Consider the following 56,894-nt stretch of genomic DNA (forward strand, 5'->3'; position numbering starts at 1 on the left):
GCGGTACCAGGCCTGGCCGCGGCCCTTGGCGCGGGTCGGCGGGTAGTTCGGGACGAACGGGGCGCCGGGCTTGCCGTAGGTCAGGGTGACCTGCACCTGGTAGTTCATGCCGACCTGCGCCACCTGGTAGGGGCCCAGGGCGATGTGCCAGGTGCCCTTGTTGACCGGGCCGGGCAGATAGCCGGGGGTCGCCTCACTGGCGTTGATCGAGAAGGACGTGCGGAAGCCGCCGGACCAGCCGCGGAAGCCGGGACCGCCCAGGGCGATGCCGCGCTCGTCGAACACGCCGATGTCGCAGGAGTTCGTCTTGTCGCCGGCGGCCACCGTGGGGTGGTCGTAGGAGTAGGAGACGTCGATCTGCTTGATCCCGGCCGGGATCTGGACCGGCAGGTAGACGAAGTCGGCGGCGCCGGTGTCGAGGTGGCCGGTGATGGTCTGGGTGACCTGGGTGCCGTCGGCCGGGGTGCCCCCGGAGGCGCCCGCGGTGCCGTCAGTGCCGTCGGCGGCGTGGGCGAAGGTCATCGGGGCCAGGGTGAGCGCCGCGGTCGCGGCGCCGACCGTCAGGACGCCCCGGCGGGACAGGCCGGAGGCGGCGGGGTCGGCCGGCTCGGGCAGCGGTGCGACGTTGTGCTCGCAATAGCCATCAGTGCACATGGGTTCCGACGATCGGTGACGCCGGTGAACCTGGCATGAGCGTCAAGCGAAAGGTTGTGGGCGTCGTGGCGAGGAGTCTTGAGGAATGTGGCGAGGGATGTTGCGGCTGCGTGGTCGCTCCGCTACCCGAGCCGGAGCCCCGGATGGTCCGGGGAGTCCGGGTACGGGTCCGCCACCGCCTCGGTCAGCGCCCGCAGCCCGTGCACCAGGCCCGCGCGGTCGGCCGACGTCAGGTGGCCGACCAGTGCCGTGACCTCCTGCGAGCGCCGGTCCATGACCCGGTGGACCAGGTCTCGGCCGGCCGGGGTGAGGCCGACGAGCTGTTCGCGGCGGCTGTCGGGGTTGGGCTGGCGCGCCATCAGGCCGGCGGCGGCCAGGCGGTCGGCCATGCGCAGGACGGTGGAGGGGTTCACGCCGAGTTCGGCAGCCAGGTCGGCCTGCTTCATCGGCGGACGGTCGGCCAGGACGACCAGGGTGCGCAGCTGCGGGAGGGTCAGGGAGTCGTCGACGTCGGCCAGGGCGCTCGCGGACATGCCGACGATCAGGCGTGAGGCCGCGAGGACGGCCGCGACGACTTCCTCGGTGTCGGCTTCCTGTTGGGCGGGATGGGTGTCCGGATGCACAGTCCGAGGCTACCCCTTGCGACAGCAAGGCTAACCATTGCTCAATGCAATGGTTGACGGACGTCCTCCCGGGATGTGACGTGTGCGCGCAGTCGGCGCGGCGGCGCGATGATGGAGGTATCTCCGTAAGCACGAGGAATGGGAGATCGAGATGACCGGTTTCGAAGTCCTCACCGCGGGCCGCTACGGCTATGCCGACCGGCGCATCCACCGCGACGACTTCGCACACCAGCTGGCGGTCATGCTGCCGGCCGACGACGACGAGCGTCTGCGCCCGGCCGCGGCGGTCACCGCCGACGACCTGGTCAGCGCCGCCAAACTGTGCCGCCACCTCGCCGAGCGCTATCCCGGCGAACCCCTGGCGCGGCTGGCGGAACAGATCGCCTACCGCCTTGAGCACCCGATCACCCACCCCGGAGCGATGGTCTACTACGCCGCCGCTCTGCTGTGCCGCGAACAGGAGGCCCTGAGCCGGGTGGAGAGCGCGACCATGGTGGCCGCGGTCCTGGAGGCCCGGGCCGCCGGGCACACCGCCGACGCGCTGGAGGCCACGGCCCCGCAGACGTTGCGGTACACCGTCAAGACCGCCATCGACGGCGACTTCGTGCGCGGGGCACGCCATTTGCAGGCCAACAGCAACTGAGGACGGCGCCGTCATTCGCCGGCCGCTGCGATCGAGGGCGCCAGCGACCCCGAACGACGGCATCCATCCGGATGAAAACGCGGCCCGCCGGGCCCTGGCGGGCCGCTCACGTGCGCAGCGGCGCGGTGAGCGCGGCGTCCCTCTTCGTCCTTCGTCCGCGACCCGGGACGCCGCCCCCCGCTTCCCACCGCTCCCCCACCTTCCGGGGCGGCGGCAGCCGACATCCCGGAAGTCCAGATCATCCCGCGTCGACCCGGTACTGTCACTGGATTGCGCCCCATACGCAAACCATTGACAGGCGCAGGGTGCTGTGCAGGACTGAACGCGACCGGCGGAGACGAGGTACGACGAGATGGAGACCATCGACTACGGCCCCGGGGACCTGGGCCGGGTCCGCTTCGTGGTGTCGCCGCTGGGGCATCTGATCCACGGCGTGCACGACGGCCCGTGCAGCCGGCAGTCCCCGTGGCGGCAACGATGGTGGCCCAAGGCCCGGCGCCAGGTGAGCCTCGGCTCGGCGAAGCTGGTCCCGCTGATCAACCGCGCGCACCCGGACGCCCCGGCCTTCCTGCCGCTGGCGATCGCCGGCGACGGCGAGGGCGCCGCGTCCCCGACCTTCGAGCAGGAACTGGACCAGCTGCGCGCCACACCCCCGCACCTGCTGGGCTACCGCCTGGCCACCACCCCGGTGCGCACCGACGAGGCCGACCGCCTGATCCGCGGCCTGCGCAACCAGGAGGACGCCTCGCTGCGCGCCGTCGTCGACGGCCTGCTGGCCCTGTACCGGGCCACCCTGATGCCGGACTGGCCGACCGTCGCCGAACGCCTCCAGCGCGACATATCCCTGCGCCGCCGCCAGATCCAGCGCCACGGCACCCTCCCCATGCTGACGAATCTGCACCCTGACATCACCTGGCGGCCCGGCACGGACCCCGCCGGCCCGGCCCGCGGCCTGATCCTGGCACCGTGCCTGTTCGGCCAGCAGCGGGCCCACGGCGGCCCCGGCGCCGACGGCACGCAGGTGGTGATCTACCCGACCGCCGACCCCGACGAGGCCCGCCCCGCCCCCGAGGACCACCTGGCGGCCCTGCTCGGCGCCGGACGCGCGGCGGTGCTGCGCAGCCTGCGCTCGCCGGCGTCGACCTCGGGGCTGGCGGCGCGGCTGGGGATCACGGCGCCGATGGCCTCCACGCACACGGCGCTGCTGCGGAACGCGGGGCTGGTGACGACGGCGCGGGACGGGAAGAGCGTGCGGCACGAGCTGACGGCGGTAGGGCGGGAGTTGGTGGAGTTGAATCCCGGGGAGGGGTGGCCCGGGGCGGGGTGAGGGGCGGCCGGGTGGTCGGCTGCTGCTGGCTGCTGGCTGCTCCCTGCCGCGGCCGGGTGGTCAGCTGCTGCTGGCTGCTGGCTGCTGGCTGCTGGCTGCTGGCTGCTGGCTGCTGGCTGCTCCCTGCCGCGGCCTACCGTCTACCGCGCCGCCACCCGCACCCTCACCGCTTGATCCCCACCCCCACCAACCCCCATATCTCCTCCCAGTCCTCCCGCACCTCGCCGTCGGGCCGCCACAGCGGCCGCGGCACGATCCCCGGCTCGATGATCTCCGTGCCGGCGAACAGGGCCCTGATCTCCGCCTCGCTGCGCATGTACATCGGCGAGGTCGCCTGGTCCCAGGCGCGGACCGCCGCCTCGGCCTGGACCGGGCGGCCGCCGTCGGTGATGTGCGAGACCACCAGGGCGCTGCCGGCGGGGACCGCCGCCAGGAACTGCGCGACGATGGCGTGGGGGTCCTCGTCGGGCGATATGAAGTGCAGGAGGGAGTTCATCACCAGGGCCACCGGGCGGGTGAGGTCCAGGACCCGGCGCAGTTCCGGGTCGGCCAGGACTTCGGCGGGACGGCGGATGTCGGCTTCGACGACCGCGGTGTGGGCCGGGTCCGCCGCCGCCACCAGGGCGCGGCCGTGGACGGCGACCATCGGGTCGTAGTCGACGAAGACGATGCGGGACTCGGGGTGGGCCCGGCGGGCCACGTCGCCGATGTTGTCGGTGCCGGGCAGGCCGCTGCCGAGGTCGAGGAACTGGGTGACGCCGGCGGCCGCCAGGAACCTGGTCGCCCGGTTGAGGAACGCGCGGTTCTCCTGGAGGATCTCGCGGGCCTGGGGGACGTGGCGCAGTGCCGTCTCGGCGGCCTCGCGGTCCACGTCGAAGTAGTGCATGCCGCCCAGCAGGTATTCGTAGATGCGCGCGGTGTGGGCCCTGGTGGTGTCCAGTTCCGGCGGGAGCCAGCCGGGGATCAGCGTGCTGTCGATGGTGTCGACGACGTCCATGGTCCCTCCGCTGCCGACCGCCGTGGGGGCGCCGTCGGCCGAGGTCGCGGCGGTTTCGGGCGGTCCGCCGATGTTCGAGGCCTGATGTTCGTGAACCACCCGGGAGAGCCTAGCGGACAACCCTGTGAACCGGACCGGGCGCCGGGCGGCACGATCGGGGCTTGACAGCCGTCGCCTTTTCGGCTGAGGTCGCCTGTCATTGTCCCGATACGTCGTGGTGCCCTTTTGTACGTCGTAATGTCGCCCCACAGCTGGTAGAAATTTTGGTCATGTCGAAGAATGCCAGGGCCCGACGAGTCCGCCGCCGCCTGATAGCCGGGGTGGCGGTGACCACCATGGTCAGCGCGGCCTCGGTGGCGACATCCGTCAGCGCACAGGCCGATACGGCCCCGTCCGGTGGTCAGTCGCCGGTGGCCGCTCCCTCAACGTCGTCGGGCCAGTCGGATCCGAGTTCGGATCCCTCGAGCCAGACGCCAACGCCGACGCCGACGCCAACCCCGACGCCTACTCCGACACCCACTCCGACACCCACCCCGACGCCCACGCCGACCACGCCCTCGTCGTCGGCCCCCTCCTCGTCGAGCCCGGCACAGCCGCCGACCACGCCCGCGCAGCCGCCGAGCACAAAGCCGCTCCCGTCGGCGCCCCCGACGGTGAAGCCCACGCCGGCGCCGACCAAGGGCAAGCCGACCCCGCCGACCACGACCCCGGCGCCCTACATCCCGCCGCCGGACCCGGTGCCGGTGCCCAAGCACCCGGCGGCCGGCGCGGGCCAGTTCGACAACGCGCTGATCGCCACCACCGCGCTGGCCTACGTCGGCCGCTGGGGCGGCCAGGCCTGTGTGGACGCCAACCGCTTCCGCTCCGGCCAGTGCCGCGAGTTCGTGGACTGCGTCGTGTCGCTGGCCAGCGGCGGGAAGATCTGGCCGGTCGACCCGGGCGGGAACTACCAGGTCGGGTTCAGCTCGGTCGGCGCGGTGCCGATCGCCCCGGCCGACGCCGTCGAGGGCGACATCATCCAGATCGGCGACCACGACGACTCCAACCCGCTGCACACCGCGATCGTGCTGACCAACCACGGCGACGGGTCGTACACGGTCGTGGACTCCAACTGGGTCGGCGAGCCGCTGGTCAAGGAACTGGTCGGGGTGCACGACTGGACCCCGCCGGCCGCCGCGCAGTTCTGGCGCCTGGGCGCGGTCAACCCGAACAACCCCGGCTGGAAGATGCCCAAGGGCGGCGTCCTCGGCGGGTACACCCCGAACTCGAACCAGGCCCCGGACACGGCGGTCAACCCGGCGCCGCCGGCCCCGACGGTGAGCACGAACACCGTGAACGGCCTGGCCTCCGGCACCATCACGGTGCGGTCGGTGGACGCCGATCCGACCCACCCGGCGGTCCGCATGCAGTACTGGATCGACGGCAAGTCCGCGCAGGCCATCGACAACGCCCCCGGCGGTGCGCTGCTGCCGCTGGACACCACGAAGCTGCCGGACGGCCCGCACGTCATCACCTCGCAGGCGATGGCCGACGACGGCGCGATCTCCCAGCTGTCCGCGCCGGTCACGATCAACGTCACCAACCACCAGCTGACCGTGGCGGTCGCGGCCCCGAACGCGCCGCTGCTCTCCGGCACGGTGCCGCTGGGCATCGGCGCGGCCCCGGCCTCCGACCTGGCCAAGGAGACGCTGACCGTGGACGGCGTCGCCGAGCCGCAGCCGATGGCCACCAGCAACCTGGTCAATCTGGACACCTCGACGCTGATCGCCGGTCCGCACCAGATCAGCGTGGCGGTGACGAACCGCGAGGGGCAGACGGTGACCTGGGGGCCGGTCGTCGTGACCGTCACCGGCGCGGCCACCGGGCCCCGGGCGGTCGTGCCCTCGACCGCCGCCGGGCACGCCGACCTGGTCGCCGTCGACACCACCGGGCGGCTGCTGCGGTACCCGTGGGTCTCCGACGGGACGTTCGGCGTGCCGCAGCCGATCGCCGACGGCTTCGCCGACGTCACCTCGCTCACGCCCGGGCACTTCACCGGCGCCGCCGGCGCGGTGCAGCTGCTCGCGGTCCGCAAGGACGGCAGCGCGCACCTGTACGGGTTCGACCCGACCGGCAAGCTGGTGGATCAGGGTGCTGTCAGCGGCGCGCAGTGGAACACCTTCACGCGGCTGACGGCCGGGGTCTTCACCAAGGACGGGCACGAGTCGGTGGTCGGGATCGACGCCGCCGGACACGCGCAGCTGATCACGCTCTCGGTCCCGCCGGCCGACAAGTCCGCCACAGCCGACAAGCCCGCCGCACCGGCCGGACCCGCCGCACCCGCCGACGCCCCGGCCGCGAACGCAGACGCCGCGCCGGCCGCGGCAGGCGCCCCGGCCGGCTCCCTGCCCGGCTCCCTGCCCGGCTCCGGTGCCACCTCCCTGCCGGGCTCCGGCGCCAACCCCGCGATCGTGCCGGCCGCCGCCGTCACGGTGAAGCCCGCCTTCACCGCCGCGGTGCAGGGCCTGCCGCAGAACCCGGCGCTGGCCGCCGCGGTGACCATCGAGGCCGTACCGGGCACCGGCGGGATCGACCAGCTGCTGTCGGTGGACGGCACCGGCGCGGTGTCCGCGTCCACGTTCAACGGCACGCAGGGATTCGTGCCGGTGACGGTCGTGCCCGGCACGTCCGCGGTGCGGCTGCCGGCCCCGGTCGGCACGCCGGTGGCCGGCGCGTTCGTCGGGAAGGACGCGGAGATCCTGGTCACCGGCTCCGACGGGCAGACCTGGATCATCTCGCTGGCCCACCCCGACCGGCCGGCTCAGGGTGCTGCGTTCCAGTCGGACGTCGCCGCGGTCCCGGCGACGCAGCCCGCCCAGGGCCAGCACAAGCTCAGCCAGCCCGCGGGGTGATCACGCGGGCGTGAGGGCGTGGACATGGTGACAGCCGCCCGGGAACTGGGAGGTCTCCCGGGCGGCCGTCTACGCCTTGTTTATCAGGTTCGACGTTCCGGCGCCACGGTGCCGGGCTCGCCGACGGCGGCCGACGGTTGCGCGGCCGCGCTCCCCGCGCCCTCCATCCCGTGCTCTTGACGCTCGTCCGCACAACGGTCCGTCAGTCGCAGGACCAGCACGATGTTCGCCAGAACCAACACGGCGACGAGCGTGGCCAACACGGACGAAAGGGACATGCGCTCTCCTTGCCGAGCACCGCGGCCGAGGCACCGGCGCTAAAGGGTGATCAGTTGCGGATGCTAGCAAAGGCGGCGCCTGGTCGGTAAGGGTCTGATTCGCCCTGTGACGCAACCCCGACAGAACGCGAACCCACGGTGTCCACCCGACCACCACCCGCAGTCGGCCCGGCGCTCCGGCGTGTCCGAATCTGACAGAACACCGTCATTGCCGCCATGGCCGCCCCGGGTGAGGATGGAGCCATGGCTGGAGCTCGGCGAGTGGTGATCGCGGTCTTCCCCGATGTCGACCTGCTCGACGTCACGGGGCCGGCGGAGGTGTTCGCGCTGGCGAACCGGGAATGCGGACGGACCGCGTACCGGGTCGACCTCGCCGGACGCCAGGTCGGGGCCGTCGCCACCTCGGCGGGCGTCCGACTGCTCACCGACCTGGCGTTCGCCGAGGTCACCGGCGCTATCGACACCCTGGTGGTGCCCGGCGCCGTGGACATCGGCGCCGCGGGGCCGGTGGCGCGGGTGGACCAGGACGTGGTGGCGTGGGTGGCCGCGGTGGCGCCCTCGGTCCGGCGCGTGGCCTCGGTGTGCGTCGGCGCGCACGTCCTGGCCGCCGCCGGCCTGCTCGACGGCAAGACCGCCACGACGCACTGGTCCACCGCCGCACAGCTGGCGGCGGAGCACCCGGCCGTACGGGTGGACCCCGACCCGATCTTCGTGCGATCAGGGAAAGTCTGGACCGGCGCGGGAATCAGCGCCTGTATGGACCTCGCGCTCGCCCTGGTAGCCGAGGACCTGGGGGAAGAACTGGCCCTGGCGGTGGCGCGCCAGCTGGTGGTCTATCTGAAGCGGCAGGGCGGCCAGAGCCAGTTCTCGGTACCGCTCAGCACGCCGCCGGCCGGCCGCCGCGACATCGACACGCTGCGGATGTACATCGCCGAACACCTCGGCGCCGACCTGTCGGCGCCGGCGCTGGCCGAGCGCATGTGCTTGAGCGAACGGCACTTCGCACGCGTCTTCCGCCAGGAGACCGGCACGACGCCGGCCGCCTACGTGGAGGCCGCGCGCGTGGAGGCGGCACGGCGGCTGCTGGAGAGCACCGACCAGCCGCTGGAAGAGGTGGCGGCGGGCAGCGGTCTGGGCTCCGTCGAGACGCTGCACCGCGCGCTGCGCAGGCAGATCGGGACGACCCCGGCCGCCTATCGGCGCCGGTTCCGCATCACCATCTGACATTTCATCAACCGACAATTCCGAGAAGAAGCATGTCCACGTCACCAACACTGCGTTCCGTCATAGGCCTTGACAATGCATTGCCGAAGCTCGCGGACGCGACGCTCGTCATGGTCGACTTCCAGAACACCTATCGCACCGGCGTGATGGAACTCGACGGCGCCGACGCCGCGGTGCGAGCCGGCGCCCGGTTGCTCACCGCGGCCCGCGAGGCCGGCGCGAAAGTGGTCCACATCGTCAACGACGGCGGCGAGGGCACGCCGTACGACATCCGCGCCGAGATCGGCTCGATCATCGCGGAGCTGGCCCCGGTCGACGGCGAACCGGTGGTGGTGAAGGCGTTCCCGAACGCCTTCCACGCCACGGAGTTGGAGAAGACCCTGCGCGAGCTCGGCGCCGGGCCGGAACTGGTGATCGCCGGCTTCATGACGCACATGTGCGTGACCTTCACCGCGCAGGGCGCCTTCAACCTCGGCTACCGCCCGACGGTCGTCGCCGACGCCACCGCGACCCGGTCACTGACTGGCCCGGACGGCACGCCGCAGCCCGCGAACGCTTTGCAGGCCGCGGCTCTGACCACGATCGCGGACCTGTTCGGGGTCGTGGTGCCGGACGCGGAGGCTCTGGTCAGGGGGTGATCAGCGCTAGAGAACGGGCTGCTAGGAAGTCGGCATAACGGGCGATGAGCGGGCCGGGATCCGCGCAGGCCGCGTCACGCCGGGAACCCCCGACGTGACGCGGCCAGATCCCGTTACCGGCCCTCAGTACCGATAGTGCTCGGCCTTGTAAGGACCCTCAATCTCCACGCCGAGATACTCGGCCTGCTCCGCGCTCAGCTCCGTGAGCTGCACGCCGAGCGCCTCAAGGTGCAGCCGCGCGACCTTCTCGTCGAGGTGCTTCGGCAGCCGGTAGACCGCGTCCGTGTACCGGCCCTGATTCGTGAACAGCTCGATCTGCGCCAGCACCTGGTTGGCGAACGAGGCCGACATCACGAAGCTCGGGTGGCCGGTGGCGTTGCCGAGGTTGAACAGGCGGCCCTCGGAAAGCACCAGGACTGCGTGTCCGTCGGCGAACGTCCACTGGTGCACCTGCGGCTTGATCTCGGTCTTCGTCACGCCCGGGTGCGCGGCCAGGGCGGCCAGGTCGATCTCGGTGTCGAAGTGGCCGACGTTGCCGACGACCGCGTTGTGGCGCATGCGGGCCAGGTGCTCGACGCGGATGGCGCCGGTGCCGCCGGTGGCGGTGACGAAGACGTGCGCGTCCGCAACGACCTGTTCCAGGCGGGCGACCTGGAAGCCGTCCATCGCCGCCTGCAGGGCGTTGATCGGGTCGATCTCGGTCACCACGACGCGCGCGCCCTGGCCGCGCAGCGCCTCGGCCGCGCCCTTGCCGACGTCGCCGTAGCCGCAGACCACGGCGGTCTTGCCGCCGAGCATGACGTCGGTGGCGCGGTTCAGGCCGTCGGGCAGGGAGTGGCGGATGCCGTACTTGTTGTCGAACTTCGACTTGGTGACCGAGTCGTTGACGTTGATCGCCGGGAACAGCAGGCGCCCCTCGCGGGCCAGCTTGTACAGCCGCGCGACGCCGTTGGTGGTCTCCTCCGACACCCCGCGAAGGCCCGCGGCGATGCGGGTGAAGCGATGGTCGTCCTCGGCGATGCTGCCGGCCAGCAGGCCCAGGATCAGGCGGCGTTCCTCGTGCTCGCCGGGCTCCGGGGCCGGGACGCGGCCGGCGGTCTCGTACTCGGCGCCGAGGTGGACCAGCAAGGTGGCGTCGCCGCCGTCGTCGACGAGCAGGTCCGGGCCCCGGCCGTCGCCGAAGTCGAAGAGCTGGCGGGTGCACCACCAGTACTCCTCGAGCGTCTCGCCCTTCCAGGCGAAGACCGCGGTGCCGGTGGGCTTCTCGGGGGTGCCGTCGGGCCCTACGACGACCGCGGCCGCCGCCTCGTCCTGCGTGGAGAAGATGTTGCAGGACACCCAGCGGACCTCGGCGCCGAGCGCGACCAGGGTCTCGATGAGGACCGCGGTCTGCACGGTCATGTGCAGGGAGCCGGCGATCCGGGCGCCGCGCAGCGGTTGCGCCGCCGCGTGCTCGGCGCGCAGCGCCATCAGGCCGGGCATCTCGTGCTCGGCGAGCTGGATCTGCAGGCGGCCGGAGGCGGCCAGGTCGAGATCGGCGACGGCGAACCGCAGGCCGTCGATCTCTTGCTCGTGGATGTGGTGGTGCTTCATGCTCGCTTTCCCGTCTTCGCATGAGGTGGTGGAACCCCGGGGAAGCACGAAGTGCGCCTCCACGAGGGAGGCGCCCTTGGGAAAGTCGCCGGGACCGAGCGTGGCGGATCCGAGGATCCGTTGCAGCGCCTCTCAGCTTCGGCGGCGCCTGATGAGCGGCGCACGTTCAATGTAGCGCGCGCCGGGCAGGTGTGCTCTGCATCTACACGGCACGGGTGAACACCACGCGCGGCTCGCCGGGCCCTGCGTAGTCGTCGACGACCTCTGCGGCGAAGCCGATGCCGGTGTGGAACGCGACGCTGCCGGTGTTCGCCACCGAGGTGATCGCCTTGAGCCGGGTGGCGCCGAGCTGCGCGGCCAGCCGGGCGAACTCGGCGTGCAGCCGGCGGCCCAGGCCCGTTCCGCGGGCGTCCTCGCGGGTGGCGATGAAGTGGACGTAGCCGACGCGGTCGGGATTCACCCAGCCCATCAGATAGCCGCGGATGCCGTCCGGGGAGTCGGCGACCAGGCAGGTGGCGCCGAACTCGTGGACCAGCGGGAACAGGTGGCCCCAGCGCATGTCGCGCTCGCCCCAGTAGCGGGGCATGTCCTCAAGAATTCGGTTCAGGTCCGCGACGGTCATGGGGCGCAGGGTCTCGGTCGCGGGGCGCAGGCTCTCGGTCATGCGGCGATCATGACAGGAATGAGCCCGGGGCCGGTGGGGCGAACACCGGTCCCGGGCCTGTGGCGGGTCGCGATGGCTGGTGTTCAGGACTCCACGTTCACGAAGCTCATCATGCCGTTGTCCTCATGGGCCGCGATGTGGCAGTGGAACAGCCACCGGCCCGGGAAGTCCTCGATCGGGACGCGTATCACGACCTTGCCGGGGACTCCGCTGGACGCGTGCGGAACCAGGACGATGTCCTGCATGTGCGTGTAGGGCACCGCCGTACCGTTCACCGACATCTCCTGGAAGGTGGTGGTGTGCAGGTGGAACGGATGGTCCTCGCCGCTCTCGTTGAGGATCGTCCACTCCTCGACGGTTCCCAGGTGCGCGGGGGTCGCGAAGACCGAGGCGTCCGGGTCGAACTGCTCGCCGTTGATGAAGAAGGTGAGTCCGTCGGGGCTCTCGCTCAGGTCGACGGTCCGCTGCTGCGCGATCGGCGCGGTGTCCAGGCCCGCCGGCGCGGTCCGGACCGCGCCGGTGAGGACCGGCAGGCGGCCGACGGCGCCGCCGGCGACGTTCAGCTGCATGAGGGCGGTGTCCGGGTACTGATCTCCTTGGGGTCCGTTGCTGTAGGCGGTGGTGCGCAGCCAGCTGGCGCCGGCGGTGCTGTTCGCGGTGACCAGGACGTCGTAGCGCTTGGCCGGCGGCAGGAGCAGGGTGCCGGCGGTGGTGATGCCGGCGACCGGAACGCCGTCCTCGCCGACGACGGTGAAGCGGTAGCCGTCCAGGCGGAGCCGGTAGAAGATGTCGGCTCCGGCATTTATCAGGCGCCACAGCTGCGTCTCGTTCGGGCGCATCCTGAGCACCGGCCGCAACTGGCCGTTGACCAGGCGGATGGTCGGGGCGTTGGAGTCGATCCTCGTGGTTCCGGTGTTCTGGACGATGTTGCCGGCGGGGTCGATCTGGACGTCCTTCAGGACCAGGGTGTGCGCAGTGATGTGCTGGTAGGCCGGGGGCAGCAGGGTCCGGTCGTCGCCGACGATCATGGCGCCGGACAGGCCGGCGAAGATCTGGTTCTCGACGTCGCCGGTCATGGGCCCGGTCATGCCGTCGCCCGCCATCGGCCCGGTGACGCCGTTCGGGCAGGTCGAGGCCATGGCGTGCGAGTGGTACCAGTAAGTCCCCTGCGGATGGTTCGCGGGGATCACGAGCCGGTAGGTGTAGGTGTCTCCCGGGGCGACGCACAGGAAGTCGTCGTCGGAGTGGCTCGACGGGTCGATGTGCAGGCCGTGGAAATGCACGTTGGTCGCCACCGGGAGGTGGTTGACCAGGGTCACGTCCACGTGCGCGCCGGGGTCGAAACGGATCGTCGGCGCGACGTAGGAGCCGTTGTAGGACTGGCCCTGGACGGTCCGGCCGGCCAGGTCGAACCGGGTGTCGTGGGCGTCCAGGGTCACGGTCACGGCACCGTCGGCCCCGGCGTCCTCGACCGCGTTCGGCGGGTCCCGGAACGGCGCGCCGTCGACCATGCCCTGTTCCTGGTCGGCCGCCGCCGGCGCCGCGTTCAACGTCCCTGTCGAGGACGCCAGCGCGACCGCCCCGGTGGCGGCGGACAGGATGGCCAGGACCGTGATCATGAGCACGGCGCGCCCGGTTACCAGGGTTCTCAACGGTGTGTCACGATTTCTGCTTCTGTTTTCGGGCGCGGACGAGCGCCATCGGTGAGCAGCGGCCACGGCGGGTGTCCTTCCTACGGTGGCAGGGACGAGAGGTGGCGGAGCCGGGTGACGCTGTGAATCGGGTGGGGCTGTGAATCAAGTGGGGCTGTTGAGCGGGTGAGGCTGTGAATCAGGCCTTGCACTTAAGCGCTGTAGTTGTTCAGCCGTCCGTGCTCGAATCTAAAACCTGGGAGCCTGTTGGTCCAGGGGGGGCACGACGTCCAGGGGACACACCACTGACACGCCCGTGAGCTCGGAAGTTGCGCCTGACGGGCGAGCGCGGGGGTGGCGAATCGGCCCCGAGCAGGGGCGTGCGACAGAACCGAGCCTGAGCGTCCAGTTCCTCGACGCTCGCGCCCGCCGCACGCCGGCGTTCCTTAGCGTCGCGGCCATGAACACCATCTCGGTGCGGGACCAGATCTGGCCGGCGGGCGCGGCGTGGGCCGACGGCGAGCTGACCGTCGCGGGGCTCGGGGTGCGGGGACTCGCCGCGGAGTTCGGCACCCCGCTCTACATCCTCGACGCCGCCGATTTCCGGGCCCGGTGCTCGGCGTGGCGGCAGGCCTTCCCCGACGGGGACGTGCACTACGGCGGCAAGGCCTTCCTGGCTCCCGCCGTCGTGGGATGGCTGGCGGAGCTGGGGCTGTGCCTGGACGTGTGCAGCGGCGGGGAGCTGGCGGTGGCGCGGGTCGGCGGGATGCCGCCGGAGCGGGTGGTCTTCCACGGCAACAACAAGTCGGCGGCGGAGATCCGGCAGGCGGTGGCGTGGGGCGTCGGGTGCATCGTGCTGGACTCGCGGCACGAGCTGGAGCGCGTGGCGCGCGCCGCCGCCGAGGCGGGTACCCGGCAGCCGGTGATGATCCGGGTGAAGCCGGGTGTGGACGCCGACACGCACGCCTCCTGGGCCACCGGCGGCGAGCGCACCAAGTTCGGCCTGTCCATGGCCTCCGGCGAGGCGGCGGAGGCGGTTCGCCGGGTGCTGTCGGAGCCGAGCCTGGAGCTGGCCGGACTGCACTCGCACATCGGGTCGCAGATCTTCGGCCTCGACCAGTTCGCCGAGGCGGCCCGCCGCATGGTCGCGTTCCTGCGCGCGGTCGAGCGGGAGCATCACACTGTCATCGGACGCCTGGACCTCGGCGGCGGCCTCGGCATCCGCTACCTGCCCGGCGACCAGCCGGCGCCGACCCCGGCCGACCTCGCGGACGTCCTGCAGACCGTGGTCCCCGCCGACATCCGCATCGCGGTGGAACCCGGCCGCTCCATCGCCGGCCCCGGCACCGTCGCCGTCTACGAGGTCGGCACGGTCAAGGAACGCTTCGTCGCGGTCGACGGCGGCATGAGCGACAACCCGCGCCCGGCCACCTACGGCGCGGCGTACACCGCGGCGCTCGCCTCCCGCCGCAGCGACGCGCCGACCGAGGCGATGACGATCGTCGGCAAGCACTGCGAGAGCGGCGACGTCCTCATCGAGGACGTCGCCCTGCCCGCGGACATCGCCCCCGGCGACCTGATCGCGATCCCGTGCTCCGGCGCGTACCAGCGTTCCGCGGCCGGCAACTACAACCTGGTCGCGCGGCCGCCGGTGGTCGCGGTGGAAGAGAACGCGGCGCACGTCATTGTGCGCCGCGAGACTGAGGAGGACTTGCTGCGGCTCTACCCCTGATCGTCTGGAGGATCAGCGAGCACCTGGTCCAGAAAGGTGAGGCTACCGGTATCGGCGTCCAGCCGCGCCCGCACCCCCACCGGATACGTCTGCATCTGGCAGTTGTGCCCGATGTTCACCCCGGCCAGCACCGGCACGCCGAGATCGCCGAAGCGCTCGGCCAGCAGCGCGTCGACGTGCTCGGGCTCGCCGCACTCGGTGAAGGTGCCGAGGATGATGCCGCGGACGCCTTCCAGGTAGGACGTGGCGCGGCGGAACTGCGTGAAGACGCGGTCCAGGCGGAACGGAAGTTCGTCCACGTCCTCCAGGAACAGGATGCCGTCCCGGACCGGATACGACGTGTCCGTCCCGAAGTTCGCCGCGATCAGCGTCGCGGTGCCGCCGAGGGTCAGCCCTTCGGCGGCGCCGGGGACCAGGGCACGCGAGCCGGGGAAGGTGAGCTGCTTGACCGCCGACGGTCTGAACAGGAGCTTCATCAGCTCCTTGAAGTCGTACTCTTCGGGACCCTGCCAGAAGCCGCTGCAGGCCACCATCGGGCCGAACAGCGACACCCAGCCGAGCTTGACCGCTATAGCCTCCAGCAGCGCGGTGACGTCGGAGTACCCGACGACCACCTTCGGCTCCCCGGCGTCGATACGGCTCCAGTCCATCAGCTCCAGGGTGCGCTGCATTCCGTAGCCGCCGCAGGCCAGGAACACCCCGGCGTAGGCCGGGTCGCTCAGGGCGCGGGTCAGGGCGGCGGCCCGTTCGGCGTCGCTGCCGGCCAGGTATTCGTACACGCTCCCGGCGTCGCGGGCGGTGCCGAACACCTCCGGGATGAGGCCCACCGACTTCATCGCGCGCAGGCCCTGCTCCAGGTGCTGCTGGCTCTGCACCGGCGAGGAGGCGCAGAGCACCGCGACGGTGTCGCCGGGCTTCAGGGCCGGCGGGCGGAGCAGGGTCATGCGTGCGTCCTGGGGTCGGTCATCAGGTAGGTGGCCAGGACGCCGGCGCCGAAGGCCAGGCTGTCAGTGAGGACGTGCTCGTCGACGCCGTGGACGTACTGCCAGGCGTCGAAGCCCTCTGGGGTGCGGCCGGGGACGAAGCCGAAGCCGGGGATGCCGATCTTGGCGAAGGCCTTGGCGTCGGTGCCGCCGGTCATGCAGTACGGCAGGACGATCGCCTCGGGGTCGAAGGCGCGCAGGGCGGCGGCCATCGCGGCGAAGTCCGGGGCGGTGAAGTCGGCGCTGACCGGGGAGCTGTGATCGCCGGTGCGGACGGCGTCCGGGCCCAGGAGAGCGTCGACGGTGGCAAAGAACTCGGCCTCGGTGCCCGGCAGCAGGCGGCCGTCCAGGGCGACGCTGGCCTCGGAGGGGATCACGTTGTGCTTGTAGCCGGCGCGCAGCATCGTGGGGTTGACCGAGTTGCGCAGCGTGTCGGCCAGCAGCGGCGCCGCCGCGCCCAGGCCGGACAGGTCCTCCGGGGAGATCTCGCGGCCGAAGTGCTCGGACAGGCCGTCCAGCAGGGCCCTGACCACCGGCACCACCCGCACCGGCCATTCGTACTCGGCGAAGCGGGTGATCAGCGCGGCCAGCTTGGCGATCGCGTTGTCGTCGTTGCGGCGCGAGCCGTGGCCGGCGGTGCCGCGCGCGGTGACGGTCATCCAGGAGCTGCCGCGCTCCCCCGCCGCGATCGGGTACAGGCGCGCGCCGTCGGACAGGTGCACCGAGTGGCCGCCGGACTCGCTGATCGCGCCGGCCACGCCCTCGAACAGGTCCGGGTGCTCGCGGCACAGGAAGCCCGCGCCGAAGTCGCCGGTGTCCTCCTCGTCGGCCACGAAGGCCAAGACGATGTCGCGCGGCGGCCGCTGCCCGGTGCGCGCCAGATGCTGGAGGAACGCGAGCATCATCGCGTCCATGTCCTTCATGTCCAGGGCGCCGCGGCCCCAGACGGCGCCGTCGCGGACGTCCCCGGAGAAGGGATGGGACCGCCAGTCGGCGGGCTCGGCCGGGACGACGTCGAGGTGCCCGTGCACCAGCAGGGCCGGCGCGCCGGGGTCGGTGCCGGGGACGCGGACCACGGTGTTGGCCCGGTGCGGCGCCGATTCCAGCACGATCGGGTCGAAGCCGGCGTCGGTGATCTGTTCGGCGACCCATTCGGCGCAGGCGCGTTCGCCGCGGCTCTCGCCGCCGCCGAAGTTGCTGGTGTCGAAGCGGATCAGGCGGGAGCAGGCGGCGACGGTGTCGGCCGCGAGTTTCTCGAGATCGGAATCGGCGGGGCGGGGTGTGGTCATGTCAGGCTCCGAGGACGCTTGCGTACAGGTCGAGTTCGGCTCGCAGGCACACGGTCATCGTCTCGTCCTTGCGGAACCCGTGTCCCTCTCCGGGGAAGCGGTGGTAGGCCCGGCACAGTCCGGGGTTGACCGCCTCGACGGCCTTCACCAGCCGGTCGGCCTGGTCCGGGCGGCAGATCACGTCGTCGTCGCCCTGCAGCATGATGAACGGCGCGGTGATCTCGGCGGCGTGGGCCAGCGGCGAGACCCGGGCGAAACGCTCGGCGTCCTTGTCGGGGTCGCCGATCAGGTAGTGGATGTAGCGGCTCTCGAAGTCGTGGGTCTGCTCGTCGAACCAGGTCGCGGGGTCGCTGATCGGGAAGTACACCGTGCCGCAGGCGAAGTAGTCGCTGTGCGCGAGCGCCGCCAGCGTGGCCCAGCCGCCGGCCGAGCCGCCCCGGATGCCGGTGCGCCGCGGGTCCGCCAGCCCGGCGGCTGCCAGGGCGCGCGCCACCGCGACCGAGTCCTCGACGTCGGTGATGCCCCAGGTGTGGCGCAGGCGGTCGCGGTAGGCGCGGCCGTAGCCGGTGGAGCCGCCGTAGTCGACGGAGGCGACGGCGTAGCCGCGGGAGGTGAAGAGCGAGAAGTTGAGATGGCGCGTGGCCACGGTGCTGCTGGTCGGGCCGCCGTGGACGTCGATGAGAAGCGGCGGCGGGGTGTCGGAGGGGCCGCGGTACTCGGGGTTGGTCGGCGGGTGGTAGATGTACGGGACCTGCCAGCCGCCCTCGACCTGGACCTGGCGGCGTTCGGGGACGGAGACCCAGGCTTCGTGCGGGTATTCGGTGCGCTCGACGCAGCGGACGGTGTGGCGGCGGGCGACGTCGATGCGCAGCGGCGTCGAGGGCTCGGTGGCGTTCGCGGCGACGACCGCGATCGACGAGGCCACGCCGGTTCCGCCGGACACGGAGGTCGCGAACTCGGTCCACTCCGGGGCCAGGTCGGTGGTCTGGCCGGTCTCCGGGTCCCACAGGATCAGGGCCTCGTCGCCGGCGATGCGGCGCAGGACCACGCCGGCGTCGGTGACCGCGAAGGAGGTGGAGCCGACGCGCCAGATCGGGTGGCCGAACTCGGTCTCGGCCGGGAAGACGTTGGTCGCGGCCGTCTCCTCCCCGGCGAGGTCGATGCGGAACAGGTTCCACCAGCCGTCCGGGTCGGCGAGCGCGTACAAGGTGTCGGCATCGGCCCACTCGGCCTGCGCGACCGCCACCTCGTCGCCGCCGACATCACCACCCAGGACCCGGACCGGCGCGACCGCGACGCCGTCGAGGATCGAGGCGACCATCAGGTCGGTGGTCTCCCAGGGCATCACCGGATGGTCCCAGCCGAGCCAGGCCAGCCGGGTGCCGTCGGGGCTCAGGCGGATGGTGGACAGGAAGTGGTGGGAGCGGGCCACGACGCGCAGCGCGCCGGGGTCGTCGGCCGCGGCGCCGGACAGCGGGATCGCGACGATGTCGCGCGTGGTGCGGGGCGCGGGGTCGGTCAGCTCCTCGGTGAGCCGGGTCGCCTCCCTGATCGCCCAGACCTCGGTGCCGGTCGGGCCGAGGATCATGTCGGAGTAGTTGGTGCGGGTGAGGCCCTCGGGGTCGGCGGGGGTCAGCGGGACCGGCTCGCCGGCGACCAGGTACAGCCGCTGGTCGCGGGAGCGGGAGAAGACCGCCAGCTCCGGCGTGGCGAGGTAGGGACGGCCGCCGTAGCCGATGGCCTTGTTGCCCACCGGCCACTCCGGCCCCAGCACCGGGCCCACGCCGCCGTCGGCGTCCCGCCGCATCAGGCCGACCGTGGCCGTCGCCGGATCCGGCGCGCACCACCAGGTCTGGTCGCCCACGGCCGAGGGCCACTGCGGCGCGCCGGGGATCGCGGCGACGTCCTCGGCGGTGATCGGCGAGGGCCAGGCGCCGTAGGGCTTGTCGACCTTGGTCACGGGATCTCCTTGGCTCGGTCGGTGGTGCGGGGAGTGCGATGTGGATCTATTGGTACGGCTGAGGCGTCAGCCTTGCCGCCGGAGGCGGATCGGCAAGGCTTCTGCCAGGATTTGGAGTGTGAGCGGCGAGGTTTTCGAGGCTCGCGGTGCGGCGCCTTCCCAGGTCTCAGGCTGGTCGTATGCCTGACCATCATGCCCGCCGCATCCGCCGCGACCGCGCCGTCCACGCCGCCGTCGCCCAGGGCCTGCTCGATCCGCACCGGAGCCCGGCCGCCGCGTTCGTCGACCTCGAGGGGATCGGGCAGACGGCCCGGGAGCTGCTGACGGCCTGGCCGCGCGAGACGGACGTGCTGCACGCGTTCGCGGCCAAGGCGAACCCGATGGTGCCGGTCCTGGCGCTGCTGCTCCGGCACGGCCTGGGCTGCGAGGTGAGCAGCCCCGGGGAGCTGGCGCAGGCGCGGGCCGCGGGATTCCCGGCGGCGCGGATCGTGCTGGACTCCCCGGCGAAGACACAGGCCGAACTGGCCGAGGCGCTGCGCGACGGCATCGCGCTGAACATCGACAACTTCGAGGAACTGGAACGGGTGGACCGCCTGGTCGCCGACGGCGCCGAGGCGGTCCGCGCCGGGGTGCGGATCAACCCGCAAGTGGGGATCGGGTCGATCGAGGCGATGTCGACGGCCGGCCGGACGACGAAGTTCGGGATCGCGATGGCCGACCCCGGAAACCGGGAACGGCTGCTGGCCGCGTACGCGTCGCGTCCGTGGCTGCGCTGGATCCACGTCCACGTCGGCTCGCAGGGCATCCCGCTGGAGCTGAACGCCGCGGGCGTCGCCGAGGCGGTGCGCTTCGCGCAGGAGGTGAACACGCGGCGGGCCGGGCAGATCGAGGGCATCGACATCGGCGGCGGGCTGCCGGTCGACTTCAGCAAGGACGAGGACAGTCCCACCTTCGCCGATCACGTGGCGGTCCTGCGCGACGCCGCACCGGAGTTGTTCACCGGGGAGCTCAAGGTGGTCACGGAGTACGGCCGCTCGGTGATGGCGAAGAACGGCTTCATCGCCTCCCGGGTGGAGTACACGAAGAACACAGGCGGGCGCGCTATAGCGTTGACGCACACAGGTGCACAGGTGGCGGCGCGTACTGTGTTCGCCCCCAAGTCCTGGCCACTGCGGGTGCTGGCCTACGACCGGCACGGTCTGCCGAGCACCGCCGAGTTGGAGGTGCAGGACGTCGCGGGGCCGTGCTGCTTCGCCGGCGACCTGGTGGCGCGGGAGCGCAAACTGCCCAGGCTCGCCACGGAGGACGTCGTGGTGATCCCGGACACCGGCGCGTACTACTTCTCCTCGCCGTTCCAGTACAACAGTCTGCCGATGCCGCCGGTGTTCGGGTTCGAGGTGTCGGAGGGGGATGCGGTGCGCTTCCATGTGTTGCGCGCCGCCGAGAGCATCGATGAGCTGGTGGCCCGTAGCGGCGTGCTGCCGGCGAGTCTGCGGTGAGTGGTTTCTCGCTTCTCTTGCGCGGCGGGTCGGTCGCCGACGGGACCGGCGCGCCGTTGGTTGCGCGGGATGTGGCGGTGGCCGGCGGGCGGATCAGGATGCTGGCACCCGGGACTGCGGCGGAGGCCGCCGAGGCCGCCGAGGTCGTCGACGTCTCAGGTCTGGTGGTCTCGCCGGGATTCATCGATGCGCACACGCACTCGGACACGTCCTGCATCGACGGCGCGGAAGGCCGGCTCGACAGGGCCCAGGTATTCGCCTCAGTGCTCCAAGGGGTGACGACGGAGATCGCCGGGAACTGCGGCCATAGTGCGTTCCCTGGTAGGTATTCGGGGTTGGCGCCCTTAAGCCGTGCGCACCGTGCGGTCGGCCGGGCGAACCACCTCGTGTCCTTAGTAGGGCATGGGACGCTTCGCAGTGCGATAGTCGGCCAGGAGGCGCGCGCCGCCAGCGCCACGGAGATCGTTCGGATGGCGGATGCGCTGGATGAGGCTCTGTCTGCCGGTGCTGTCGGGTTCTCTACAGGGCTCATCTATACGCCGGGTTCCTATGCAGACACCGCAGAGATCACAGCGTTGGCGCGGGTCGCCGCACAGCATGGGAAGCCGTATGTGACGCATCTGCGCGACGAGATGTCGGGTGTGCAGGAAGCGTTAGAAGAGGCTGTCGCGATAGCGCGGGACAGTGGTGCGGCGCTGCATGTGTCGCACCACAAGACGGCCGGGAAGTATGCGTGGGGCCTGACCGAGGTGACGTTGGCGCGCCTGGCGGAGCTCAGGGAGTCGGGGATGGATGTCACATGCGATGTCTATCCCTATACGGCCGGCAGTACAGCGCTTAGCGCGATGCTGCCTCCGTGGGCTCACGACGGCGGAACGGAGCGGCTACTGGCGCGGCTGCGAGACCCGGCGCAGCTCGATCTGATCCGCGAGGCGATCGCCGAAGGGGTTCCCGGCTGGGAGAACACGGTCGGCAACGGCGGCTGGGACCGGATCGCGGTGGCCGGGGCGCCGCGTCACCCCGCTTGTCAGGGCCGCACCGTCGCCGATCTCGCGCGGGAGGCCGGGGTGGACGCCGTCGACCTGGTCGCGGAGCTGCTGCTGGGCGAGGATGGCGAGGTGACGATCATCAGCCACTCGATGCGGGAGGACGACGTGCGCCGGGTGCTCGCGGCCCGGTTCGCGATGATCGGCTCGGACGGGGTGCCCACCGCTGGACTACCGCATCCGCGCTGGGCCGGCAGCTTCGCGCGGGTGCTGGGGCGCTACGCGCGGGAGGCCGGACTGTTCGACGTGCCGGAGGCGGTGCGGAAGATGACCGGGGCGACGGCCGCCCGGTTCGGGCTCGCGGACCGCGGGGTGCTGCGAGACGGGGCGCATGCGGACGTCGTGGTGTTCGACGCGGCGCGGGTGGCGGATCGGGCGACGTTCGCCTCGCCGTTGGAAGGACCGGAGGGTGTGCGGATGGTCGTGGTCGGCGGCACGGTGGTGGTGCGGGACGGGGCGCTGACCGCAGCGCGGCCGGGACGGGTGGTGGGTGTTGGCCGGCACTGAGTTTCCGGCTGGGTCTCCAGCTAGGTTTCCGGTTGGGTTTCCGGCCCTGGCGGCCCTGCCGGGGACACTGGCGTACGCAGTCCCGGGGTGGGGCGAGCGCTCGGCGGACGACGTGCTGCCGTTGGCGAGCGTCGGGAAGCTGCTGTTGCTCGCTTCGGTCGCGCAGGGCTTCGCGTCGGGCGAGCTGGATCCCGACGAGCCGCTGAAGCTGGACGACGAGGACTACAGCGCCGGATCGGGCCTGCTGCGCAAGCTGTCCGGGCGCCGCTGGACGCTCGCCGATCTGGCCCGCCTGACGGCGGCGGTCAGCGACAACACCGCGACCAACGCACTGCTGCGGCGGGTCGGGCTGCACCGCGTCTCGGCGGACGCCGCGGCACTGGGCCTGAAGCAGACCCGGATCCTGGACCGCATCCGCGAACCCCGCCTCCCGCATCACCCGCCGGCCTTCGCCGTGGGCACGGCGCGCGAACTGGCGTGCCTGGCGGGCACCATCGCCGACGACCGGAGCTGGGGCCCTCTGCTGCTGGAGTGCATGGCCGGGTGCCTGGACCGGAGCATGGTGCCCGCCGCGATCCCCCACGACCCCGAGGACTCGGCGCTGCGTGAGGTGCCGGCCGCTCCCTTATGGGTCGCGAACAAGACCGGCACGGATACCGGGACGCGGTGCGACGTGGGGGTGGTGCGGGGCGCGCGGCAGGTTTGCTATGCGGTACTGACGCAGTGCGCTGCCGGGGACGAGTTCGCGATGGTGCGGGGGATGCGGGAGGTCGGGGCGGTGGTGGGCCGGCTGGCGAGGGGCGAGGCTTAGACACACCGCCTCGCCGTGGTTGTCTCAGCCGCGCGCGAACTGCACCGCCGTGATGGAGTCGCCGTAGAGATTTCCGTCATCATGCGCACAGCGGATGCTCTTGTCCGGGTCGGGCACCGCCGGGAGCGGGGTCGTGAACCACACCAGCACGAACCGGGTCGTGGTCGGCCGCGCGGGCGTGAGCACCGTCTTCGTCTCGGCGTTCTCGGCGGCCGCGACCTTGGTGAATCCGGCGGGAGGCTGCCCGGGGCGTACAGCCGGCATCGCCTGAACCGAGGGGTCAGCCGCCCACATCTCCAGGCCGGCACCGGGGATGCCGATGTCCACCGTCGCGTCGGCGAGAGTGGTGGCTTGACCGAGATCGAACACCAAGCCGGTGGACTTCACGACGCCCTCGTAGGTCGCGAAGCGCTGGCAGTACTGATTGGTCGTCCACGCGCCGGTCCCCGCCAGCACCGCGGCCGCTCCCGGCGTGTCCTCGCTGCCGTCATCCTCGTCGTAGACGCTGACGTCGGCCGGCTTGATGAGGTCCGCCGGCGAGGAGGGCGCCGTCGTCGGAGCCTGCGAGGTCCGGGTCGGCCCGGTCAGCGCCGGCGTCTTGGCCGCCCCGCCGCCCCCTCCCTGCATCGCGATGCCCGCGGCGACCAGGGCCACCGACAGCACCCCCGCCGCGACGCCGCCCTCGGAGAGCCGGCGCCGGCGCTGCGCGTGCCGCAGCCGCGCAGGGTCCGTGCGCACCGCTTCGAGGTGCGCGGTGGCTGTGGCCATCGTGCCGTGCAGCCACTCGACGTCATTGTCCGCTTCCGGAAAGCCCTCGCTCATCGCTCGCTCCTCGCTTCCGCGGTCATCAGTTCTCGGAGACGCTCCAGTCCGCGCGCGGCCTGGGATTTGACGTTGCCGACGGAGCAGCGTTGCAGCTCCGCCACTTCCTGCACGCTCAGTTCCTCCCAATAGCGGAGTACGACGATCGTGCGCATCCCGTGCGGCAGTTCGTCGAGGGCGCGCAGGAGGCTGTCGCGCAGGGTGACGTCCTCCGCGTGATCCCCGGCGGAGCGGGTGAGCGCCAGCGGCGACCCGTCGGGGCCGGTCGGCAGGGTCACCGTCGGCAGCCGTTGCGCCGCGCGCCAAGCGGAGTGCGCGTTGTTGACGACGATCCGCCGGACGTACGCCTCCGGCGTGTCCATGCGGCGCACCCGCGACCAGCGCGGGAAGGCCTTCTCGAGCGCCGACTGGACCAGGTCCTCGGCGCCCTCCTTGGTGCCGACCAGGAGGAAGGCCGTGCGCATCAGGGATTGCGAGCGCGCGGCGACGAATTCTTCGAAGCCTCGCATCCGTTCGGTCTTGTCGTGGGCCACCCTGGGTCCGCTCCCCTCGTCCAGCAGGTCCGTCACTATCTCAAGTGCGGGAGGGGGCCGGTGGTTGCACGGGATCGCGAAGAGATTCAGTGCGCGGCGCGCAGGTTCGCCGCCGTGGAGGCCAGATAGGCCAGGAACGAGGCCAGGACCGGGTTCGGGTTCGTGGGACGGGACGCGACGCCTATCTTGCGGTACAGCCGCGGGCCGGAGATGCGCGTGGTCTCGACCCCGCTGGTGTCGCTGATGCCCAGGCTCGGGATCAGGGCTATGCCGAGCCCGGCGCGCACCAGGCCGGTGATGACCTCGTAGTGGTCGCTGCGGCAGCGGATGTTGGGGACGAACCCCTCCAGCGCGCAGGCGCGCTCCAGCACCGACAGCACCGGCGAGCCGGTGCCGAAGCTGGTGATCCACTGCTCGCCGGCGAGCTCGTCCAGGCGGACCTGGCCGCGGCGGCCGGCGGGGTGGCCGGTGGGGACGACCAGCAGCTGCGGGTCGTTGAACAGCTCGCGGACCTCGACGCCCTCCGGCGGGCTCCACGGGTCCAGCGCGTGTTCGAACATCACCAGGACGTCGATCCCGCCCTGCTGCACGGCCGGGGCCAGTTCGTGCGGCTGTCCCTCGACCAGGTCCAGCTCCACGCCTGGATACCGGTGCGCGAACCGGGACAGCGCCTGCGGCACCAGACGGCGGCCCGCCGAGGCGAAGTAGCCGATGCACAGGTGGCCGGTGTCGGCGCGGGAGTGCGCCATCAGGTCCTTCTCGGCGGCGTCGAGCAGGGCCAGGATCTCCTGGCCGCGCAGCGACAGGCGGCGGCCGGCGGCGGTGAGCCGCAGGCTCTGCGCTCCCCGCTCGACCAGGCTGACCCCGGCCTCCTTCTCCAGCTGGGACAGCTGGTGCGACACCGCCGAGGGGGACAGCCGCAGCTCGCGCGCCGCCCCCGCGATGCTCCCGGACCGATGGATCTCGGCCAGGATGCGCAGGCGGTGCGTGTTGAGCATGCGGGCAGGTTACCCCTTACTCCGGCCGTCGCCGGGCAGGTAATCGTACTTTGAACCCGCCCTTGGGTTTTGTTACCTCCTTTGGAGGATCACCGGTCGCCAGGAGGAGGAACCGAGGTGTGCATCCGTCCCCGGCGGGCAGTTTCGCTCCGCGTCACCAGCCCTCAGACGGAAGGACTCGCATGCGCACGCTCCACCGCCGGCCCGGTTCCCGGCGAGCGGCCCGACTGACCGGTCTGGCTTGCGCGGTGGCGCTCTTAGCTGCGCTCGTGCCCTTACTCGGCGCCGGAGCGGTGCAGGCCGCCAAACGCGATCCGAGCAGCCGGTGCGTCCTGCCGAACCCCGACGGTTGGACCGGCGAGGGCCAGACCACCGACTACCACCAGTTCCGGCGGCCGCAGGGCACGGTGAAGGCCGTGATGTTGTTCGTCGACTTCCCCGACGAGCCGGCCATGGACTCGACCGACTACTACTACAAGTTCCTGGCTCCGGCCCACGACCTGATGACGCAGTTCTCCGCCGGCGCCGTGAACCTGAGCATCACCCCGGTGAAGCACTGGCTGCGGATGCCGCAGGACTCGGCGTCGTACGACTTCCAGCGCGGGATCAGCTGGCCGCAGCAGGCGCTGTACGTGAAGCAGGCCGGGGAGTTGGCGGCACCGTATGTGGACCTGTCGAAGTTCGACATGGTCTACATCGTGCCGCCGAAGAACGCCACGGCCATCACCTTCTCCCCCGCCTACGTCTTCGATCCGAAGCAGCCGAACCTGGTGGTGCACGGCAAGGAGATGAAGTGGGGCGTCACCCTCGGGCAGGACATGTACGTCTGGGGGCCCAAGGTGCTGGTGCACGAGACCTCGCACACCTTCGGGCTGCCGGACCTGTACTCGTTCACGGACGCGGATGTGCACCACTGGGTCGGCGGTTTCGACGTCATGGGGAACATCAACGGCGACGCCCCGCACCACTTCGGGTGGGAGGACTGGAAGATCGGCTGGCTGGCCGACTCACAGGTGGCGTGCCTGAACTCGCGGGGGTCGTTCGCGGTGCGGCTGAACGAGGTCGAGTCACTGGGCGGGACGAAGATCGCGGTGGTGCGGACCGGGGAGACGACGGCGGACGTCGCGGAGTCGCGCCGTCCCTACGGCGTCGACAAGGGGATGTGCAAGAGCGGGGTGGTGATCTACCAGGTGGACTCCTCGACCGTCAGCGGGAGCGGACCGGTCCGGGTGCAGAACTCCTCGCCGGACGCGCCCACGACGAAGGCCTGCGGCGAAGCAGTGGACTGGGGCGCCTACGAGCCCGGGCAGTCGTTCCACGACGCGGCCGCCGGAGTGACGATCACAGTGAACGCCTCGTCCTCGACCGGCGACGTGGTGACCGTCACCAAATCTTGACCGGCCGCGGGACGTCTCATCCGGCGTAATGGGAGCAAGGCCGCTACGCTCCTTGCCGTGTTCGCATTACCGCTGACCGACGACGCCGAACTGCGCCCGCTGGAGGTGTGGCAGGCCGAAGAGTTCTTCGCCCACATCGAGCGCGCCCGCGAACAGGTGGACCGCTGGATCGGCTTCGCCGCCGCCTGCGCCGACCTGTCCGGCGCCCGCGCGATGCTCCAGCGCTACGCCGACAAGCAGGCCGCCGACGCCGGCCGCATATTCGGCATCTGGGACCGCGGCACGCTGGTCGGCGGCTGCATGTTCCCGAAGTTCGGCGCCGAGACCGGCACCTGCGAGATCGGCGTCTGGACCGAACCGGCCGGCCAGGGCCGCGGCCTGGTCGCCGCCGCCGTCCGGCTGCTGCTCGACCACGCGCTGATCGAGCGCGGCCTGGTCCGCGCCGAATGGCGCTGCGATCCGCGCAACGAGCGCAGCTGGGCGGTGGCCAAGCGAGTGGGGATGACGCTCGAGGGGACACTGCGGTCGGCCTACCCGTACAACGGGGACCGGCAGGACATGCAGATCTGGGGGATCCTGCAGGACGAGTGGGCCGCGATCCGCCAGGCCGAGGCCGGAACGGCGTCCTGACTCAGGGTTCTGTGAAACAGTACGGGGTTCTGTGAAACAGTACGGGCCGGCTCGTCACCCGAGACCGGCCCGTCATCCGCGAAAGGCGCGAAACCCTTACGGGCGCACGAAGCCCACGGCGGGCATCTCGTTCATCGGGATGTACTGCACGCCCGAGTCGGGGTTGCCGGCGTGGATCACCATGCCGTTGCCGACGTATATGCCGATGTGGTGCATGTCGGAGTAGAACAGGACGAGGTCGCCCGGCTCCAGCTGGGACTCCGAGACCTTCGGGAACGCCGCGTACTGGTCGCGCGAGCCGTGCGCCATCATCACGCCGGCCTTGCCCCAGGCGGCCATCGTCAGACCGGAGCAGTCGTAGGCGTTCGGGCCCGCCGCCGCCCAGATGTAGGGCTTGCCGACCTGTGCCTTGGCGAACGCCACCGCTATCGCCGCGCGGGGGTCGGTCGGGACCGGCAGGTTGTTGATGACCGACTTGGAGACGCCGCTGCTGGAGCTGTCGCTGGTGGCGGTCAGCCGGTTGTACTGCGCGCGCTGCGAGGCGGTCAGCTGGTCCAGCAGGTTCTGCGCCTGCTGCTCCTTGGCGTCGATGTCCGACTTCTGCTGCGCCATCAGCGTCCTGGTCTTGGCCAGCATCGCGAGCTGGTCGCTGGCGCTGGCCTTGTCCTGGTTCAGCTGCCGCTGGATCTCCGCGGCGCTGGCCATGGTGGCCTTCTTGCCGTCGGTGACCTGGGCCATGGCGGTGGCCTGCTGCAGGTACTGGTCCGGGGACTGGGTCAGCATCAGCTGCAGGGTGCTGTCCACGCCCGCGGACTCGTACTGCGCGGCCGCCAGGCCGCCCAGCGCGCTGCGGGCGGAGTTCAGCGAGTTCTGCTCGGCGGTGATGCGGGCCTGCAGCTGGTCCACCTTGTGCTGCAGGTCTGCCAGGCTCGTGTTGGCCTCGTTGTAGGCCTCCGATGCCTGCTCGGCCTCCTGGTGGAGTTTGTCCACCTGGGCCTTCACGTCGTTGATGTTCGCATTCGGGTCAGCCTCTGCGGTCGGCAGCAGAGCCACCGATCCCGCGGCCGCCGTCGCCAGCGTCACCGTCATCGCCGTCCGGGAAACCGGAACGTACTTCTTCGGCGCGCGATGGGCCGCTTCCTTGGGCGACGTCACCATGTTTGTAGCCTCCGCTTCACCGCTAGGTCCGGACCACCATAGCCCCCTAGGGGGGAGGCGGACCAGAAAGTCCCGGCAAAGTCGGCGGACATGAGACAACACCCGAGCACCGACCGCGGCTCGAAACGCGGCTGACAGGGCTCGACGCGCTCTGGAAGACTTGATCCGTATATCCCGTCGGCCTGCAAGTATTCGGGAGTGCGTTCATGGCTTTGCCATCCGCCGATCCCCTCGACCACCACTACCGCGGCGAGCATCCGATCCGCACGCTCGCCTACCTCTTCCGGGAGGACCGGGGCCGGCTGGCCCTGGGTGTGCTCGCCTATTTCGTCAAGCACAGCCCCACTTTCCTGCTTCCCCTGGTGACCGCGGACGTCATCGACATCGTGGTGAAGCACCGCCCGATATCCGGCCTCTGGATCGATTCGGGCATTCTCCTCCTACTGCTCCTGTTCAACCTTCCCGGACATCTGTTGTACGTCCGCTGCTTCAGCCACTCCATCCGGCGCATGGGCGTCCGGCTGCGGTCGGCTCTGGTGTGGCGGCTGCAGCACCTCACGATCGGCTACCACTCGCGGGTCAGCGCCGGTGTGTTGCAGGCCAAGGTGATCCGCGACGTCGAGGCCATCGAGCAGGCCGCGCAGCAGACCTCCGACACCGGCATCGGCGCGCTGGTGACGATGGTCGGCGCGACCGTCATCATCGCGTTCCGGGACCCGGTCTGGCTGCCGGTGTTCGCCGGGCTGGTGCCGGTGACGGTGCTGCTGGCGATGGCCCTGCGCAAACCGATGAAACAGGACAATGAGTCCTTCCGTGCGGAAGTGGAGCAATTGTCCTCCCGCGTCGTGGAGATGACCCACCTGATCCCCATCACCCGCGCGCACGGCCTGGAGCGGGACGCCTACCGCCGGGTGGACGGCACACTGCGCCGCGTGCTCGCCGCCGGGCTGCGGCTGGACCTGATCAACGGCACGTTCGGCGCGATGGCGTGGATCGCCCTGAACTTCATGGGCGTCGCCTGCCTGACCGGCGCGGCGTACGCCGCCTACACCGGCGCGCTGGGCACCTCGCCCGGCGACGTGGTGATGCTCAGCGCCTTCTTCACGACGCTGGTCGGCTCGGTGACCGCGCTGATGAACCTGACGCCGGTCATCACCCGGGGCCTGGCCTCGGTGCGCTCGGTCGGCGAGGTCCTGCAGGCCCCGGACATCGAGGAGAACGAGGGCCGCGAGCTCGTGGAGTCGGTCCGCGGCGAGTTCCGCTTCGAGGGCACGCGCTTCGAGTACCCCGACGCCGACCGCCCCTCGGTCGCCGACTTCGACCTGGTGGTCGCCCCCGGCCAGACGGTCGCCTTCGTCGGCGCCTCCGGAGCCGGCAAGTCGACGGTGCTGAACCTGGTCATCGGCTTCATCCGGCCGACCGGCGGCCGCATCCTGCTCGACGGCCGCGACATGGCCGGCCTGGACCTGCGGACCTACCGCAAGCACCTGTCGATCGTGCCGCAGGAGACGACGCTGTTCGACGGGACGATCCGCGACAACGTGCTCTACGGCCTGACCGGAGTGGACGACGACGAACTCCGCAAGGCGCTGCGCGACGCCAACGCCCTGGAGTTCGTCGAGCGCCTGCCCGACGGCCTGGACACCCGCGTCGGCGAGAAGGGCGCCCGGCTGTCCGGCGGGCAGAAGCAGCGCCTGGCGATCGCCCGAGCGCTGGTCCGCGACCCCAGGGTGCTGATCCTGGACGAGGCCACCTCCGCCCTGGACACGCAGTCCGAGCGCCTGATCCAGGAGGCCCTGGGCCGGCTGGTCAGCGGGCGCACGACGTTCGTCGTGGCGCACCGGCTGTCCACGGTGCGCAACGCCGACCGGATCGTGGTGATGGAGGGCGGACGGATCGTGGAGACCGGGACGCACGACGAGCTGGTGGCGCGAGACGGGGCGTACGCCGCGCTGCACGGGGTGCGGGCTTCTTAGGGCTTCTTAGGGCTTCTAGGGCCTCTTAGGGGGCTTCTTAGGGCTTCTTGGGAGCGCTCGCGGCTGTTGGGAACGTGGCGGCGGTGCCTGCGAGGGCGCCGCCGCCACCGCCGTTCTCGGCGCGCCCCCGGGGCTGGTCTGCCCGAGCCGTTACCCCGTTCGGACGACTCGACTTGGCCCGGCCCGCGCCGCTGCCTGATCGTGGCCTGCGATGAGCACCTCAGCCGAGCAGCGCCTGCCCGCGTGGGCCGTGTGGTCCACCGCCCTCCCGGTGCTGGCCATCGTGCTGCTGGCGTTCACCTGGGGCCGCGACATGCCGCCGTGGGTGGTGGCGATCATCGCGGCCTTCCTGTTCGGCGCGGTCCTCGCCGCGGTGCACCACGCGGAGGTGGTCGCGCACCGGGTCGGGGAGCCGTTCGGGTCGCTGGTGCTGGCGGTCGCGGTGACCGTCATCGAGGTGGCGCTGATCATCACCATGATGTCGGCGAAGGGCGCCAAGGGCGCGGGGCTGGCCCGGGACACGGTGTTCGCAGCCGTGATGATCACCTGCAACGGCATCGCCGGCCTGTGCCTGCTGCTCGGGGCCCTGAAGCGAGGGCTGGCGCTGTTCAACGCCGACGGGGCCTCGACGGTCTTCGGCGCGATCATCACGCTGGCCGGGCTGACCCTGGTGCTGCCGACCTTCACCACCTCGCAGCCCGGGCCGGAGTTCAACGACACCCAGCTGAGCTTCGCCGCGCTGGCCTCGATCGCGGTGTACGGGCTGTTCATCAGCGCGCTCACGGTGCGGCACCGGCCGGACTACCTGCCCGTCGACGACGGGAGCGGGGACGGCGCGGACGACTTCGATCTGGCCGACTACGACGGAGAAGACTACGGCGGCGAGCCCCCGACCGACCGCCAGGCCCTGAACAGCCTGATCCTGCTCCTGCTGGCCCTGGTCGCCGTGGTCGGCCTGGGCAAGGGCGTCTCGCCGACGATCGAGCGCGGCGTGGACCGCGCGGGCCTCCCGGCCTCGGTGGTCGGCGTGGTGATCGCGCTGATGGTGCTGCTGCCGGAGTCGATCGCGGCGGTCCGCGCGGCGCAGCGGGACGAGGTGCAGACCAGTCTGAACCTGGCGCTGGGCTCGGCGATGGCCAGCATCGGGCTCACGATCCCGTCGATCGCCGTGGCCACCATCTGGCTGTCCACCCCCCTGCTCCTGGGCCTCGACGCCAGCCACATGGTGCTGCTGGCGATGACCGTCGCCGTCGGCACCCTGACGTTCGTCCGCGGCCGCGCGACGCTGGTCCAAGGCGGCGCGCATCTGGTGCTGTGCGCCGGCTATCTGATCCTCGCGGTCAGTCCTTAGCCTTCCCGAAGCGGTCGCGCAGCTCACGCTTGAGCACCTTGTGGCTCGGCCCCAGCGGCAGCGCGTCCACGAACTCGACCCGGCGCGGATACTTGTGCCGGCCCAGGTGCTCGTTCCCGTAGGCGAGGACCTCCTCGGCCGAGGGCACACCCTCCCCCGCCACCACGACCGCCACGATCTCCTCGCCGTGGACGTCGTCGGGCACGCCGATGACGGCGACCTCGGTGAGGCCCGGCATGCGCAGCAGCGCGTCCTCGACCTCCCGCGGGTAGACGTTGAACCCGCCGCGGATGATCAGGTCCTTGGTGCGGTCGACGATCGAGATGAAGCCGTCCTCGTCGCGGCGTCCCAGGTCACCGGTGCGGAACCAGCCGTCCACGACCGCGGCCGCGGTGGCCTCGGGGCGGCCGAGGTAGCCGGTGAAGACGTTGTGGCCGCGGATCACGATCTCGCCGAGTTCCCCGCGCGGCAGGAGCTTGACGGCGTCCAGGACGTCCGGGTCCGCGATCTCCACGTCCACACCCCACAGCGGGTGGCCTACGGTCCCGGCGCGGGTGCCAATCGAGAGCTGGTTCACCGACGCCACCGGCGAGGTCTCGGACAGGCCGTAGCCCTCCAGCACCTTCGCGCCGAAGGCCGCCTCGAAGCGTTCCAGCACCGGCACCGGGAGCGAGGCGCCGCCGGAGACGCAGCGGCGCAGCGTCGGCATCGGCAGTCGCATCTTCTGGGCGCGCGCCGCGGCCTCGATGAGCGTGACGTACATCGTCGGGACGCCGTGGAAGGTGGTGACCTGTTCCTTGACCATCAGGGCGATGGCGGCGTCGGGGTCGAAGCGCGGCAGCAGGACGACGGTGCCGCCCAGGCGCCAGGTGGCGTTCATGCTGACGGTCTGGCCGAAGGTGTGGAACAGCGGCAGGGAGGCCAGGACGACGTCGTCGCGGCGGACCTCGTCGCGGGCGTCGTAGGCGTCGGTCGTCGCGTTCATCACCAGGTTGAGGTGCGACAGGACGGCGCCTTTGGGCGTGCCGGTGGTGCCGGACGTGTAGAAGATGACCGCCGGGTCCTCGGGCGCGCGGGTCAGGAAGGTCGGCAGCGGCGTGGCCTGCTCGGTGAGCTCCTCCAGGCGGCCGCCGGGACCCGCCGTGAGCAGCCGCGCGCCGGTCTTCTCGGCGGCCTCGGCCGCGGTCTGGGCGCACATGGCGTGGGCGATGACGACGCTCGCGCCGCTGTCGCGCAGCACGGTCTCGGCTTCGCCGGCGGTGAGCAGCAGGTGCACGGGGACCACGACGCCGCCGGCGGCGAGGATCGCGTAGTAGGCGCGCGGGAACTCGGCGGTGTTCGGGCACATCAGGGCGACCTTGTCGCCGGGCCGGACGCCCTGCTCGGCCAGCGCGCCGGCCTGGCGGAGCACCTGGGCCCACAGCTCGGCGAAGGTGTAGCGGCGGTCGCCCTCGATCAGCGCGGTCCGGCCGGGGCGGCGCCAGGCCGGCTCGGCGAGGACGCTGGCCAGCGATAGGGAGGTCATGCCTGCTCGCTTCCTGTCGGGGTGCTCATGATCTCAGAAGGCGCTTGGAGGTCTCAGAAGGCGCTGACCCCGGTCAGGGCGCGGCCGAGCAGCAGCTTCTGGATCTGGGAAGTGCCTTCGTAGAGGGTCAGGACCCTGGCGTCGCGCAGGTATTTGCCCACGGGGTACTCGTCGATGTAGCCGTAGCCGCCGAAGACCTGGATCGCGTTGTTGGCGGCGCGCACCGCCGCCTCGGAGCAGAAGAGCTTGGCAGTGGAGGCGGCGGTGGCGTAGGGCAGGCCGCGTTCGATGAGGTCGGCGACGCGCCAGACCAGCAGCCGGCCGGCGTCCAGGTCGACGGAGATGTCGGCGAGCATCTCCTGCACGAGCTGGTAGTTCGCGATCGGCTTGCCGAACTGGTCGCGCTCGGCCGCGTAGCCGACGGAGGCGTCCAGGCAGGCCTGGATCAGGCCGACGCAGCCGGCGGCCACCGACATGCGGCCCTTGTCGAGCGTGGACATCGCGATCTTGAAGCCCTGGCCGATCTCCCCGAGGCGCGCCGCGTCCGGCACCCGGACCTGGTCCAGGACCAGCTCGGCGGTGGCCTGCCCGCGCAACCCCAGCTTGCCCTTGATCTCGCGGGCCTGGAAGCCGGGGGTGTCGGTGGCGACGAGGAAGGCGGTGATGCCGCGCGGACCGTCGTCGGGCCGGCCGTCCTTGTCGCCGGTGCGGGCGAAGACGAGGGCGAGGTCGGCCCAGGTGCCGTTGGTGATGAAGAGCTTCGAGCCGGTGAGCAGCCAATCACCGGTTTGGTCGTCGCGCACGGCCTTGGTTTTGAGGTGGCCGGCATCGGACCCGTTGCCCGGCTCGGTGAGCCCGAAGCAGCCGAGCGCGTCACCGGCGACGAGCCGCGGAATCCACGCCTGCTTCTGCTCCTCGGTCCCGTAGGCCAGCAACGGCTTGGCGACCAGGCCGAGCGAGACCGAGACGATGCCCCGCACAGCGGTGTCCCCGCGCCCGAGCTCCTCCATGACCAGGCAGTACGACAGATGGTCGCCCCCGGACCCGCCGTACTCCTCAGGAATGGTCATCCCGAGAAAGCCCAGGTCACCAAGCCGCTTCACCACGGACCGGTCCACCGCCTCGACCCGGTCCCATTCGGCGGCGTGCGGAATGAGCTCACGATCGGCGAAATCGGCGGCGAGAGCACGAATCGCCTCGTGCTCATCGGTGAGGGACAGGTCCATCGGACACCTCGGAGTTGCGGAAACTAGCGCCGGGAGTTTTCTTGAACGTAGTCGCGCGAAACTAGCGGCGCAAGGTTTGCCGGCGGGATTTACTGGGGTGCCCGGGCGCGCACGCCACGCCGCGGGGAGACAGCCAGGAGAGGGAGACGCGTATGGCTCGGCCACGGACGCCGCTGCTCAGCCGCGACGGCATCGTCGCCGCGGCACTGGCCTTGGTCGACGCCGAGGGGCTGGAGGCGCTGTCGACGCGGCGGCTCGCTGCGGAGTTGGGGGTGAGTGGGCCGAGTTTGTACAACCATGTGGCGACGAAGGATGAGCTGATCGACGCGGTGGTCGACAGCGTGGTCGCGGGGGTGGATGTTTCGGCTTTCGCCGGGTTGGGGGTCGGTGGCGCGGGCAAGGTCCTCGGCGAAGAGCCAGCGTGGCGCGGCGCGTTGGCAACCTGGGCGCGCTCGTATCGCGAAGTGCTGGCAGCGCACCCGAACGTGGTCCCCGCCCTGGCACGTGGCTCAGGCCGCCGCCCGGCACAGCTGCACATCGCCGACGCCGTCTTCGGCGGCCTGGTCGCCGCCGGCTGGCCACGCCGCGAGGCCACCAGCATCGGCGCCCTGATGCGCTCGCTGGTGATCGGATCCGCGCTGGGCTCGTTCGCGGCCAGCTTCCCGGCCGACGCATCGGTCTACGCGGGCGTCTACCCACACCTGGACCAGGCGCACCTGCTCGCCGAGCATCAGCGCGAGATCGACGACCGAGCCTTCGAAGTCGGCCTCGCCGCAGTCCTCGACGGCCTGGAGCTCCGGCTCGCGGCGTTGCGCCACGGCGGCGAACCGGGCGCCACCCGTACCTGAATCCGCACCGCCCAAAAGCCGCCAACAGCCCCCAACAAACCCTTGTGAACTTGTACCCTCAACACGGCCCCAGCGCGATTTGGCCAACCAGGTTCCCCGCGCGCGCCGCTTCCGGCATGCTTCGCGCTGTGGCGGCCACAGACAACACGGCGACCGGCGGCACCGACCAACCCGAGCAACCGCCGAACGCTCTCATAGAGGCGACGACGGCGCTCCTGTCAGCGGTCACCGCCATCACCCTCCCCCTCGAACTCCCCACCGCCGAGCCGGCACGCCGCGCCCGCACGGAGATCGAGCACACCCTCACAGCCGCGATCCTCCCCAGGCTGCGCACCCCCGACGCACCACTCCTGTGCGCCCTGGCCGGCCCCACCGGCGTCGGCAAATCAACGCTGCTGAACGCCCTGGCCGGCGCAACGCTCTCGGCGACAGGCCCGCTGCGGCCGACTACGCGGGCGGCAGTGTTGGTGTGCCACCCGGCGGATATGGCGGGGCTGGTGGAGGTGGCGGGGGCGCAGTCGGCGGAATCAGTGTCGGCCGCCGAGGCAGAGCCGGTAGCCGCGGACGAGACGGCGGCGGCCGGAACCGAGCTGGCAGCCGAGGCAGAGCCGGCGGCTGCGGGCGAGACGGAAGCAGCGGGCGAGGCGATATCAGCCGACGAGGCAACTCGGTCTGAGCAGGTGGCGGCGGCCGACGAGCTGGTTGGCGAGCTGGTTGGCGAGGATGGTTCGGCGTCGGCCGAGGTGCCGATGCCTGGCGGCGAAACGACATCCGGCATAGCGCTCGAGCGCACCGACACAGCCGTATCCGCCGAGCCATCGACCGCCGCCGCATCGGGGGCCGTCGAAGAGCCGGTTACCGCTGAGACATCGATACCCGGCGAAGCACCGGATTCTGCTGACGAGGCAAAGTCCGGCAACGAGCCGGTGGTCGCCGACGCAGTGCTGGCCGAGGCGACGGTCGCGTCCGAGGAATCGGGGCCAGCCGAAGCAGCAGGGCAGGTCGGCCGGGCGTGCGTGGGCACCGAGGCTGGGCTGGGTGCGCGGGTGGGGGTCGAGCTGGCTGCTTTGATTTCTTCCCCCCTCCCCTCCCCCTCCCTCCCTCGTGGTGTTGCGTTGGTGGACACGGTTGATGGCGACGTGGCGGTCGTGGGGGCCGCGGACGTCGTTGTGGTCGTGGTGAGTGCTGAACGGTATGCGGATGCCGCTGTGTGGCGGGTTCTGCGGCGGGTGGGTGGGCTGGGAGTTCCGGTCGTCGTGGTGTTGGGGCGGGTTGCGGCGGGGGTTGTGGAGGAGGTTTCGGGGGCCTTCGTTGAGTTGTTGCGGGTGAATGGGTTGGGGGCGGTTCCCTTCTTCGTGGTGGAGGAGGTTGGGGACGGCGAGGGAGCCCTGGCCCGGGGCGCGTTCCTTGGCGACAGCGGTGCTCTCTGTATGGACGGAGGGCGGGGCGAGAACACGGCTGGCGATGGGGGTGGCGCCCCGGGCGAGGGCGGCTATGGAAACGGCGGGCTCGGGCGCGCTGGCGGGCCTGCCGGGGGGACGGGGATTGAGGTTGGGGGTCGGGGCGGGGATCTAGGGGGCTTGGGGTCCGCGCCCGAGTCTGAGGGGGATGCTGCGGCTCGGTATGAGTCTGAGGGGGAGGCCCGGGCTGAGGCTCGGGTTGGGATGGGAGCCGGGGCTGAGGCTGAGGTCGGTGTCGGGGTCGGGGCTGTTCGGGCTGAGACTGAGGCAGACGCTGAGGCAGACGCTGAGGCAGACGCTGAGGCGGAGTCTGGAGCTGAGGCCGAGGCGAAGGCTGAAACTGCAGTCGGCCTTGGCGATGGGCCCGGTCACGAGTCTCAGGCTGGGTTCGAGTCTGGGGCTGGGCCCGACGTCGAGCCGACGCCCGAGGGCGAGCCGGCGCCCGAGGTTGAGTCAGGGCCCGAGGTCGAGTCAGGGGCCGAAGTCAATGGCGCCCTTGAGTCCATATCAGCGTCTACATCAGCAACTACATCTGGCATCGGGAACGGGGACAGTCACCCGCTCGTGCCGGAAGCAGCAGTCGCGGGGTTGCTCGGGTGGCTCAGGGATGCGGGGGCGGACACCGCGGGGCGGGTGCGGATCGGGATGCTCGGGGTGGCCGGGCGGCTCGATTCCGTTGACAGGCTTGTTCAGGTTCTTGCCGATGCCTGGGAGGGGCAGCGGCTTGCTCTACAGGTATTGCATCAGGGCTTGGAGAGAGTGCATACCGCTGAACGGGTGAGGTTTCGGGGGGCCGTGGATGCCGGGGAGTTGTTGGGGGGTGAGGTGCGGATTCGGTGGCAGGAGTTGGTGGGTTCGGGGCGTGTCAGTGCTCTGTTCGGGGCGGAGGATGGGGGCAAGAAGAGTCGGCGGCGCAAGCGGGCTGAGGCCGATTGGAGTGCGCGCTTTCACAACCCCACCGCGCATGATGCCGCTACCGCGCCGTTGCGTGCCGCGCTTGTCGAAGCCGTCGCCCGGGGGTATCGCGGGGCGTTGGAGCGGGCTGCGCGCAAGACCTCTGATCAGTGGGAGCTGACGCCGGGGGCGCCCGAGGCGGCGATCGCTGATGAGGCGGCGCGGCGGGCCGGGGATCCGGCGCGGGCTGCTGCGGAGTGGCTCGATCATTTGCCGGCGGTCATTCTCGACCAGGCGCATTCGCGGCGGACCACGCGGACGATCGGGCCCGCCGGTGCTCACATGCGGAGCGCGGCGTTGGTGCTGGGCGTAGCGGCGCTTGCCGGTGGTGGGGCTGTGGAAGAGGGTGCGGCCGAGGCTGATGGCATCGGCCCGCGTGACGAAGACCCCGCCGCCTCCGCCGCGCTCGGCCTGCTGCACACCATGTTCGGCCACGAAGCCGCCGACCGGCTCCTGGCCACCGCCACCACGTCCCTGAAAGACGGCAACGCGCGCCTCCTGGACCGCGCCGCCGAGCCCCACCGCGCCCAGTTGGCCGCCCACGCCCTCGACCCCCGCCAGGCCCAGGCGCTCGCCGAGGCGCGCGCGGCGGTGGCTCGAGCCCGGAACGAGGAAGACTGAGATGAGCGCCGATATCGCGAGCAGAGGCGTCGGGACCGTGCCGGACGGCGGTGCGCAGGCGCTCACCGGACGGCTGGCGACGCTGGAAGCACTGCTGAAGGAGACCGACGGCCGGCTGTCGGACTTCACCGCTCAGGAGGCCGACCGCATCCTGCGCCGGGTGCACGAGCGCATCGCCCTGTCGCCCGAGCACGTCGTCACCGCCATCGCCGGGGCGACGGGCAGCGGGAAGTCCTCGCTGTTCAATGCCCTGATTCGCTTCGATCTGGCTCCGGTGGGTGCCATCCGGCCGACGACGACCACCGGGCTGGCGTGCATCTGGGATCCGGCGAACGCCGATGCCTCCTCGGCGCTGCTGGATCGGATCGGGGTCGCGAGCGGTAACAGGATACTGAGAGGCTCGCTGCTGGACGGCGCCGGCCGTACCGCCGAGCCCGAGCTCGCGCCGCTGGTCCTGATCGACCTGCCGGACCACGACTCCGCCGTGCGGGCGCACCGCGACGAGACCGACCGGGCGACCGCCGCCGCCGACCTGCTGCTGTTCGTCACCGACCCGCAGAAGTACGCCGACGCCTCCTGGCACGAGCGCTACCTGCGCCACCTGGACCACCACCAGGAGACGCTGGTCGTCGTCCTCAACAAGAACGACGAGTTGGCGCCGCTGGACGCGCGGGCCTGCGCCGCGGATCTGAGCAGGATCCTGGCCGAGTCAGGGCTCGCCGATGTGCCGATCCTGCTGACCTCGACGCGCACCGGCGAAGGGCTCCAGGAGCTCAGGGAACTGATAGTGACGCGCGTCCGCCGGAAGCAGGCGGCTCTGTTGCGCAGCGACGCGGACGTCGACCGGGCCGCGACCCTGATCGCCGCCGAGCTCACCCCGCGCGATGGCCGCATCCCGGAAAGCCTTACGCCGCAAGCGAAATCCGCCGCGTATCTGGCTATCGGCGACAGCACCAGCATGCTGGCTCTGTCAGACCTCATAGACGCCACCTATCGCCGTCGCGCCTCGCTCGTCACCGGCTGGCCGGTGCGTCATGCGATCAGGGCACTGGCATCTCGGGTCCGCGGCGCGGAGGAGTCGCGCTACTCCCCCTGGGCCGGTGCGGTGGCCGGCGAGCCGGCGCCGCCGCCGATCCAGCTCGGCGACGTCGAGCACGCCGTCTCCGACGCCGTGGCCCACGTCGCCGAGGAACTGCCTCCGTTGTGGGCCAAGGAGATGCGCCGCATCGGCGATCGCTGCGTGAAGAGCCTGTCCGACACCCTGGACTCCACGCTGTCCGGGACGGAAGTCGGGCCGCGGCTGATCCCCCGCTGGTGGACCGCCGTGCAGGTGCTGCACTGGATGCTGCTGACCGCGGCGCTCGTCGGGGTCGGCGGTGCCGTCGCCTACGCGGCCTCCGGCGGCGGCAAGGACTCCAGCCTGCCCGACACCGGTTCTGTGCCGTTCCCGCTGCTCGTGGCGATCGTCGCGCTCGTCGGCGGGGCGTTGCTGGACCTCGCGTGCCGGCCGGCGGCGCGCCGGGCCGCCACGCGGCTGCGGGCGAAGGTGGGTGAGCGGATGACCGGACGTGTGCGGGGTGCGACCGAGCAGTTGCTGTTCGCGCCGCTCGTCGCCGAACATGAACGATATGTCAGAGCCTGGACCCTGACTCAGGGACTTGTCAGGAAGACCGGAGAAAAGAGCGTGCCCCTGTCCGGCGGGGGACAGGGGCACCCTTTACTCTAAGTACCCTTATTCGGGGAGGGAAGCCACTCCGGGGGCCAGGAATCGGTGGCCGGTCACGATCTCCGCGACCCCGGTGCGGTCCAGGTACGGCGTGATGCCGCCGAGATGGAACGGCCAGCCGGCGCCAAGCAGCATGCACAGGTCGATGTCCTGCGCCTCGCCGACCACGCCCTCGGTGAGCATCAGGTCCACTTCCTGCGCCATCGCCTTCAGCGCGCGGTCGCGGAGCTGCTCCTCGGTGGACGGGGAGTCGCCGGGCTGGAACAGCTCCAGGACCTCCGGGTCGATCACCGGCACGCCGGTGTCCCACGTGTAGATCGCCTTCTTGCCGGCCGCGACCAGCTTGGCCAGGTTCGGCGAGACCGCGAAGCGGTCCGGGAAGGCGGTGTGCAGCGTCTCGGCGACGTGCAGGGCCACCGCCGGGCCGACCAGTTCCAGCAGGACGAACGGCGACATCGGCAGGCCCAGGGGCTCCAGCGCCTTGTCCGCCGCCTCGATCGGCGTGCCCTCATCCACCGCCGCGGTGACCTCGCCCAGGAAGCGGGTCAGGAGCCGGTTCACGACGAACGCCGGGGCGTCCTTCACCAGCACGCAGGACTTCTTCAGGGTCTTGCCGACCGCGAAGGCGGTGGCCAGGGAGGCGTCGTCGGTCTGCTCGGCGCGCACGATCTCCAGCAGCGGAAGCACGGCCACCGGGTTGAAGAAGTGGAAGCCGACGACCCGCTCCGGGTGCTGGAGCTTGGAGGCCATCTCGGTCACCGACAGCGAAGAGGTGTTGGTGGCCAGCACGCAGTCCTCCCGGACCACGGCCTCGACCTCGGCGAACACCTGCTGCTTGACCGACATCTCCTCGAAGACGGCCTCGATGACCAGGTCGGCGTCGGCGAACGCGTCCTTGGTCAGCGAGCCCGATACCAGAGCCTTGAGACGGTTCGCCTGGTCCTGGTTGAGCCGGCCCTTGAGCTGGAGCAGACCGATCTGCTCGTGCACGTAGCCGACGCCCTTGTCCACGCGCGCCTGGTCGATGTCGGTCATCACGACCGGCACCTGGAGCCGCTGCACGAACAGCAGCGCGAACTGCGAGGCCATCAGACCCGCGCCGACCACGCCGACCTTGGTGACGGGGCGGGCGAGGGACTTGTCCGGCGCGCCGAACGGCTTCTTCGCACGCTTCTGGTTCAGGTTGAACGCGTACAGCCCGGCCCGCAGCTCGTTCGTCATGATCAGGTCGGCCAGGGCCGCGTCCTCGAGAGCGAAGCCCTCGTCGTTCGAGGCTGTGGCCATCTTCTCGATGATGTCCAGGGCGCGGTACGGGGCCGGGGCGGCGCCGTGCACCTTGGAATCAGCGACCTGACGTCCGCGGGCCACGGCGGCGGCGTAGTCCTCGGCCGAGAACTCCTTGCGCTCCACCGTGACCGAGCCGTTGATGACCTTCTCGGCCCAGGCGAGGGACTCCTCGAGGAAGGAGACCGGCTCGAACATCACGTCGGCGATGCCGAGCTCGAAGGCCTTGGGGCCCTTGAGCATCCGGTTCTGCGACAGCGCGTTCTCGATGATGACGGTGACCGCGGCGTCCGGGCCGATCAGCTTGGGCAGCAGCGTGCAGCCGCCCCAGCCGGGGACCAGGCCGAGGAAGCACTCGGGGAAGGCCAGCGCCGGGACGCCGGAGGAGATCGTGCGGTAGGCGCACGCCAGCGCCACCTCGACGCCGCCGCCCATGGCCGCGCCGTTGACGAACGCGAAGGAGGGCACCGGCAGCGCGCTCAGGCGCTTGAAGGTGTCGTGGCCGGCCTGTGCGATGGCCAGGGCCTGCTCGCGGTTCTTCACGACCTCGACGCCCTTGAGGTCGGCGCCGACGGCGAAGATGAACGGCTTGCCGGTGACGCCGACGCCGACGATCTCGCCGCGCGCCGCGGCGGCCTCGACCGTGTCAATGGCCTGACCCAGCTGCACCAGACCGCCGGGGCCGAAGGTGTTCGGCTTGGTGTGGTCGAAGCCGTTGTCCAGCGTGATCAGCGCGAACCGGCCGGAGTGCCCGGGCAGGTCGAAGAACTGGACCGGGGCCTTGGTGACGACCTCGTCGGGGAAGAGCTCTGTGGCGAGAGCTGTAAGGTCCTGAGTCACTTGCTCTCTCCAGTCCAGTGCGGGTTCTCCCAGATGACCGTTCCGCCCATGCCGATGCCGACACACATCGAGGTGAGGCCGTAGCGGACCTCGGGGTGCTCCTCGAAGTGCTGCGCCAGCTGGGTCATCAGGCGCACGCCGGAGGAGGCCAGCGGGTGGCCCATGGCGATGGCGCCGCCGTAGGGGTTCACGCGCTCGTCGTCGTCGGCGATGCCGAAGTGGTCCAGGAAGGCCACCACCTGCACCGCGAAGGCCTCGTTCAGCTCGAACAGGCCGATGTCGTCGATGGTCAGGCCGGCCTTGGCCAGCGCCTTCTCGGTGGCCGGGACCGGGCCGATGCCCATGACCTCAGGCTCGACGCCGACGTAGGCGTAAGAGACCAGGCGCATGCGGACCGGCAGGCCGAGCTCCTCGGCGACGTCCTCGGCGGCCAGCAGGCAGGCGGTGGCGCCGTCGTTCAGGCCGGCGGCGTTGCCCGCGGTGACGCGGCCGCGGACCCGGAACGGGGTCTTGAGCGCGGCCAGGTCCTCCACGGTGGTGCCGGGGCGCGGCGGCTCGTCCGCGGTGACCAGGGCGTAGCCCTTCTCGGCGTGCCGGGCGGACATCGGGACCAGGACGTCCTGGAACTTGCCGGCGGCCAGCGCCTTGGCGTACTTCTCCTGGGACGCGGCGGCGAAGGCGTCGCAGCGCTCCTTGGTCAGCTCCGGGTAGCGGTCGTGCAGGTTCTCCGCGGTGGAGCCCATGACCAGCGCCGAGGGGTCGACCAGCTTCTCGGCGACGATGCGCGGGTTGGGGTCCACGCCCTCGCCCATCGGGTGGCGGCCCATGTGCTCGACGCCACCGGCCACGACCACGTCGTAGGCGCCGAAGGCGATGCCGCCGGCGGTGGTGGTCACGGCGGTCATGGCACCGGCGCACATGCGGTCGATGGAGAAGCCGGGGACGGTCTTGGGCAGGCCCGCGAGCAGCCCCGCGACCCGGCCCATGGTCAGGCCCTGGTCGCCGATCTGGGTGGTGGCGGCGATGGCCACGTCGTCCACCCGCTCGGCGGGCAGCTGCGGGTTGCGCTGCAGCAGCTCGCGAATGCAGCGGATGACCAGGTCATCCGCCCTGGTCTCGGCATAGACGCCCTTGGGGCCCGCCTTGCCGAACGGGGTACGGACGCCGTCGACGAACACGACTTGTCGCACGGCCCTCTGGGTCTGAGGCACGTTGGCTCTCCTCCACACGGAACGGTTCTGCGACCATGCTACTCACGAGTAACAAGATTCGGCGAGCGCGGGGTGAGGTGACTGCGGTCACGGGGAGCGGAAGAGCGCGCAGGGGGAGAAAAGCGCGAACAAGAAACCGGTGCGGCCCGCTTGGACAGGGCCGCACCGGTCATCGTTCGCTCAGACCGCGACCGGGTCCCCCGACAGCCGCAGCGCCAGCTCGCGCGCCTTCGCGTCGGCCTGCGCCAGCGCCTCGGCCCGCGACTGCTCGGCCAGCGGGATCAGGTCAGCCATCGCCGGGTTGCTCGCGGCCAGCGTGAGCTGGATGGTGATGAACTCCGGCGTGATGCCCAGGTGCGCGGACAGGACGCTCGCGAGGTAGTTCTTCACGAACTCCATGTCCTCGCGCGGGGTACCCGGCTCGTAGGAGCCGCCGCGGGAGGCCACGATCACGACCGGCTTGCCGGCCAGCGACTGCGTGCCCTCGCCGAGCGTGCGGCCGGCCAGGATGACGTGGTCGATCCACGCCTTCAGCGAGGAGGCGAGCCCGAAGTTGTACATCGGCGCGCCGATCACGATGGCGTCCGCGGCCTCGGCCTCCTCGACCAGGGCCAGGCGGGCGGCGTGCGCGGCGGCCTGGGCCTCGGTGTGGGTGGCCGGGTCGGAGAAGGCGGCCGAGACGGTCAGCGCGTCGATGTGCGGCAGCGGGTCGGCGGCGAGGTCGCGGTGGACGACGGTGCCGTCCGGGTGGGCTTCGCGCCAGGCGTCGGCGAAGGCCGCGGTGACGGTCCGGGAGGCGCTGGCCTCGCCGGGGAACAGAGAGGCGTCGATGTGCAGCAGCGTGGCCACGGAGAACTCCCTAAGCTCGATGGTTACCTTTCGTACGTGGCTTATGATGAGTGATAGTTGAGCGCTCTACAAAAGGCACATCGGAGTGCGGCCAGGCACATGGATGTGACCGTCCAGCAAGGAATGGGAGCAGGGCAGATGACCGGAACACGGTTGGAACCGCCGAAGTCCTGTCAGGAGGTCGGGCCGGAGGGGCAGTTCGTGCGCGGCGTCCTGGACCGGATCGGCGACAAGTGGAGCCTGATGATCATCGGGAGCCTGCACCGGGGGCCCAAGCGGTTCGGCGCGTTGCAGATGTCGATCGGCGGGATCTCACAGCGGATGCTGACGCTGAACCTGCGGCATCTGGAACGCGACGGGCTGATCTCGCGGACGGTCTACGCCGAGGTGCCGCCGCGGGTCGAGTACGAGCTCACGGAGTTGGGGCACAGCCTGCTGGTGCCTGTGCTGGAGCTGGTGAACTGGGCCGCGGACAACGCCGAGAGTATCGAGAAGCACCGGGGGTCCTACGACACGACGAATGCGCCGAAGGACTGAGGCCTCACGCCCTACTCCCCCGCAGCCCGCTCCCGCCCCGCCACCTCCCGCAGCACCGCGCCGATCGTCGCCGTGGTCAGCGCCACCTGCCACGGCCGCGCGCCGGCCGCGCTCAGGAAGGCCGCCACCTGCTCGTCGCTCGGGGCCGGCACCGGCGGGTTCCAGCACAGGCGGCGCAGCGAGTCCGGCGCCAGCAGGTTCTCCACCGGCAGCGAGTGCTCCGCCGCCAGGGTGCCCACGGCCTCGCGCGCCGCGGTCAGGCGCTCGGCGGCGACCGGGTCCTTGTCGGCCCAGGCGCGCACCGGAGGCGGGCCGTCGCTCGGGGCGGCGCCGGGCTTGGGCAGTTCGGCGTCCTTCAGCTGGCGGGCCTTGGTGAGGGCCTCGAAGTAGCGCGGCACGTCGCCGGAGCGCATGCGACCGCTGAAGCCGGGGATCGCGCGCATCTGGGCCGCGGTGCCCGGCAGGGACAGGGCCGAGTCGATGATCGCCTGGTCGGGCAGGACCCGGGTGGGCGTCATGTCGCGCCGGCGGGCCAGGTCGTCGCGGGCCTCCCACAGGGCCCGCACCACGGCGAGCTGGCGGGGGCGGCGGACCTTGTGCAGGCCGGAGGTGCGGCGCCAGGGTTCGGCGCGGGGCTTGGGGGGCGGGGCGCTGGCGACGGCGTCGAACTCCTGGTGGGCCCAGTCCAGCTTGCCCGCGCCGCGCAGTTCGTCCTCGATGATGTCGCGGACCTCGACCAGGACCTCGACGTCCAGGGCCGCGTAGCGCAGCCAGGCCTCCGGCAGCGGCCGGGTGGACCAGTCCGAGGCCGAGTGGCCCTTCTCCAGCTCCAGCTTCAGCACCTCGGCGACCAGCGGGCCCAGGCCCACCCGCTCGTGGCCGCCCAGGCGGGCGCCGAGTTCGGTGTCGAACAGGCCGCCGGTGCCGTCGGCGCGGCGGGCCGGCGGGCGCATGCCGACCTCGGCCAGGCAGGCCAGGTCCTGGGAGGCGGCGTGCAGCACCCACTCGGCGCCGGCCAGGGCCGGGCCGTCGCCGGCCAGGGCCGACAGGTCCGGGCAGGCGATCGGGTCGATCAGGAACGTGCCGGCGCCCTGGCGGCGTATCTGGACCAGGTAGGCGCGCTGGCTGTACTTGTAGCCGCTGGCCCGCTCGGCGTCCACGGCGACCGGGCCGGTGCCGGCCGCCAGCGCCTCGACGGCGGCGGCCAGCGCGGCCGCGGTGTCGGTGACCGGCGGCAGGCCGTCGCGCGGTTCCAGCAGCGGGACCAGGCCGAGCGGAGCTTCGACTGCCGACTGGAGCGGCTCGGGGCTCGCCGGTCCGCCCGGCGTACTGGAACTCGTCACGCCCTTACAGTAACGACCGCCGTCAGTGAATGGTCCCGCCGCGCAGCGCGACCGCGACCATGCCGGCCCGGTCGCCCGTGCCCAGCTTGCGGGCGATGCGCGCCAGGTGGCTCTTCACGGTGAGCGCCGACAGGCCCATCGCCTGCCCGATGGCCTTGTTCGAGCGGCCGTCGGCGACCAGCCGCAGCACCTCGATCTCGCGGGCCGACAGGTCGCGGCAGCCGGCGTGCGCGGCCTGCGCGGCGCCGTTGGCCCCGGCCAGGGCGGCGGCGCCCGGTGGCAGGCCGCCGGCCGGGCGGACCCGGTTGGCGCTGGCGGCGTGGACGCCGGTCAGCCCCGGGCGGCCGGCGGCGACCGGGCGCGCTCCGGTGATGACGAACCCGCGCACGCCGGAGGCCAGGGCGGCCCGGACCGCGCCGGCGTCGTCGGCGGCCGACACGGCCAGGCCGCCGGCCCAGCCCGCGGCCCGCATCTCGGCCAGTAGCTGAAGTCCTGAGCCGTCGGGCAGATGGATGTCCACGACGGCCAGATCGCGCGTGGCGGACATCCGGCTGCGCGCCTCGGCGGCGGTCTGCGCCTCGAGCACGTCGCGGACGCCGAGCGCCCACAGGTGCCGGGTCACCGACTGGCGTACGCGGGGGTCGGCCACGACGACCATCGCGGTCAGGCGCGCCGGCCGGTATGCGATCAGGTTGGCGGTGTTGTCGACGAGTACCGACACCGAACCTCCTCCTGGGGGTGCTGCGAGCTTGTGCTCAGGCGCCGCGTCCGCCGGTAGCGGATCGGTCCATTCAGGTCATCGGCAGATCAAGCAGGCACCTTTAGGGCTAATGCTCGCAAGTTCACAGAACGGGACGGGGTCGGGCATATGATTATCGGAAAATGCGCTCTGACCTGCGGTGATATCACTTGTCCGGGAAAGTCGTCACGCGGGGCCAATGGTCGCTACGCACCGTCACCGACGCGGTCCGCAAGCGTCGGACGTGCAGTTCCGCGACCGATGGGGCGCGACGGGCCGAAGGGGCCGAGGGCTGGGCCGTCCGGTGGAACCGGCTGCGCCGATCAGGTGACCACCACGTAACGCAATGAAGCCGGAGCGTCCGGCGGTCACGAAGTAGCAGAAGTGTTCGAAGCTACCGGGGGGACTGGAGTCGCGGGTCCGCCGTCACCGGCGCGAGCCAGCCGGCGGCAGGTTCGCCACGCCCTCGTACTCCGGCGGCAGGCCCGCGCACATCATCATCAGAGCGCACCACGCCTGAAGATGCGCGCCGAAATCGATGCCGTCGCCGCCGCCCTCGGGCCCGGGGACCGGCGTCCAGGACGCCCGCACCTCCACCGCCGTGGTCGCCGGCCGGCCGGACAGCCCGCCGAAGCCGCGCGAGGACGAGCGGGAGACCGTGCCGCCCTCGGCGGTGAACGGCGCGCCGTGCTCGGCCAGCGCGTCCAGCAGCCAGGACCAGGCGACCTCGGCCAGCAGCGGGTCCTCGGCGATCTCCGCCTCCAGGTCCGCCTCGACCAGCACCACGAACCGCCACGCGCCGCGCCACTCCTCGAAGCCGCCGGGGCGGTGCAGCAGCACCAGGCGGCCGGTGGCCAGGTCCTCCTCGCCGCCATCCTGGTCGACGCCAGCCTGGTCGACGCCGGCCTGACCGGTGCGGACGACGGCTCCGCCGACGGCGTACGCGAAGGGGGCCAGGTTCACCGGGGAGGGCAGCGGGTCGAGCTCGATCGCGGCCGGCAAGGGCGCCGCCGTCAAGGCGGCGACGGCCTCCGCGAACTCCCGCGGGTCGTCCGCGCGGCTGGGTGCCATGGGTGAAGCGTACGCCGCCGCGCCGCGGGCCCGAGGGGAGGCGCGCTGGCACGCGACGCACGGGGCCGCGTACCGACGCGACGTCGGGAAAAACCGGACCGGACCGGCCCGCACACAGCAAGACCCGGGCATCGAGCACCCGGGTGAACGTGGGACCATCGAAGGGTGACCGACGACAGGAGCGATGCCGTGCACGACAGCGTGACCGAGAGCCCGAACCGAGCGGCAGACCTGGACCCGTCGGCGGCCGAGCAGCCCACCGAGGTTCCCGGCCCGCGCCGCAGCGAGTTCCCGGCCGACGCGAACCGCTCCCCGGCCCAGGACAGCGACCTCGTGCGCGCCGCGCGCCGTAAGCCGGTCGGCCACACCCCGGTGTGGTTCATGCGCATGGCCGGCCGCTCGCTGCCGGAGTACAAGAAGATCCGCGAAGGCATCCCGATGCTGGACTCCTGCCTGCGGCCGGACCTGGTCACCGAGATCACCCTGCAGCCGGTGCGCCGCTACGGCGTGGACGCGGCCATCTTCTACAGCGACATCGTGGTGCCGCTCAAGGCGATCGGCGTGGACGTGGAGATCGTGCCGAACGTCGGCCCGGTGTTCGCGAACCCGGTCCATGACGCCGCCGGGTTGGACCGGATCCGGGCGCTGGACCCGGCCTCGGACTTCTCGTTCGTCACCGAGGCGGTCGGGCAGCTGGTCGGCGAGCTCGGCGCGACCCCGCTGATCGGCTTCGGCGGCGCCCCGTTCACGGTGGGCAGCTACCTCATCGAGGGCGGCCCGTCGAAGAACCATGAGAAGACCAAGGCGATGATGCTCGGCGAGCCGGAGCTGTTCGCGGCGCTCATGGACCGCCTGGCCGACCTGACCGCGGAGTTCCTGCGGGTGCAGATCGAGGCCGGCGCGAGCGCGGTGCAGCTGTTCGACTCCTGGGCCGGCGCGCTGTCGCCGCGGGACTACGAGCGCTACGTCATGCCGCACAGCGCGAAGGTGCTGGCGGCGGTGGCCGACCTCGGCGTGCCGCGCATCCACTTCGGCGTGGGCACCGGCGAGCTGCTGCCGCTGATGGCCGCCGCCGGCGCGGACGTGGTCGGCGTGGACTGGCGGGTGCCGCTGGACGAGGCCTCGCGCCGCATCGGGCCGGAGTACGCGGTGCAGGGCAACCTGGACCCGTCGGTGATGTTCGCGCCGTGGCCGGTGATCGAGACCCGGGTGCGCGAGGTCCTCGACGAGGGCGCGCGGACCCCGGGGCACATCTTCAACCTGGGCCACGGCGTGACGCCGGACATGGACCCGGACCGGCTGGCCAGGGTGGTCGAGCTGGTGCACGAGGCGTCGGCGCGCTGAGGCTCGCTCACGAAAGGGACGGCGGCGGTGGGCACGACACAGGGGGCTGCGATGACCTCGGAGCAGACGTCGTCTCAGGGTTCGGATCCGGGCGGGGCGCCGGCGCTCAGGCCGGGGCCCGGTGCGGGACTCGGCTCGGCGCCGGATGTGGGGCCGGGTGCGGCGCCGGGTACGGGGCCGGCCTCCGTGGCCGTGATCGGCGCCGGCATCTCGGGCCTGGCCGCGGCCTGGTACCTCAAGCAGGCGCTGCCGGACGCGGCCGTCACCGTCTTCGAGGGCTCGCCCCGGCTCGGCGGCAAGCTCGCGGTCGGCGAGGTCGGCGGGGTCCGGGTGGACCTCGGCGCCGAGTCGATCCTGAACCGGCGGCCCGAGGCGGTGGACCTGGCCCGGGCCGTGGGGCTGGCCGCGGACATCGTGCATCCGGCCACGGCTTCGGCGTCGGTGTGGAGCCGGGGCGAGCTGGTGCCGATGCCCAAGGGACACCTGATGGGCGTTCCCGGGGATCCCGGCGTGCTGGCCGGTCTGCTGTCGGCGGCCGGGCTCAAGCGGGCCGAGGCGGGACCGGGGCTGCCGTCGCGTTCGCTGCTGCGCTCGCAGGGCCAGACCGACGACATCGCGGTCGGCGCGTACGTGGCCGGGACGTTCGGCCACGAGGTCGTGGACCGGTTGGTCGAGCCGCTGCTCGGCGGCGTCTACGCGGGCCACGCCGACGAGATCTCTTTGCGCGCCGCGATTCCGGCCCTGGTTCCCGCCTACGAGTCGGGCGAACCGCTGGACGAGGCGGTGTCGAAGATCCTCGCCGGGCAGGCCGCGGCAGCCAACCCCAAGCCGGTGTTCGCCGGGGTTCGCGGCGGTGTCGGGCGGCTCCCGGTCGCACTGGCAGAGTCCTGCGAAAGCGCGGGCGTCATGATCCGGCGCGAGACCATGGTCAGGGAACTGACTCGCACCGCCGGCGGCTGGCGCCTGGTGTCGGGCCCGGTGCCCGCGCCGACGGCCCACGAAGTCGGCGCGGTCATCGTGGCGGTACCCGGGGCCCCGGCCGCGCGGCTGCTGAAGGACGTGGCACCGGCCGCGGCGGCGGAGCTCGCAGAGATCGAATACGCCTCGGTCGCCCTGGCGACCTTCGTGTTCGACGACGCCGCGCTGCCCGCCGGGAGCGGCTTCCTCGTCCCGCCGGCCGACGGCCGGTACATCAAGGCTTCGACGTTCTCCAGCGTGAAGTGGTCCTGGCTCGCCGAGTCCGGCAAGACGGTGGTCCGCGCCTCCGTCGGCCGGCACCGCGAGACCGCGGACCTGCAGCGCGAGGACGCCGATCTGGCCGCGACGGCCCTGGCCGATGTGCGGACCGCGCTCGGCGCGCCGGACGCCCTCGGCGAGCCCGTCGACTGGCACGTCCAGCGCTGGGGCGGAGGGCTGCCGCAGTACGCGGTCGGGCACGTGGCGCGCGTGGAGCGGATCCGTTCCGCGGTGGCCGCGCAGCCGGGACTGGCGGTCTGCGGCGCGGCCTACGACGGCGTCGGGATCGCGGCGTGCGTCGCCTCGGCGCTGCGGGCGGCCCGCGAAATCAGTACCGGGCCCGCATAGCGCCGGGCGCACAACCAAGTACACCCACAAGGAAGAATGAAGACATGAGCGACAGCGGTAACGAAACCCAGGACGAGCGCCCGGCCGGCGTGGTCAGCAACGTCCGCATCGGCAAGCGCGCGGTGGAGCTGAACGAGGTCACCCGCTACGCGCTGTGGAGCGTCTTCAAGGTCCGCCGCGACCTGCCGGCCTCCGACGACGCCCGCGCCGACATGGCCGCCGAGGTGGAGACGTTGTTCGAGGCGCTGGCCAAGGACGACGTGGTGGTGCGCGGCACCTACGACGTGGCCGGGTTCCGGCACGACGCGGACTTCATGTTCTGGCTGCACGCCGAGACCTCCGACGCGCTGCAGGACGCCTACCAGCGGTTCCGCCGCACCGCCTTCGGCCGTCTGACCGAGCCGGTGTGGTCGCAGATGGCGCTGCACCGTCCGGCCGAGTTCAACAAGAGCCACGTGCCGGCGTTCGTCGCCGACGAGACGCCGCGCGGCTACATCGCGGTCTACCCCTTCGTCCGCGGCTACGAGTGGTACCTGCTGGAGGACGCCGAGCGCCGCCGGCTGCTCGCCGAGCACGGGATGATGTCCCGGGAGTACCCGGACGTGCGGGCCAACACGGTGCCGGCGTTCGCGCTCGGCGACTACGAGTGGATCCTGGCCTTCGAGGCCGACGCGCTGGACCGCATCGTGGATCTGATGCGGCACCTGCGCGGCTCGGAGACGCGGCGGCACGTCCGGGAGGAAGTGCCGTTCTACACCGGCAAGCGGCGCCCGATCGCGGAGATCGTCGCGGCCCTGCCGTAGGTCAGTAGTACCAGACGGCTACACCCTTGTGGCGCGAGCACGTGCCCTGCGCCGTGGTGCTGTAGCTGTATGTACCGTCGTGGCAAAGGGCTTCGGCACCGCTCGGGTGGGATTCGCCCGCGCCGCAGCGGGCCGTGCCCTCGTCGATGGTCGCGTGATCGACACAGGTGGCGGCTTCCGTGGATGTGGGGGCCGCCGCCGGGGCTTTCGTGGTGACGGGGTGCGAGGGCGGCGCGACCGCCGTCGTGGTCGGGACGCTGCGCACTGACGGCGTCGGCGGCGGCTTGGCCGCGCTTGTGGTCGCGGGCGCGGCGGGCGGCGCGGCAGTGGTCGAGGGTACCGTGGTCGGCAGAGCGCTACTCGCCGGAGCCGACGCACTCGTGCTGTGCGAAGCCCCCACCTGCGCCTGAGCTTGCGCCTGCGCAGCCGCCGAGCTCGAAGCAGTGGACTGACACGCTGTCGCCGAGAGCGCGATCGCGCACGCTAAAACCGGCGCCCACCTGGAGCGGAGCATGGGTTCCCTCCCGAAAGGCCGACGCCCGCCGCCGGCCGGAGCCCCACCCTGGCACTGATCAGCGGCCGGCGAAACGCTTAAGCCCCATGCACTGTCGCCGCTGGCCGCCGCACCAGCCCGGTCACCCCCATGACCAGGCACCCCGCGCCGGACGCCGCGGCGAGCACGCCCCCGACCAGTTGCCGGGTCAGCGCCGAGCTCGACGCGCACGGGCCCCGGCCCGTGAACTGGAGCCCCGCCGGCACCGGATACTTCCGGGACAGCGGGGAGCCGCAGTCGACCTCGACGTGGGCCACGGTGAACCCGTTGGAGCCCACGTCGATACCGAGGTGCGTGTGGTGCAGGCCGACGTAGGCCGCGCCCCCGAGCAGGAGCAGGCCCAGCACGATCAGGATCCAGGTTTGCCGCACAGGTTGCCGCACACCGTCTCAGACGTCCGACGGGCGGCGATGGTTGTGGCAGCCGGGCAGCAGACGACACCGGTCATGGGACGAAGCCGATCAGGGGACGAAGCGGTACCCGGTCCCGTACTCCGTCATCAGGTGCCGCGGGTTCTGCGGATCGTCCTCCAGCTTGCGGCGCAGGCGCGCCATGTGGAACCGCAGATACCCGGCCTCGCCGGTGTGGCTGTTGCCCCACACGTCCGCCAGCAGCCGGGCTGTGCTCACCAGCTGGCCGGGGTGGCGCAGCAGGACCTCCAGCAGGGCCCACTCGGTGCGGGTCAGACGCACCGGATCCCCTTCGCGGGCCACGCTGTGCGCCGCCAGGTCGATGTCGCAGCTGCCCAGCCGCACCGAGCTGGTCTCGACGCCGGCCGCGCCGGCGTGGGCCTGCTGGTGGCGGCGGATCACCGCGCGCAGCCGGGCCAGCAGCTCCTCCATGGCGAAGGGCTTGGTGACGTAGTCGTCCGCGCCGGCGTCCAGGGCGTGGATCTTCTCCTGCGGATCGGACCGTCCGGACAGGACCACGATCGGGACCGTGGTCCAGCCGCGCAGGCCCAGGATCACCTCGACCCCGTCCATGTCCGGCAGGCCCAGGTCCAGCAGGACCGCGTCGGGCAGCTTACGGGCCGCGCAGGCCAGCGCGTCGACACCGTTGGCCGCCGTCTCGACCTCGTAGGTCCGGGACTTCAGGTTGATGCGCAGGGCGCGCAGGATCTGCGGCTCGTCGTCGACGACCAGGATGCGGGTCACTGGCTCCCTCAGTTCTCGTCGGAAGTCGGGCACTCGTGACAAGTCAACAGTCCGGGTGCGCCGCTCGGGGTGCTTGCTCGCGCGATGCAAACGTCGGCACGCCCGATGCAAATGGCCGCCCCGCGCTGTCGCCGGAGAAGCACCGGCCGGTCCGGCCCCCATTCAACCAGCCCGGCAGTCGCGCGCAGGGTCACCACCCCTTGATGTGGAATCGCATCCGGCACACGATCGCCTCGGTGTGCCGGCGGATCGCCCGGTCCAGGACGGCGCCGCGCTGGTTGTGCAGCAGACGGTGCCAGGCCCGGCGCGGTTCCACCTCCGGGATCAGGACCATGATGCGCTCGAAGCCGCCGGGCGAGGCCGGGGCGGTGGCCGCGAGCCGGTTCAGGTAGTCGACCATCGGCCGCGTCAGCGAGCGCCGGTGGGTGGTGAGGACCTCCAGGGGGACGTCCGGCTGCCAGGCGCGCCAGGCGGCTTGCAGGCGCTCGCATTCGGCGGCGTCGTCCTCGTCGGAATAGCGCACGGTCACCGCGATCACGCCGTCGCCGAGGGACAGCGCCGCGGACATCGCCTCCTGGGTCAGCCGGGACACCGCGCCGACCGGGACGACCACCAACGCCTGCTGCTCCACCGCGGGCTCGGGCCTGAGGCCCAGGCCCAGCACGTCGCCGACGATCCGGTAGGCCCGGTGCACCCGCAGCATCCCGAAGACCAGCAGCGGCACGATCACCACGACCAGCCATCCGCCCTCGCCGAACTTGGAGATCAGCTCGATCACCAACGCCGCGAACGTCAGCACCGCGCCGGTGCCGTTGATCGCCACCCGGCGCCGCCAGCCCGGGCTCCGCTCCCGGCGCCAGTGCCGGACCATGCCGGCCTGGGAGATGGTGAAGCCGATGAACACCCCGATGGCGAACACCGGCACCAGGGTCTGGGTGTCGCCCTTGGCCCCGACGAGCAGGATCGCGGCCAGGCCGGCCAGGATCAGCACGCCCCAGCGGTAGACCTGGCGGTCGGCGCGCAGCGCGAACACGTGCGGCGCGTAGTTGTCCCGGGCCAGCAGGCTGGTGAGGACCGGCATCCCGCCGAAGGAGGTGTTGGCGGCCAGGGCCAGCAGGATCATGGTCACGAACTGGACCGCGAAGAAGGCCGCGTTGTGGCCGAGCGCGGCGTCGGTGAGCTGGGCCAGGACCGTCTTGGACGGGTCCGGGGCGACGTGGAACTTGCGGATCAGCAGCGCCAGGCCGATGAGCATGACGCCCAGCAGGGCGCCGAGCGCGGACTCGGTGCGCTGCGCGCGCTTGACCCGCGGCTTGCGGAACGTGGGCACGGCGTTGGCGATGGCCTCGACGCCGGTCAGCGCGCTGCATCCGGAGGCGAACGCCTTGAGCAGCAGCAGGACGCCGACGCTCTCGGCGTTGGCGGCGGCCACGACGTGCCCGGTGGGCGCGGTCGCGGGGTGCGAACGGACCAGACCGACCACGATCACCGCCATGATCGCGACGATGAACAGCACGGTCGGGACGATGAACGCCTTCGCCGACTCCGCGACGCCGCGCAGGTTGATGCCGGTGATGGCCAGCAGCACCGCCACGCACAGCCAGACCCGGTCGCCGTAGAGCGACGGGTAGGCGCTGGTCAGGGCGGCGACGCCGGCCGAGACCGACACCGCGACGTTCAGGACGTAGTCGATGATCAGGCTGGCCGCCGCGACCAGCGCCACGTTCTTGCCGAGGTACTTCCCGGCCACCGCGTACGCGCCGCCGCCTTCGGGGAACGCCGCGATCACCTGGCGGTAGGAGAAGGTGAGGAAGCCCAGCAGCCCGGCGATCGCGAGGGTGACCGGCAGGGTGAAGCCCAGGCCGTGCGCGCCGGCGACGGCCAGGACCACGACGATCGCCTCGGGGCCGTAGGCCACGGAGGCCAGGGCGTCCAGGGACAGCGCCGCCAGGCCCTGGGAGACGGTGAGGCGGTCGTGCTCCCGGTCGCCCTCCGGAACGGGAGTCGCCGGGTCGTCTGCCGCCAGTGCCTCGCGGCCGACCTGTCCTGCGGTCACGGGAACCCCTCGAAGCTTGTGACGTGGTTGAACGTCTCCAGATTGACATCCGGCGCGGGGACGAATCGGGCAGTCGCCGTTTGCATGGCGCTTGCGTTGCGCGACGGCAGGCGCCGTGCCGGACTACCGTGGATGCTGTGGTGGTCCTCGGCTTCGTGCTGCTGCTCGGCGGGCTGATCGCGCTGCTGGCCGGCGCGCTGGAGCTGCGCTGGCGCCGGCGCGTGCGGGCCGAGGGCGTGGCGGTCTTCGCCCGGATAGTCGATCGCCCGCTCGGCCCCGAGGACTCCCCGGACGGCTACCGCCCGATGCTGGCGTTCACCACCGAGGACGGCCGCGCCGTGGAGGTCTTCTCCCCGCGGCGGGTCACCGGCGAGGCGGTGCTGGTGCACTACGACCCCGCGGATCCGGCGCAGGTGGTGGTCTTCGGCTCGCGGGGACGGGTCGACGTGGCTTTCGTGGTCGCGGGGGTGCTGGCTTGTGTGGGGGCTGTGGTCGGGATTGTGCTGGCGCCGTAGGGTGCTGGCGCATGGGCAACACCTTCCCCGGCGGCGCGCACGAGATCTCCCTGTCGAACGGCAACACGTCAGTGTTCGTCGACGTGATGATGCTCGCCGCGTCGGCCACGGTCAGCACCGAGTGGGGTTACCGGTTCGCCGGCCGCATCGCGTTGTCGGACCAGAACGTCTTCGGGCTCGGTACGGCGGGGTTCGCTCTCGAGGACCTCGACTGGGGGCAGCCCGGCGAGAACGCGGCGGCCAACAAGCGCCTCGTGCTCGACACCCTCGCGCTGGCCGCGAGCCGGTACCGCTGGGACGAACTCGACTACTTTCCGCCGCTGATCGAGGATGTCCTGCGGCGGTTCCAGGCCATGGTCGGGGATTTCGACACCACCTCCGCCGCGCCGGACCTCGACGACTCTCTCTTCCCCGGCCCCGAAGAAGTGGTCGCCCGCTCCTGCCTGCGCCACCGGGTCCTCGCCCCGCTGGTCGCCATCCCCGATTGCGTGTTCTGCGACGGGCGTTAGAACCGCGAAGGGGCGGGACCAGTACGCCCCCGCGCGTACCGAATCCCGCCGCCTTGGCGCCGGCGCACCGCCGGTGTCCTGTCAGCTCTGAGCCGTGGTGACCGGGTGGGTCTTGTCCAGGGCCAGGTTCAGGGTCACGACGTTCACGTACTGCTCGCCGAGGAAGCCCAGGGAGCGGCCGGTGGTGTTGTCCTTAACCAGGTTGTCCACCGTGGCCACGTCCACGCCGCGGGCCTTGGCGACCGAGGCGGCCTGGTCGTCGGCGTTCTGCACCGAGATGCCGGGGT

At 71.6% G+C, this 56,894-nt stretch carries 51 protein-coding genes (2 of these 51 cut by a window edge); 23 read left to right on the top strand and 28 right to left on the bottom strand.

Annotation, left to right across the window (positions count from 1 at the left end; translation table 11 throughout):
- Together ABH926_RS37185 and ABH926_RS37190 are read right to left on the bottom strand one after the other, a co-directional pair.
- Nucleotides 1–654: the start of a CehA/McbA family metallohydrolase gene (locus ABH926_RS37185; RefSeq protein WP_370370656.1), read on the bottom strand. The gene continues 984 nt to the left of window position 1, outside the view; 654 of the gene's 1,638 nt are visible here — the first part of the coding sequence; the start codon lies at nt 652–654; its stop codon lies off the left edge, out of view.
- A 122-nt stretch (nt 655–776) separates the two neighbouring features.
- Entirely contained in the window at nt 777–1,277 is a 501-nt protein-coding gene (locus tag ABH926_RS37190; RefSeq protein ID WP_370370657.1) for a MarR family winged helix-turn-helix transcriptional regulator, read from the bottom strand.
- Between the two features lie 151 nt (nt 1,278–1,428).
- Here ABH926_RS37190 and ABH926_RS37195 point away from each other — a divergent pair, with 151 nt between their 5' ends.
- On the top strand, nt 1,429–1,920 hold the full coding sequence (locus ABH926_RS37195) for a hypothetical protein (protein WP_370370658.1): 492 nt from the start codon (nt 1,429–1,431) through the stop codon (nt 1,918–1,920).
- Nucleotides 1,921–2,272: 352 nt separating this feature from the next.
- On the top strand, nt 2,273–3,247 hold the full coding sequence (locus tag ABH926_RS37200) for a winged helix-turn-helix domain-containing protein (RefSeq protein WP_370370659.1): 975 nt from the start codon (nt 2,273–2,275) through the stop codon (nt 3,245–3,247).
- A 163-nt stretch (nt 3,248–3,410) separates the two neighbouring features.
- On the opposite strand, the gene ABH926_RS37205 is transcribed toward ABH926_RS37200, so the two are convergent.
- Together ABH926_RS37205 and ABH926_RS37210 are read right to left on the bottom strand one after the other, a co-directional pair.
- Nucleotides 3,411–4,343 (bottom strand): SAM-dependent methyltransferase, encoded by a 933-nt coding sequence (locus ABH926_RS37205; RefSeq protein ID WP_370370660.1) that lies wholly within the window; start codon nt 4,341–4,343, stop codon nt 3,411–3,413.
- 301 nt (nt 4,344–4,644) lie between these two features.
- Nucleotides 4,645–4,908 (bottom strand): hypothetical protein, encoded by a 264-nt coding sequence (locus tag ABH926_RS37210; protein WP_370370661.1) that lies wholly within the window; start codon nt 4,906–4,908, stop codon nt 4,645–4,647.
- Between ABH926_RS37210 and ABH926_RS37215 the strand changes: the two genes are divergently transcribed.
- On the top strand, nt 4,898–7,135 hold the full coding sequence (locus ABH926_RS37215; protein WP_370370662.1) for a hypothetical protein: 2,238 nt from the start codon (nt 4,898–4,900) through the stop codon (nt 7,133–7,135). The genes ABH926_RS37210 and ABH926_RS37215 overlap by 11 nt on opposite strands.
- Before the next feature lie 83 nt (nt 7,136–7,218).
- Here ABH926_RS37215 and ABH926_RS37220 read toward each other — a convergent pair whose 3' ends face one another.
- Nucleotides 7,219–7,413 (bottom strand): hypothetical protein, encoded by a 195-nt coding sequence (locus tag ABH926_RS37220; RefSeq protein ID WP_370370663.1) that lies wholly within the window; start codon nt 7,411–7,413, stop codon nt 7,219–7,221.
- A 243-nt stretch (nt 7,414–7,656) separates the two neighbouring features.
- Between ABH926_RS37220 and ABH926_RS37225 the strand changes: the two genes are divergently transcribed.
- A complete protein-coding gene (locus ABH926_RS37225) occupies nt 7,657–8,637 on the top strand; it encodes a GlxA family transcriptional regulator (RefSeq protein ID WP_370370664.1) in 981 nt (326 codons plus the stop codon).
- Between the two features lie 32 nt (nt 8,638–8,669).
- A complete protein-coding gene (locus ABH926_RS37230; protein ID WP_370370665.1) occupies nt 8,670–9,275 on the top strand; it encodes a cysteine hydrolase family protein in 606 nt (201 codons plus the stop codon).
- Nucleotides 9,276–9,398: 123 nt separating this feature from the next.
- On the opposite strand, the gene ahcY is transcribed toward ABH926_RS37230, so the two are convergent.
- The 3 genes from ahcY to ABH926_RS37245 all read right to left on the bottom strand — a co-directional run bounded on the left by ahcY (nt 9,399) and on the right by ABH926_RS37245 (nt 13,184).
- Nucleotides 9,399–10,868, bottom strand: coding sequence for an adenosylhomocysteinase (ahcY, locus tag ABH926_RS37235; protein WP_370370666.1), 1,470 nt, complete (start codon nt 10,866–10,868; stop codon nt 9,399–9,401).
- Nucleotides 10,869–11,070: 202 nt separating this feature from the next.
- Nucleotides 11,071–11,490 (bottom strand): N-acetyltransferase family protein, encoded by a 420-nt coding sequence (locus ABH926_RS37240; protein WP_370370752.1) that lies wholly within the window; start codon nt 11,488–11,490, stop codon nt 11,071–11,073.
- Nucleotides 11,491–11,615: 125 nt separating this feature from the next.
- On the bottom strand, nt 11,616–13,184 hold the full coding sequence (locus ABH926_RS37245) for a multicopper oxidase family protein (RefSeq protein WP_370370667.1): 1,569 nt from the start codon (nt 13,182–13,184) through the stop codon (nt 11,616–11,618).
- Nucleotides 13,185–13,623: 439 nt separating this feature from the next.
- On the opposite strand from ABH926_RS37245, the gene lysA reads away from it, so the two are divergent.
- A complete protein-coding gene (lysA, locus tag ABH926_RS37250) occupies nt 13,624–14,895 on the top strand; it encodes a diaminopimelate decarboxylase (RefSeq protein ID WP_370370668.1) in 1,272 nt (423 codons plus the stop codon).
- On the opposite strand, the gene ABH926_RS37255 is transcribed toward lysA, so the two are convergent.
- Genes ABH926_RS37255 through ABH926_RS37265 form a run of 3 tightly spaced genes read right to left on the bottom strand, consistent with a single transcriptional unit; the run spans nt 14,886 to nt 19,127 of the window.
- Nucleotides 14,886–15,839 (bottom strand): LD-carboxypeptidase, encoded by a 954-nt coding sequence (locus ABH926_RS37255; protein WP_370370669.1) that lies wholly within the window; start codon nt 15,837–15,839, stop codon nt 14,886–14,888. The genes lysA and ABH926_RS37255 overlap by 10 nt on opposite strands.
- Nucleotides 15,836–17,167, bottom strand: coding sequence for a M20/M25/M40 family metallo-hydrolase (locus ABH926_RS37260; RefSeq protein WP_370370670.1), 1,332 nt, complete (start codon nt 17,165–17,167; stop codon nt 15,836–15,838). The genes ABH926_RS37255 and ABH926_RS37260 overlap by 4 nt, the downstream gene beginning before the upstream one ends.
- Before the next feature lies 1 nt (nt 17,168).
- The gene (locus ABH926_RS37265; protein WP_370370671.1) at nt 17,169–19,127 is read right to left on the bottom strand and encodes an alpha/beta hydrolase family protein; all 1,959 of its coding nucleotides are present in this window, start codon (nt 19,125–19,127) and stop codon (nt 17,169–17,171) included.
- A gap of 179 nt (nt 19,128–19,306) precedes the next feature.
- Here ABH926_RS37265 and ABH926_RS37270 point away from each other — a divergent pair, with 179 nt between their 5' ends.
- From ABH926_RS37270 to ABH926_RS37280, 3 genes are all read left to right on the top strand, one after another.
- Entirely contained in the window at nt 19,307–20,626 is a 1,320-nt protein-coding gene (locus ABH926_RS37270) for a diaminopimelate decarboxylase (RefSeq protein ID WP_370370672.1), read from the top strand.
- On the top strand, nt 20,623–22,179 hold the full coding sequence (locus ABH926_RS37275; RefSeq protein ID WP_370370673.1) for an amidohydrolase family protein: 1,557 nt from the start codon (nt 20,623–20,625) through the stop codon (nt 22,177–22,179). The genes ABH926_RS37270 and ABH926_RS37275 overlap by 4 nt, the downstream gene beginning before the upstream one ends.
- A 112-nt stretch (nt 22,180–22,291) precedes the next feature.
- Nucleotides 22,292–22,990, top strand: a complete 699-nt coding sequence (locus ABH926_RS37280; protein ID WP_370370674.1) for a serine hydrolase — start codon at nt 22,292–22,294, stop codon at nt 22,988–22,990.
- 24 nt (nt 22,991–23,014) lie between these two features.
- Here ABH926_RS37280 and ABH926_RS37285 read toward each other — a convergent pair whose 3' ends face one another.
- The 3 genes from ABH926_RS37285 to ABH926_RS37295 all read right to left on the bottom strand — a co-directional run bounded on the left by ABH926_RS37285 (nt 23,015) and on the right by ABH926_RS37295 (nt 25,343).
- Nucleotides 23,015–23,812, bottom strand: coding sequence for a hypothetical protein (locus ABH926_RS37285; protein ID WP_370370675.1), 798 nt, complete (start codon nt 23,810–23,812; stop codon nt 23,015–23,017).
- On the bottom strand, nt 23,809–24,345 hold the full coding sequence (locus tag ABH926_RS37290; RefSeq protein ID WP_370370676.1) for a SigE family RNA polymerase sigma factor: 537 nt from the start codon (nt 24,343–24,345) through the stop codon (nt 23,809–23,811). The genes ABH926_RS37285 and ABH926_RS37290 overlap by 4 nt, the downstream gene beginning before the upstream one ends.
- An 86-nt stretch (nt 24,346–24,431) precedes the next feature.
- Nucleotides 24,432–25,343, bottom strand: a complete 912-nt coding sequence (locus ABH926_RS37295) for a LysR family transcriptional regulator (RefSeq protein ID WP_370370677.1) — start codon at nt 25,341–25,343, stop codon at nt 24,432–24,434.
- A 269-nt stretch (nt 25,344–25,612) separates the two neighbouring features.
- Between ABH926_RS37295 and ABH926_RS37300 the strand changes: the two genes are divergently transcribed.
- Both ABH926_RS37300 and ABH926_RS37305 read left to right on the top strand, forming a co-directional pair.
- Nucleotides 25,613–26,740 carry a peptidase M6 gene (locus ABH926_RS37300; RefSeq protein ID WP_370370678.1) on the top strand — a complete coding sequence of 376 codons (1,128 nt, stop codon included), beginning with the start codon at nt 25,613–25,615 and terminating at the stop codon, nt 26,738–26,740.
- A gap of 57 nt (nt 26,741–26,797) precedes the next feature.
- A complete protein-coding gene (locus ABH926_RS37305) occupies nt 26,798–27,370 on the top strand; it encodes a GNAT family N-acetyltransferase (protein WP_370370679.1) in 573 nt (190 codons plus the stop codon).
- Between the two features lie 96 nt (nt 27,371–27,466).
- On the opposite strand, the gene ABH926_RS37310 is transcribed toward ABH926_RS37305, so the two are convergent.
- Nucleotides 27,467–28,528: an NlpC/P60 family protein gene (locus tag ABH926_RS37310; protein WP_370370680.1), complete on the bottom strand. Its 1,062-nt coding sequence runs from the start codon at nt 28,526–28,528 to the stop codon at nt 27,467–27,469.
- A 206-nt stretch (nt 28,529–28,734) separates the two neighbouring features.
- Here ABH926_RS37310 and ABH926_RS37315 point away from each other — a divergent pair, with 206 nt between their 5' ends.
- A complete protein-coding gene (locus tag ABH926_RS37315; RefSeq protein WP_370370681.1) occupies nt 28,735–30,504 on the top strand; it encodes an ABC transporter ATP-binding protein in 1,770 nt (589 codons plus the stop codon).
- 211 nt (nt 30,505–30,715) lie between these two features.
- Nucleotides 30,716–31,855 carry a calcium:proton antiporter gene (locus tag ABH926_RS37320; protein ID WP_370370682.1) on the top strand — a complete coding sequence of 380 codons (1,140 nt, stop codon included), beginning with the start codon at nt 30,716–30,718 and terminating at the stop codon, nt 31,853–31,855.
- Here the strand turns inward: ABH926_RS37320 and ABH926_RS37325 are convergent.
- Nucleotides 31,845–33,380 (bottom strand): long-chain fatty acid--CoA ligase, encoded by a 1,536-nt coding sequence (locus tag ABH926_RS37325; RefSeq protein ID WP_370370683.1) that lies wholly within the window; start codon nt 33,378–33,380, stop codon nt 31,845–31,847. The two genes, ABH926_RS37320 and ABH926_RS37325, sit on opposite strands and share 11 nt — an antisense overlap.
- A gap of 53 nt (nt 33,381–33,433) precedes the next feature.
- Nucleotides 33,434–34,606, bottom strand: coding sequence for an acyl-CoA dehydrogenase family protein (locus ABH926_RS37330; protein WP_370370684.1), 1,173 nt, complete (start codon nt 34,604–34,606; stop codon nt 33,434–33,436).
- A gap of 152 nt (nt 34,607–34,758) precedes the next feature.
- Between ABH926_RS37330 and ABH926_RS37335 the strand changes: the two genes are divergently transcribed.
- The 3 genes from ABH926_RS37335 to ABH926_RS37345 all read left to right on the top strand — a co-directional run bounded on the left by ABH926_RS37335 (nt 34,759) and on the right by ABH926_RS37345 (nt 40,215).
- On the top strand, nt 34,759–35,454 hold the full coding sequence (locus tag ABH926_RS37335) for a TetR/AcrR family transcriptional regulator (RefSeq protein WP_370370685.1): 696 nt from the start codon (nt 34,759–34,761) through the stop codon (nt 35,452–35,454).
- A 128-nt stretch (nt 35,455–35,582) separates the two neighbouring features.
- Entirely contained in the window at nt 35,583–38,489 is a 2,907-nt protein-coding gene (locus ABH926_RS37340; protein WP_370370686.1) for a GTPase, read from the top strand.
- A 1-nt stretch (nt 38,490) separates the two neighbouring features.
- Nucleotides 38,491–40,215, top strand: coding sequence for a GTPase (locus tag ABH926_RS37345; protein ID WP_370370687.1), 1,725 nt, complete (start codon nt 38,491–38,493; stop codon nt 40,213–40,215).
- Nucleotides 40,216–40,221: 6 nt separating this feature from the next.
- Here ABH926_RS37345 and ABH926_RS37350 read toward each other — a convergent pair whose 3' ends face one another.
- The 3 genes from ABH926_RS37350 to ABH926_RS37360 form a co-directional block, all read right to left on the bottom strand.
- Nucleotides 40,222–42,339 (bottom strand): 3-hydroxyacyl-CoA dehydrogenase NAD-binding domain-containing protein, encoded by a 2,118-nt coding sequence (locus tag ABH926_RS37350; protein WP_370370688.1) that lies wholly within the window; start codon nt 42,337–42,339, stop codon nt 40,222–40,224.
- On the bottom strand, nt 42,336–43,550 hold the full coding sequence (locus ABH926_RS37355) for an acetyl-CoA C-acyltransferase (RefSeq protein ID WP_370370689.1): 1,215 nt from the start codon (nt 43,548–43,550) through the stop codon (nt 42,336–42,338). The genes ABH926_RS37350 and ABH926_RS37355 overlap by 4 nt, the downstream gene beginning before the upstream one ends.
- Nucleotides 43,551–43,730: 180 nt before the next feature.
- Nucleotides 43,731–44,399: an FMN-dependent NADH-azoreductase gene (locus ABH926_RS37360; protein WP_370370690.1), complete on the bottom strand. Its 669-nt coding sequence runs from the start codon at nt 44,397–44,399 to the stop codon at nt 43,731–43,733.
- 138 nt (nt 44,400–44,537) lie between these two features.
- Between ABH926_RS37360 and ABH926_RS37365 the strand changes: the two genes are divergently transcribed.
- Entirely contained in the window at nt 44,538–44,936 is a 399-nt protein-coding gene (locus ABH926_RS37365; RefSeq protein ID WP_370370691.1) for a winged helix-turn-helix transcriptional regulator, read from the top strand.
- An 11-nt stretch (nt 44,937–44,947) separates the two neighbouring features.
- Here the strand turns inward: ABH926_RS37365 and ABH926_RS37370 are convergent, their stop codons facing one another.
- The 3 genes from ABH926_RS37370 to ABH926_RS37380 all read right to left on the bottom strand — a co-directional run bounded on the left by ABH926_RS37370 (nt 44,948) and on the right by ABH926_RS37380 (nt 48,089).
- Entirely contained in the window at nt 44,948–46,279 is a 1,332-nt protein-coding gene (locus ABH926_RS37370; protein ID WP_370370692.1) for an HRDC domain-containing protein, read from the bottom strand.
- Between the two features lie 22 nt (nt 46,280–46,301).
- The gene (locus tag ABH926_RS37375; protein WP_370338831.1) at nt 46,302–47,000 is read right to left on the bottom strand and encodes a LuxR C-terminal-related transcriptional regulator; all 699 of its coding nucleotides are present in this window, start codon (nt 46,998–47,000) and stop codon (nt 46,302–46,304) included.
- A 444-nt stretch (nt 47,001–47,444) separates the two neighbouring features.
- Nucleotides 47,445–48,089 (bottom strand): DUF3000 domain-containing protein, encoded by a 645-nt coding sequence (locus ABH926_RS37380; protein ID WP_370370693.1) that lies wholly within the window; start codon nt 48,087–48,089, stop codon nt 47,445–47,447.
- A gap of 333 nt (nt 48,090–48,422) precedes the next feature.
- Here ABH926_RS37380 and hemE point away from each other — a divergent pair, with 333 nt between their 5' ends.
- The 3 genes from hemE to hemQ are packed head-to-tail and all read left to right on the top strand — an operon-like array spanning nt 48,423 to nt 51,820.
- Nucleotides 48,423–49,433 carry a uroporphyrinogen decarboxylase gene (hemE, locus tag ABH926_RS37385; protein WP_370370753.1) on the top strand — a complete coding sequence of 337 codons (1,011 nt, stop codon included), beginning with the start codon at nt 48,423–48,425 and terminating at the stop codon, nt 49,431–49,433.
- A gap of 51 nt (nt 49,434–49,484) precedes the next feature.
- Complete coding sequence (gene hemG / locus ABH926_RS37390) at nt 49,485–51,017, top strand: protoporphyrinogen oxidase (protein WP_370370694.1); 1,533 nt, start codon at nt 49,485–49,487, stop codon at nt 51,015–51,017.
- A 44-nt stretch (nt 51,018–51,061) separates the two neighbouring features.
- Nucleotides 51,062–51,820, top strand: coding sequence for a hydrogen peroxide-dependent heme synthase (gene hemQ / locus ABH926_RS37395; protein WP_370370695.1), 759 nt, complete (start codon nt 51,062–51,064; stop codon nt 51,818–51,820).
- A gap of 1 nt (nt 51,821) precedes the next feature.
- Here hemQ and ABH926_RS37400 read toward each other — a convergent pair whose 3' ends face one another.
- Nucleotides 51,822–52,085: a DUF3761 domain-containing protein gene (locus tag ABH926_RS37400; protein WP_370370696.1), complete on the bottom strand. Its 264-nt coding sequence runs from the start codon at nt 52,083–52,085 to the stop codon at nt 51,822–51,824.
- On the opposite strand from ABH926_RS37400, the gene ABH926_RS37405 reads away from it, so the two are divergent.
- Nucleotides 52,000–52,230 carry a hypothetical protein gene (locus ABH926_RS37405; RefSeq protein WP_370370759.1) on the top strand — a complete coding sequence of 77 codons (231 nt, stop codon included), beginning with the start codon at nt 52,000–52,002 and terminating at the stop codon, nt 52,228–52,230. The genes ABH926_RS37400 and ABH926_RS37405 overlap by 86 nt on opposite strands.
- Nucleotides 52,231–52,411: 181 nt before the next feature.
- Here ABH926_RS37405 and ABH926_RS37410 read toward each other — a convergent pair whose 3' ends face one another.
- From ABH926_RS37410 to ABH926_RS37420, 3 genes are all read right to left on the bottom strand, one after another.
- Entirely contained in the window at nt 52,412–52,744 is a 333-nt protein-coding gene (locus ABH926_RS37410; RefSeq protein WP_370370697.1) for a hypothetical protein, read from the bottom strand.
- A gap of 90 nt (nt 52,745–52,834) precedes the next feature.
- Nucleotides 52,835–53,527, bottom strand: a complete 693-nt coding sequence (locus tag ABH926_RS37415; protein ID WP_370370698.1) for a response regulator — start codon at nt 53,525–53,527, stop codon at nt 52,835–52,837.
- 190 nt (nt 53,528–53,717) lie between these two features.
- Nucleotides 53,718–55,583: an APC family permease gene (locus ABH926_RS37420; RefSeq protein ID WP_370370699.1), complete on the bottom strand. Its 1,866-nt coding sequence runs from the start codon at nt 55,581–55,583 to the stop codon at nt 53,718–53,720.
- Nucleotides 55,584–55,720: 137 nt separating this feature from the next.
- Here ABH926_RS37420 and ABH926_RS37425 point away from each other — a divergent pair, with 137 nt between their 5' ends.
- Nucleotides 55,721–56,098 carry a DUF3592 domain-containing protein gene (locus ABH926_RS37425; protein ID WP_370370700.1) on the top strand — a complete coding sequence of 126 codons (378 nt, stop codon included), beginning with the start codon at nt 55,721–55,723 and terminating at the stop codon, nt 56,096–56,098.
- 11 nt (nt 56,099–56,109) lie between these two features.
- Nucleotides 56,110–56,607, top strand: a complete 498-nt coding sequence (locus tag ABH926_RS37430) for a hypothetical protein (RefSeq protein WP_370370701.1) — start codon at nt 56,110–56,112, stop codon at nt 56,605–56,607.
- An 81-nt stretch (nt 56,608–56,688) separates the two neighbouring features.
- Here the strand turns inward: ABH926_RS37430 and kdpC are convergent, their stop codons facing one another.
- Nucleotides 56,689–56,894 carry the end of a K(+)-transporting ATPase subunit C gene (kdpC, locus tag ABH926_RS37435; protein ID WP_370370702.1) on the bottom strand. 442 nt of this gene lie beyond the right edge of the window, so only the last 206 of its 648 coding nucleotides appear in the window; its start codon lies off the right edge, out of view; it ends in the stop codon at nt 56,689–56,691.

It is taken from the genome of Catenulispora sp. GP43 (genome assembly GCF_041260665.1).
Lineage (GTDB): Bacteria > Actinomycetota > Actinomycetes > Streptomycetales > Catenulisporaceae > Catenulispora.

What these genes read in the sequence shown, in the direction of transcription:
- hemQ (WP_370370695.1), top strand. Translation starts at nt 51,062, where the DNA reads ATGAGCGACAGCGGTAACGAAACCCAGGACGAGCGCCCGGCCGGCGTG.
- ABH926_RS37325 (WP_370370683.1), bottom strand. Translation starts at nt 33,380, where the DNA reads ATGACCTCCCTATCGCTGGCCAGCGTCCTCGCCGAGCCGGCCTGGCGC.
- lysA (WP_370370668.1), top strand. Translation starts at nt 13,624, where the DNA reads ATGAACACCATCTCGGTGCGGGACCAGATCTGGCCGGCGGGCGCGGCG.
- ahcY (WP_370370666.1), bottom strand. Translation starts at nt 10,868, where the DNA reads ATGAAGCACCACCACATCCACGAGCAAGAGATCGACGGCCTGCGGTTC.
- ABH926_RS37315 (WP_370370681.1), top strand. Translation starts at nt 28,735, where the DNA reads ATGGCTTTGCCATCCGCCGATCCCCTCGACCACCACTACCGCGGCGAG.
- ABH926_RS37270 (WP_370370672.1), top strand. Translation starts at nt 19,307, where the DNA reads ATGCCTGACCATCATGCCCGCCGCATCCGCCGCGACCGCGCCGTCCAC.
- hemG (WP_370370694.1), top strand. Translation starts at nt 49,485, where the DNA reads ATGACCTCGGAGCAGACGTCGTCTCAGGGTTCGGATCCGGGCGGGGCG.
- ABH926_RS37200 (WP_370370659.1), top strand. Translation starts at nt 2,273, where the DNA reads ATGGAGACCATCGACTACGGCCCCGGGGACCTGGGCCGGGTCCGCTTC.
- ABH926_RS37195 (WP_370370658.1), top strand. Translation starts at nt 1,429, where the DNA reads ATGACCGGTTTCGAAGTCCTCACCGCGGGCCGCTACGGCTATGCCGAC.
- ABH926_RS37345 (WP_370370687.1), top strand. Translation starts at nt 38,491, where the DNA reads ATGAGCGCCGATATCGCGAGCAGAGGCGTCGGGACCGTGCCGGACGGC.
- ABH926_RS37320 (WP_370370682.1), top strand. Translation starts at nt 30,716, where the DNA reads ATGAGCACCTCAGCCGAGCAGCGCCTGCCCGCGTGGGCCGTGTGGTCC.
- ABH926_RS37240 (WP_370370752.1), bottom strand. Translation starts at nt 11,490, where the DNA reads ATGACCGTCGCGGACCTGAACCGAATTCTTGAGGACATGCCCCGCTAC.
- ABH926_RS37225 (WP_370370664.1), top strand. Translation starts at nt 7,657, where the DNA reads ATGGCTGGAGCTCGGCGAGTGGTGATCGCGGTCTTCCCCGATGTCGAC.
- ABH926_RS37230 (WP_370370665.1), top strand. Translation starts at nt 8,670, where the DNA reads ATGTCCACGTCACCAACACTGCGTTCCGTCATAGGCCTTGACAATGCA.
- ABH926_RS37285 (WP_370370675.1), bottom strand. Translation starts at nt 23,812, where the DNA reads ATGAGCGAGGGCTTTCCGGAAGCGGACAATGACGTCGAGTGGCTGCAC.
- ABH926_RS37260 (WP_370370670.1), bottom strand. Translation starts at nt 17,167, where the DNA reads ATGACCACACCCCGCCCCGCCGATTCCGATCTCGAGAAACTCGCGGCC.
- ABH926_RS37335 (WP_370370685.1), top strand. Translation starts at nt 34,759, where the DNA reads ATGGCTCGGCCACGGACGCCGCTGCTCAGCCGCGACGGCATCGTCGCC.
- ABH926_RS37430 (WP_370370701.1), top strand. Translation starts at nt 56,110, where the DNA reads ATGGGCAACACCTTCCCCGGCGGCGCGCACGAGATCTCCCTGTCGAAC.
- ABH926_RS37365 (WP_370370691.1), top strand. Translation starts at nt 44,538, where the DNA reads ATGACCGGAACACGGTTGGAACCGCCGAAGTCCTGTCAGGAGGTCGGG.
- ABH926_RS37380 (WP_370370693.1), bottom strand. Translation starts at nt 48,089, where the DNA reads ATGGCACCCAGCCGCGCGGACGACCCGCGGGAGTTCGCGGAGGCCGTC.
- ABH926_RS37330 (WP_370370684.1), bottom strand. Translation starts at nt 34,606, where the DNA reads ATGGACCTGTCCCTCACCGATGAGCACGAGGCGATTCGTGCTCTCGCC.
- ABH926_RS37220 (WP_370370663.1), bottom strand. Translation starts at nt 7,413, where the DNA reads ATGTCCCTTTCGTCCGTGTTGGCCACGCTCGTCGCCGTGTTGGTTCTG.
- ABH926_RS37295 (WP_370370677.1), bottom strand. Translation starts at nt 25,343, where the DNA reads ATGCTCAACACGCACCGCCTGCGCATCCTGGCCGAGATCCATCGGTCC.
- ABH926_RS37310 (WP_370370680.1), bottom strand. Translation starts at nt 28,528, where the DNA reads ATGGTGACGTCGCCCAAGGAAGCGGCCCATCGCGCGCCGAAGAAGTAC.
- ABH926_RS37255 (WP_370370669.1), bottom strand. Translation starts at nt 15,839, where the DNA reads ATGACCCTGCTCCGCCCGCCGGCCCTGAAGCCCGGCGACACCGTCGCG.